The 57,671-nt window shown below is 35.1% G+C and carries 64 protein-coding genes and 1 tRNA gene (1 of these 65 running past the window's edge); 44 read left to right on the forward strand and 21 right to left on the reverse strand.

Going from position 1 to position 57,671, the window contains the following annotated elements; genetic code table 11:
* From PLI06_06660 to PLI06_06670, 3 genes are all read left to right on the forward strand, one after another.
* On the forward strand, positions 1-593 hold a 593-nt coding region (locus tag PLI06_06660; protein ID HOI77275.1), incomplete at its 5' end, for a bifunctional 5,10-methylenetetrahydrofolate dehydrogenase/5,10-methenyltetrahydrofolate cyclohydrolase.
* Positions 583-1,893 (forward strand): folylpolyglutamate synthase/dihydrofolate synthase family protein, encoded by a 1,311-nt coding sequence (locus PLI06_06665; protein HOI77276.1) that lies wholly within the window; start codon positions 583-585, stop codon positions 1,891-1,893. The genes PLI06_06660 and PLI06_06665, both read left to right, overlap by 11 nt.
* Positions 1,883-3,004, forward strand: coding sequence for an MFS transporter (locus PLI06_06670; GenBank protein ID HOI77277.1), 1,122 nt, complete (start codon positions 1,883-1,885; stop codon positions 3,002-3,004). The genes PLI06_06665 and PLI06_06670 overlap by 11 nt, the downstream gene beginning before the upstream one ends.
* Here PLI06_06670 and PLI06_06675 read toward each other — a convergent pair.
* Positions 2,991-3,554 carry a 5-formyltetrahydrofolate cyclo-ligase gene (locus tag PLI06_06675; protein HOI77278.1) on the reverse strand — a complete coding sequence of 188 codons (564 nt, stop codon included), beginning with the start codon at positions 3,552-3,554 and terminating at the stop codon, positions 2,991-2,993. The genes PLI06_06670 and PLI06_06675 overlap by 14 nt on opposite strands.
* A gap of 63 nt (positions 3,555-3,617) precedes the next feature.
* On the opposite strand from PLI06_06675, the gene PLI06_06680 reads away from it, so the two are divergent.
* The 9 genes from PLI06_06680 (at position 3,618) to PLI06_06720 (ending at position 12,955) form a co-directional block, all read left to right on the forward strand.
* Positions 3,618-5,282 (forward strand): formate--tetrahydrofolate ligase, encoded by a 1,665-nt coding sequence (locus PLI06_06680; GenBank protein ID HOI77279.1) that lies wholly within the window; start codon positions 3,618-3,620, stop codon positions 5,280-5,282.
* Between the two features lie 114 nt (positions 5,283-5,396).
* A complete protein-coding gene (locus PLI06_06685; protein HOI77280.1) occupies positions 5,397-6,479 on the forward strand; it encodes a glutamine amidotransferase family protein in 1,083 nt (360 codons plus the stop codon).
* Complete coding sequence (locus PLI06_06690) at positions 6,463-7,980, forward strand: glutamate synthase-related protein (protein ID HOI77281.1); 1,518 nt, start codon at positions 6,463-6,465, stop codon at positions 7,978-7,980. The genes PLI06_06685 and PLI06_06690 overlap by 17 nt, the downstream gene beginning before the upstream one ends.
* A 2-nt stretch (positions 7,981-7,982) precedes the next feature.
* A complete protein-coding gene (locus PLI06_06695) occupies positions 7,983-8,411 on the forward strand; it encodes a 4Fe-4S dicluster domain-containing protein (protein ID HOI77282.1) in 429 nt (142 codons plus the stop codon).
* Entirely contained in the window at positions 8,412-9,668 is a 1,257-nt protein-coding gene (locus PLI06_06700; protein HOI77283.1) for an FAD-dependent oxidoreductase, read from the forward strand. It abuts the gene before it with no gap.
* Positions 9,665-10,387 carry a hypothetical protein gene (locus PLI06_06705; GenBank protein HOI77284.1) on the forward strand — a complete coding sequence of 241 codons (723 nt, stop codon included), beginning with the start codon at positions 9,665-9,667 and terminating at the stop codon, positions 10,385-10,387. The genes PLI06_06700 and PLI06_06705 overlap by 4 nt, the downstream gene beginning before the upstream one ends.
* Positions 10,388-10,428: 41 nt before the next feature.
* Positions 10,429-11,283 carry a hypothetical protein gene (locus tag PLI06_06710; protein HOI77285.1) on the forward strand — a complete coding sequence of 285 codons (855 nt, stop codon included), beginning with the start codon at positions 10,429-10,431 and terminating at the stop codon, positions 11,281-11,283.
* A 122-nt stretch (positions 11,284-11,405) separates the two neighbouring features.
* Complete coding sequence (locus PLI06_06715; protein HOI77286.1) at positions 11,406-12,563, forward strand: DUF530 family protein; 1,158 nt, start codon at positions 11,406-11,408, stop codon at positions 12,561-12,563.
* Positions 12,560-12,955 carry a helix-turn-helix domain-containing protein gene (locus tag PLI06_06720; GenBank protein HOI77287.1) on the forward strand — a complete coding sequence of 132 codons (396 nt, stop codon included), beginning with the start codon at positions 12,560-12,562 and terminating at the stop codon, positions 12,953-12,955. Before PLI06_06715 ends, PLI06_06720 begins: the two co-directional genes overlap by 4 nt.
* A 1-nt stretch (position 12,956) precedes the next feature.
* On the opposite strand, the gene PLI06_06725 is transcribed toward PLI06_06720, so the two are convergent.
* The 5 genes from PLI06_06725 to PLI06_06745 all read right to left on the reverse strand — a co-directional run bounded on the left by PLI06_06725 (position 12,957) and on the right by PLI06_06745 (position 16,814).
* Positions 12,957-14,015, reverse strand: coding sequence for a hypothetical protein (locus PLI06_06725; GenBank protein HOI77288.1), 1,059 nt, complete (start codon positions 14,013-14,015; stop codon positions 12,957-12,959).
* A 37-nt stretch (positions 14,016-14,052) separates the two neighbouring features.
* Entirely contained in the window at positions 14,053-14,721 is a 669-nt protein-coding gene (locus PLI06_06730; GenBank protein ID HOI77289.1) for a methyltransferase domain-containing protein, read from the reverse strand.
* Between the two features lie 85 nt (positions 14,722-14,806).
* A complete protein-coding gene (locus PLI06_06735) occupies positions 14,807-15,127 on the reverse strand; it encodes a DsrE family protein (protein ID HOI77290.1) in 321 nt (106 codons plus the stop codon).
* Between the two features lie 582 nt (positions 15,128-15,709).
* The gene (locus PLI06_06740) at positions 15,710-16,471 is read right to left on the reverse strand and encodes an MBL fold metallo-hydrolase (GenBank protein ID HOI77291.1); all 762 of its coding nucleotides are present in this window, start codon (positions 16,469-16,471) and stop codon (positions 15,710-15,712) included.
* A gap of 10 nt (positions 16,472-16,481) precedes the next feature.
* Complete coding sequence (locus tag PLI06_06745; GenBank protein HOI77292.1) at positions 16,482-16,814, reverse strand: hypothetical protein; 333 nt, start codon at positions 16,812-16,814, stop codon at positions 16,482-16,484.
* 126 nt (positions 16,815-16,940) lie between these two features.
* Between PLI06_06745 and PLI06_06750 the strand changes: the two genes are divergently transcribed.
* Positions 16,941-17,108, forward strand: coding sequence for a hypothetical protein (locus PLI06_06750; GenBank protein ID HOI77293.1), 168 nt, complete (start codon positions 16,941-16,943; stop codon positions 17,106-17,108).
* Positions 17,029-18,285, forward strand: a complete 1,257-nt coding sequence (locus tag PLI06_06755; protein HOI77294.1) for a magnesium transporter — start codon at positions 17,029-17,031, stop codon at positions 18,283-18,285. Before PLI06_06750 ends, PLI06_06755 begins: the two co-directional genes overlap by 80 nt.
* Before the next feature lie 33 nt (positions 18,286-18,318).
* On the opposite strand, the gene PLI06_06760 is transcribed toward PLI06_06755, so the two are convergent.
* Both PLI06_06760 and leuS read right to left on the reverse strand, forming a co-directional pair.
* Positions 18,319-18,906 carry a MarC family protein gene (locus tag PLI06_06760; GenBank protein ID HOI77295.1) on the reverse strand — a complete coding sequence of 196 codons (588 nt, stop codon included), beginning with the start codon at positions 18,904-18,906 and terminating at the stop codon, positions 18,319-18,321.
* Positions 18,907-18,976: 70 nt separating this feature from the next.
* Positions 18,977-21,799: a leucine--tRNA ligase gene (gene leuS / locus PLI06_06765; protein HOI77296.1), complete on the reverse strand. Its 2,823-nt coding sequence runs from the start codon at positions 21,797-21,799 to the stop codon at positions 18,977-18,979.
* Positions 21,800-21,971: 172 nt separating this feature from the next.
* On the opposite strand from leuS, the gene PLI06_06770 reads away from it, so the two are divergent.
* The 16 genes from PLI06_06770 (at position 21,972) to ehbP (ending at position 31,248) form a co-directional block, all read left to right on the forward strand.
* Complete coding sequence (locus PLI06_06770; protein ID HOI77297.1) at positions 21,972-22,289, forward strand: Na+/H+ antiporter subunit E; 318 nt, start codon at positions 21,972-21,974, stop codon at positions 22,287-22,289.
* On the forward strand, positions 22,290-22,622 hold the full coding sequence (locus PLI06_06775; GenBank protein ID HOI77298.1) for a monovalent cation/H+ antiporter complex subunit F: 333 nt from the start codon (positions 22,290-22,292) through the stop codon (positions 22,620-22,622).
* Complete coding sequence (locus PLI06_06780; protein ID HOI77299.1) at positions 22,619-22,906, forward strand: cation:proton antiporter; 288 nt, start codon at positions 22,619-22,621, stop codon at positions 22,904-22,906. The genes PLI06_06775 and PLI06_06780 overlap by 4 nt, the downstream gene beginning before the upstream one ends.
* Entirely contained in the window at positions 22,896-23,135 is a 240-nt protein-coding gene (locus tag PLI06_06785) for a DUF4040 domain-containing protein (GenBank protein ID HOI77300.1), read from the forward strand. The genes PLI06_06780 and PLI06_06785 overlap by 11 nt, the downstream gene beginning before the upstream one ends.
* Positions 23,136-23,540, forward strand: coding sequence for a cation:proton antiporter subunit C (locus PLI06_06790; GenBank protein HOI77301.1), 405 nt, complete (start codon positions 23,136-23,138; stop codon positions 23,538-23,540).
* Positions 23,541-25,010 (forward strand): proton-conducting transporter membrane subunit, encoded by a 1,470-nt coding sequence (locus PLI06_06795; GenBank protein HOI77302.1) that lies wholly within the window; start codon positions 23,541-23,543, stop codon positions 25,008-25,010. It abuts the gene before it with no gap.
* A gap of 3 nt (positions 25,011-25,013) precedes the next feature.
* Positions 25,014-25,325: a hypothetical protein gene (locus PLI06_06800; protein ID HOI77303.1), complete on the forward strand. Its 312-nt coding sequence runs from the start codon at positions 25,014-25,016 to the stop codon at positions 25,323-25,325.
* A complete protein-coding gene (locus PLI06_06805) occupies positions 25,326-26,123 on the forward strand; it encodes an MnhB domain-containing protein (GenBank protein HOI77304.1) in 798 nt (265 codons plus the stop codon). It abuts the gene before it with no gap.
* Positions 26,116-26,394: a hypothetical protein gene (locus PLI06_06810; protein HOI77305.1), complete on the forward strand. Its 279-nt coding sequence runs from the start codon at positions 26,116-26,118 to the stop codon at positions 26,392-26,394. Before PLI06_06805 ends, PLI06_06810 begins: the two co-directional genes overlap by 8 nt.
* A 1-nt stretch (position 26,395) precedes the next feature.
* Positions 26,396-26,785: a 4Fe-4S binding protein gene (locus PLI06_06815; protein ID HOI77306.1), complete on the forward strand. Its 390-nt coding sequence runs from the start codon at positions 26,396-26,398 to the stop codon at positions 26,783-26,785.
* The gene (locus tag PLI06_06820) at positions 26,785-27,765 is read left to right on the forward strand and encodes a 4Fe-4S binding protein (GenBank protein HOI77307.1); all 981 of its coding nucleotides are present in this window, start codon (positions 26,785-26,787) and stop codon (positions 27,763-27,765) included. Before PLI06_06815 ends, PLI06_06820 begins: the two co-directional genes overlap by 1 nt.
* Positions 27,765-28,250 (forward strand): 4Fe-4S dicluster domain-containing protein, encoded by a 486-nt coding sequence (locus PLI06_06825; protein ID HOI77308.1) that lies wholly within the window; start codon positions 27,765-27,767, stop codon positions 28,248-28,250. Before PLI06_06820 ends, PLI06_06825 begins: the two co-directional genes overlap by 1 nt.
* A 2-nt stretch (positions 28,251-28,252) precedes the next feature.
* Positions 28,253-28,696, forward strand: a complete 444-nt coding sequence (locus tag PLI06_06830) for a hypothetical protein (GenBank protein HOI77309.1) — start codon at positions 28,253-28,255, stop codon at positions 28,694-28,696.
* Between the two features lie 71 nt (positions 28,697-28,767).
* Positions 28,768-29,883, forward strand: coding sequence for a nickel-dependent hydrogenase large subunit (locus PLI06_06835; GenBank protein HOI77310.1), 1,116 nt, complete (start codon positions 28,768-28,770; stop codon positions 29,881-29,883).
* Positions 29,883-30,935 carry an NADH-quinone oxidoreductase subunit H gene (locus tag PLI06_06840; protein ID HOI77311.1) on the forward strand — a complete coding sequence of 351 codons (1,053 nt, stop codon included), beginning with the start codon at positions 29,883-29,885 and terminating at the stop codon, positions 30,933-30,935. The genes PLI06_06835 and PLI06_06840 overlap by 1 nt, the downstream gene beginning before the upstream one ends.
* 1 nt (position 30,936) lies before the next feature.
* Positions 30,937-31,248, forward strand: coding sequence for an energy-converting hydrogenase B subunit EhbP (ehbP, locus tag PLI06_06845; GenBank protein ID HOI77312.1), 312 nt, complete (start codon positions 30,937-30,939; stop codon positions 31,246-31,248).
* A 15-nt stretch (positions 31,249-31,263) separates the two neighbouring features.
* Here ehbP and PLI06_06850 read toward each other — a convergent pair whose 3' ends face one another.
* Genes PLI06_06850 through PLI06_06895 form a run of 10 tightly spaced genes read right to left on the reverse strand, consistent with a single transcriptional unit; the run spans position 31,264 to position 39,734 of the window.
* The gene (locus tag PLI06_06850; GenBank protein HOI77313.1) at positions 31,264-31,830 is read right to left on the reverse strand and encodes a hypothetical protein; all 567 of its coding nucleotides are present in this window, start codon (positions 31,828-31,830) and stop codon (positions 31,264-31,266) included.
* Position 31,831: 1 nt separating this feature from the next.
* The gene (locus tag PLI06_06855; GenBank protein HOI77314.1) at positions 31,832-32,344 is read right to left on the reverse strand and encodes an ECF transporter S component; all 513 of its coding nucleotides are present in this window, start codon (positions 32,342-32,344) and stop codon (positions 31,832-31,834) included.
* A complete protein-coding gene (gene cobA / locus PLI06_06860; protein HOI77315.1) occupies positions 32,328-33,743 on the reverse strand; it encodes a uroporphyrinogen-III C-methyltransferase in 1,416 nt (471 codons plus the stop codon). The genes PLI06_06855 and cobA overlap by 17 nt, the downstream gene beginning before the upstream one ends.
* Positions 33,744-33,747: 4 nt before the next feature.
* Entirely contained in the window at positions 33,748-34,644 is an 897-nt protein-coding gene (gene hemC / locus PLI06_06865) for a hydroxymethylbilane synthase (protein HOI77316.1), read from the reverse strand.
* Positions 34,645-34,651: 7 nt separating this feature from the next.
* Entirely contained in the window at positions 34,652-35,914 is a 1,263-nt protein-coding gene (gene hemL / locus PLI06_06870; GenBank protein HOI77317.1) for a glutamate-1-semialdehyde 2,1-aminomutase, read from the reverse strand.
* A 28-nt stretch (positions 35,915-35,942) separates the two neighbouring features.
* Positions 35,943-36,602, reverse strand: a complete 660-nt coding sequence (locus tag PLI06_06875) for a TfuA-related McrA-glycine thioamidation protein (GenBank protein ID HOI77318.1) — start codon at positions 36,600-36,602, stop codon at positions 35,943-35,945.
* Positions 36,550-37,803: a YcaO-related McrA-glycine thioamidation protein gene (locus PLI06_06880; GenBank protein HOI77319.1), complete on the reverse strand. Its 1,254-nt coding sequence runs from the start codon at positions 37,801-37,803 to the stop codon at positions 36,550-36,552. The genes PLI06_06875 and PLI06_06880 overlap by 53 nt, the downstream gene beginning before the upstream one ends.
* Before the next feature lies 1 nt (position 37,804).
* Positions 37,805-38,293 (reverse strand): DUF2124 family protein, encoded by a 489-nt coding sequence (locus tag PLI06_06885; protein HOI77320.1) that lies wholly within the window; start codon positions 38,291-38,293, stop codon positions 37,805-37,807.
* Positions 38,280-39,281 carry a 50S ribosome-binding GTPase gene (locus tag PLI06_06890; GenBank protein ID HOI77321.1) on the reverse strand — a complete coding sequence of 334 codons (1,002 nt, stop codon included), beginning with the start codon at positions 39,279-39,281 and terminating at the stop codon, positions 38,280-38,282. Before PLI06_06890 ends, PLI06_06885 begins: the two co-directional genes overlap by 14 nt.
* A 33-nt stretch (positions 39,282-39,314) precedes the next feature.
* Positions 39,315-39,734 (reverse strand): adenylyltransferase/cytidyltransferase family protein, encoded by a 420-nt coding sequence (locus PLI06_06895; protein ID HOI77322.1) that lies wholly within the window; start codon positions 39,732-39,734, stop codon positions 39,315-39,317.
* 62 nt (positions 39,735-39,796) lie between these two features.
* Here PLI06_06895 and PLI06_06900 point away from each other — a divergent pair, with 62 nt between their 5' ends.
* Positions 39,797-42,247: a DUF5814 domain-containing protein gene (locus tag PLI06_06900; GenBank protein HOI77323.1), complete on the forward strand. Its 2,451-nt coding sequence runs from the start codon at positions 39,797-39,799 to the stop codon at positions 42,245-42,247.
* 144 nt (positions 42,248-42,391) lie between these two features.
* A complete protein-coding gene (locus PLI06_06905; protein ID HOI77324.1) occupies positions 42,392-42,790 on the forward strand; it encodes a protease inhibitor I42 family protein in 399 nt (132 codons plus the stop codon).
* 64 nt (positions 42,791-42,854) lie between these two features.
* On the opposite strand, the gene PLI06_06910 is transcribed toward PLI06_06905, so the two are convergent.
* Entirely contained in the window at positions 42,855-43,352 is a 498-nt protein-coding gene (locus PLI06_06910) for a hypothetical protein (protein ID HOI77325.1), read from the reverse strand.
* A 281-nt stretch (positions 43,353-43,633) separates the two neighbouring features.
* Between PLI06_06910 and PLI06_06915 the strand changes: the two genes are divergently transcribed.
* The 3 genes from PLI06_06915 (at position 43,634) to PLI06_06925 (ending at position 46,959) form a co-directional block, all read left to right on the forward strand.
* Positions 43,634-44,923, forward strand: a complete 1,290-nt coding sequence (locus PLI06_06915; protein HOI77326.1) for a phenylacetate--CoA ligase — start codon at positions 43,634-43,636, stop codon at positions 44,921-44,923.
* Between the two features lie 123 nt (positions 44,924-45,046).
* Complete coding sequence (locus PLI06_06920; protein ID HOI77327.1) at positions 45,047-46,561, forward strand: sodium:solute symporter family protein; 1,515 nt, start codon at positions 45,047-45,049, stop codon at positions 46,559-46,561.
* Positions 46,562-46,566: 5 nt separating this feature from the next.
* A complete protein-coding gene (locus PLI06_06925; protein HOI77328.1) occupies positions 46,567-46,959 on the forward strand; it encodes an acetolactate synthase in 393 nt (130 codons plus the stop codon).
* Position 46,960: 1 nt separating this feature from the next.
* Here PLI06_06925 and cyaB read toward each other — a convergent pair whose 3' ends face one another.
* The gene (gene cyaB / locus PLI06_06930) at positions 46,961-47,470 is read right to left on the reverse strand and encodes a class IV adenylate cyclase (protein ID HOI77329.1); all 510 of its coding nucleotides are present in this window, start codon (positions 47,468-47,470) and stop codon (positions 46,961-46,963) included.
* A gap of 43 nt (positions 47,471-47,513) precedes the next feature.
* Here cyaB and PLI06_06935 point away from each other — a divergent pair, with 43 nt between their 5' ends.
* On the forward strand, positions 47,514-48,461 hold the full coding sequence (locus tag PLI06_06935) for an RsmB/NOP family class I SAM-dependent RNA methyltransferase (protein ID HOI77330.1): 948 nt from the start codon (positions 47,514-47,516) through the stop codon (positions 48,459-48,461).
* On the opposite strand, the gene PLI06_06940 is transcribed toward PLI06_06935, so the two are convergent.
* The gene (locus PLI06_06940; GenBank protein HOI77331.1) at positions 48,458-49,192 is read right to left on the reverse strand and encodes a DUF92 domain-containing protein; all 735 of its coding nucleotides are present in this window, start codon (positions 49,190-49,192) and stop codon (positions 48,458-48,460) included. The genes PLI06_06935 and PLI06_06940 overlap by 4 nt on opposite strands.
* Before the next feature lie 101 nt (positions 49,193-49,293).
* Here PLI06_06940 and PLI06_06945 point away from each other — a divergent pair.
* From PLI06_06945 to PLI06_06980, 8 genes are all read left to right on the forward strand, one after another.
* Positions 49,294-49,368 (forward strand) — tRNA-Glu (locus PLI06_06945).
* Between the two features lie 282 nt (positions 49,369-49,650).
* Entirely contained in the window at positions 49,651-50,919 is a 1,269-nt protein-coding gene (locus PLI06_06950; GenBank protein ID HOI77332.1) for an amino acid permease, read from the forward strand.
* A gap of 116 nt (positions 50,920-51,035) precedes the next feature.
* On the forward strand, positions 51,036-52,718 hold the full coding sequence (locus tag PLI06_06955) for a histidine kinase N-terminal 7TM domain-containing protein (protein ID HOI77333.1): 1,683 nt from the start codon (positions 51,036-51,038) through the stop codon (positions 52,716-52,718).
* A 48-nt stretch (positions 52,719-52,766) separates the two neighbouring features.
* Positions 52,767-53,006 (forward strand): hypothetical protein, encoded by a 240-nt coding sequence (locus PLI06_06960; GenBank protein HOI77334.1) that lies wholly within the window; start codon positions 52,767-52,769, stop codon positions 53,004-53,006.
* A 37-nt stretch (positions 53,007-53,043) separates the two neighbouring features.
* On the forward strand, positions 53,044-53,850 hold the full coding sequence (locus PLI06_06965) for a universal stress protein (protein ID HOI77335.1): 807 nt from the start codon (positions 53,044-53,046) through the stop codon (positions 53,848-53,850).
* Positions 53,792-56,602, forward strand: a complete 2,811-nt coding sequence (locus PLI06_06970; protein HOI77336.1) for a cation-transporting P-type ATPase — start codon at positions 53,792-53,794, stop codon at positions 56,600-56,602. Before PLI06_06965 ends, PLI06_06970 begins: the two co-directional genes overlap by 59 nt.
* Before the next feature lie 76 nt (positions 56,603-56,678).
* Positions 56,679-57,575, forward strand: a complete 897-nt coding sequence (locus tag PLI06_06975; GenBank protein ID HOI77337.1) for a UbiA family prenyltransferase — start codon at positions 56,679-56,681, stop codon at positions 57,573-57,575.
* Between the two features lie 22 nt (positions 57,576-57,597).
* Positions 57,598-57,671: the 5' portion of a prenyltransferase gene (locus PLI06_06980; GenBank protein HOI77338.1), read on the forward strand. It continues 865 nt past the right edge of the window; 74 of the gene's 939 nt are visible here — the first part of the coding sequence; the start codon lies at positions 57,598-57,600; its stop codon lies beyond the right edge, outside the window.

Raw genomic sequence — 57,671 nt, forward strand, 5'->3', positions numbered from 1 at the left:
CAGATATTCATGGTATTCTAGTTCAGTTACCTTTACCAAAACATATAGACAGTAACAAGGTATTGGAAAGAATTGATCCAATAAAAGATGTCGATGGATTTACACCCATTAACGTTGGCAGGATACTTCTAAATATATCCGACATATTTCCATGCACTCCCAAAGGGGTGGTTAAAATTTTGGATGAATATAATATCCCCATAGAGGGTGCGGACATAACAATAATTAACCGAAGTAATATTATTGGAAAACCTTTGGCAGCCATGATGATAAATCGGGGCGGAACAGTTACCGTCGTTCATACTAAAACAAAGGACTTGAAAGAAAAGACAAAGCATGCCGACATAGTTATAGTTGGAGTGGGGAGAACTGATTTTTTAACTGCAGATATGGTAAAAGAAGGGGCCGTTGTAGTTGATGTGGGGATAACTCGTAACGTGGATGGCATTAAAGGTGATGTCAAGTATGACAAGGTCAGCAAGAAAACATCTTATATAACTCCAGTTCCAGGAGGAGTTGGCCCTATGACAAGAGCAATGCTTCTGGAAAACCTTATAATCTGCTTTATAAAACAGAACGATTGTGCAAGATGATTTTCTAGAGGCGTTAAAGCTTATTGGGTCTAAACCAGGACTTGAACGATTAAATTCAAAACTTGGGCTCGAAAGAATAAAGTTTCTTCTTGAAAAAAGCGGAATAAGCTGGGAAGATATACCTGTAGTCCACATAGCAGGAACAAACGGCAAAGGCTCAGTTGTTACTTTTATATCTGAAATTTTTTCTCAATCCAACTACAAAGTGGGGTCTTATATATCACCTCATCTGATTGATATATACGAACGGATAAAAATTGGCGATAATAATATTTCCTCAAAAGATTTTGATAGAATCCTTTCTGAATTAAAATCCTATTGTGAAGAAGCAGAAAAATTGATGGACATCGGAAGTCCAACTTTTTTTGAAGTTTTAACTGCCGTTTCTATTATTTATTTTGCCGAGAAAAAAGTTGATGTTATAGTTTCTGAAGTTGGCCTTGGAGGTAGACTCGATGCGACTAATATACTAAACGGTAAATCCGTCGCAATAACAAATATTTCCCTTGATCACCAGGAAATATTAGGCCATAGCAAAGAAGAGATATTAATTGAAAAAGCGGGAATAATAAAAAAAGGATCATTAGTTTCTTCTTGCATTGATTTAGAATTGGCACCGTTGCTAGAAAATATCTGCATAGAAAAAGGCGCTACATTAAAATTATTTAATAGGGATTTCAAAGCAATTGAGAAAAAAATTAGCTTCGAGGGCGCCGTTTTTGATTATCGTTCAAGTGATAATTTCTTCAAAGATGTTAAAATCAGGATGATAGGAAGGCATCAAATAGCAAATGCGGCATGTGCAATTAATTTGGCGGAATCCATGGCTTCACATGGATTTGAACTAAACGAAGATTCAATCAGGAAAGGCCTTGAAAAATCTATTTGGCCAGGGCGCTTCCAAATATTGAGAAGAAATCCAATGATTTTAGTTGACGTCGCACACAATACAGCTGGTGCAAAATCTCTTTCAGAAACTTATAACGGTTTATTTACAGATTCAAAAACACTTTTACTCGTTGGGATATCTGTAGATAAGGATATTGATGGTATTTTGAATGAATTTTCCAAAATTTCAAAAAGAATAGTCTTGACAACAATCCCTCCGAGATGTGCAAATATTAATATTCTTGAAGAAAAAGCAAGGAAGTATTTCAACGATATTAACTCTTTTGACGATCCACTCAAAGCTTTTGATTATTGTGTGTCAAACCTTAAAAAAGATGAAAAATTACTCATCACTGGGTCCATATATATCGCTGGATACATATTGAAAGGAAGGAAATTACTTGGCAGTTGAAAATAAGAGATTATTTTTTGGCTCAATGTTGGGATTCTATAAATCATTTTTTCATGGGTTCACAATGGTTCTTTTTAGTATATATTTTACCACGCTAGGGATATCTTTACTACCCTACGCATTATTATTTGTTATCGGCGATGGCGTTTCTTTTTTTCTTAAACCGCTAATTGGCGCTCTGTCGGACAGAATAGGGGAGAGGTACTTATTGCTAGTTGCTTTGACACTATCCTCAGTTTCCGCTTTTCTCATTTCCTTTACTAATAATCTTCTGTATCTGGCGCTACTTCAAGTATTAGTTGCAGTTTCTCTTGCCACATTCTTGACCGTTGTGATAGTTTTCTCGCTTAGACCTATAACACAAAAACCTGAGAGGAAAGTTAGTATTTTTGGAGGAATTACTGGATTGGGATGGGTATTTGGTCTTTTGCTTCCAGGATTATTTGTAGATATACTGGGATTAAAAGGAGCTTTCTATTCATTATTTTTAATCGGAGCATCTATAACAATAATTTATATATCCTTCATGAAGGAATTCAAATTTGAATTAAGGGAGAAGAGCTACCCTTCAATTCAAACACTGAAAAAAGTATTAGATCCTTTAGTATACAAGACATTTGACATAGCAGTGTTCACAGCATTTTTGATATTCTTTGTAAGATTTGCCATAGGAAAACTTGGAATGGCTGGGTCTATTGTTTCATTGATAGTTGCATTTGAATCACTTGTTTTTGGTCTTTCTGAAATTCTTATAGGACGTTATGCAAAGATTGAAAGTAAAAGGATGTGGATTAAATGGGGCGCATTAATCCATATAGCCGGGATTACGTTATTGTTTTTTTCCAACAACATTGTCTTATTCTTTTTATCTTCAGGCCTCATTGGATTGGCCGGGGCATTCATTGATGTTTGGTGCTATTCTTTCTTGTGTGAGGTAATAGAAGTTGCAAAAAGAGGGACAATTTTCTCTACATTTTCACTAAGTCAGGACCTTTCTACAATAACTGGTTCAAGTCTTCCAGCTCTTGCATCATTTTTTGCAATAAATCCGTTCGCATCAATGCTACTCTTTCCGGCAATAATTCTTGTTTATTCTATTAAACGCAGTTGATGATCCGTTTGTTAGTAATAATCCTATCCATTTTGATATCATGTTTTTGGATAGGCAATGAATCAAAAACCTGAAACTCATAAGCAAGACCGACTTTAAGTCCTCTAGTACTCATTAAGAATCTGTCAAAATAACCTCCGCCTCTCCCTAGCCTCTCGCACCTGCCCCCAAAGGCAAGGCCAGGAATAAATAATAATTCTATTTCTTCAGGATTGGTACTTTTAGTGTTCTCATTTGGTTCAAGGATATCGAAGTTTCCGATTTTTAGATCCCTCAAGTCTTCAATTTCTCGTATTTCAAGAGAATTATCCTCTTTTTTCGTCAAAGGAACACAGACCGCCTTTCCAAGAATCATTGAATGAGTAATCAGATCAATTGTATCTACTTCTTTATCCTTTGAAACATAAGTGAAAATAGTGTTTGCTGAACAATATTCCTCGAGACTATAGATAGTCTTTCTTATTTTTTCATCCATAATGCCCTTTTTAGCATAATCTAGGTTCGCCATTTCTTCTTTTATTCTGGCTCTTAGCTCAGACTTAGAAAGCATAAACTAAATAACGAAAACTTTTTAAAAAGATTTACAATTGAATTTGAAATCAAGATGGTTAAGATGGAAAGTGACATCGACATAGCAAATAAAGCACATATCTGGCCCATAGAAAAAATCGCCGAAAAAGCAGGGATTAGTGAGAAATATCTTGAACTGTATGGAAAGCATAAAGCAAAAATAGATTTGTTAATCCTAGAAACCAATGAAAAAAATACTAAAGGTAATCTAATTTTAGTAACTGCGATGAATCCAACACCGTATGGTGAAGGAAAGACCCTTACCACCATAGGATTGGGCCAAGCTCTATGCGCTCTTGGAAAGAAAACAATAATTACTTTAAGAGAGCCATCGATGGGCCCTGTGTTTGGTGTAAAAGGTGGGGCCACAGGCGGGGGGCGTTCACAAATCCTTCCAATGGAGGATATTAATCTACATTTCACAGGCGATATTCATGCAGTTCAAGCTGCACATAACCTTCTGGCAGCTATGCTCGATACCCATATTTTGATGGGAAATGAACTTGACATTGATATTAATAATATTGTGTGGCCCAGAGCGATTGATATGAATGACAGGGCCCTAAGAAATATCGTGATTGGACTTGGCGGTTCTGGGAATGGTATTCCCCGCGAATCAAAATTTATTATTACTGCAGCATCAGAAATAATGTCAATTGTGTGCCTTTCAAAAGATATAGTGGACCTTAAAGAGAGACTCTCCAACATTACCATTGCGTTTGATAGAAAAGGTAATCCCATAAATGCAGGAAAATTAAAAGTTGAAGGTGCACTGGCAGCGATATTAAAAGAAGCACTTAAACCAAACCTTGTTCAGACAATTGAGCACACACCTGCAATTATACACGGTGGGCCTTTTGCCAATATATCAATTGGTACAAATTCGATAATTGCGACCAATATAGCCCTTAAATTGGCCGATTTTGTCATAATTGAAGCTGGATTCGGTGCAGACTTAGGTGCAGAAAAATTCCTTAACATCGTTTCAAGAAAAGGTAATTTTTCCCCTTCTGCGGTAGTATTAGTCGTCACATGCAAGGCAATAAAGTACCATGGCGGATTAAAGGATATTATTACCTATCACGATGAAGAAGCGTTCTTAAAAGGCCTAAAAAATGTTGAAAAACATATTGACAATCTCAAATTATTTGGAATTCCAGTAGTTGTATCAATTAATAAGTTTAATTTTGACAGAGATCAGGAAATTGAAATGATAAAGTCACTTTGTGCAAAGAAGGAAGTGCCCGTGACTTTATCCAAAATGTTTTCAGAAGGAGGCAATGGTGGAATAGAACTTGCAAATATAGTATTGGAATTGTCAAAGCAAAAGAATAATTTCAAGCCACTTTACGAACTAACCGACGATATTGAAAAAAAGGTAGAGATAATTGCTAAAAAAATCTACGGTGCAAAACGTGTAATATTTGAAACAAAACCCAAGAAAAAGATTGAATTATATAAAAAACTTGGATATGGAAATCTGCCAGTATGCATTGCTAAAACTCAATTGTCTTTATCTGATGACAAGAATCTAATTGGAGTTCCACCTCCTTTTGATCTTGAAGTAACAGATGTTGAACTTGCAAGCGGGGCTGGCTATATTGTAATAATTTGCGGTAATATTACCCTAATGCCTGGTCTTTCAAGATCGCCGGCAGCTGTAAAAATGGATATCGATGACAAAGGAAACATAAAAGGGCTAATGTAGAATAAGCTTATCTTAATAATATGTCCTTAATAGGTATACTTTATTTATTTTTTGGCTCAAAATGGCCAGTTATTAATAGAAATTAATATATATATTTTCTTTTAAGCTTTTATTATGAACAAATTTCCGAGAGAAAAGGATATTTCAGGCTGTTCTATATTCGGATTAATCAATACTGACGGAGAAAAGGTCAGTGGCAGTGTTATCACTGAAGCAATTTCTGTTCTCCATGATAGGGCGAATGGCCTAGGTGGGGGTTTTTCTGGATATGGGATATACCCAGACTATCCAGATGATTATGCATTCCATTTATTTTTTGATTCTGTCAAGGCAAAAGAGGAAACTGAAGAATTAATTAATAAACACTTTCTAATTGAATACGACGAAAAGATTAGAACTGATAATTCTATTAATCTTCCTAATAAGCCATTATTGTGGCGATATTTTGTTAAAAATAGGAATATCTTGTCCAAAGATTCCGAAAGAGAAGAGACTTTCAAGGCTGTAATGGATATCAATAATAACATTGAAGGTGCATATGTAATCTCAAGCGGAAAAAACATGGGGGTATTCAAAGGCGTGGGGTACCCTGAAGACATCAGTAGATTCTATCGTCTTGAAGATTACAAGGGTTATATATGGACCGCGCACGGAAGATTCCCCACTAATACTCCTGGGTGGTGGGGCGGAGCGCACCCTTTTGGATTGCTTGACTGGACTATAGTCCATAACGGTGAAATATCTTCTTATGATACCAACAGAAGGTATCTTGAGATGTACGGTTACAGATGTAATCTTGTAACAGATACTGAAGTAATAACTTATCTTTTTGATTTTTTAGTTAGAAAGAATAATCTTACTCTGTCGCTAGCATCAAAGATTCTTGCAAGCCCAATGTGGGTAGATATAGACAGAATGGAAGAAAAAAAGAGAGAGTTGTTAAAAGCATTGAGAATGACCTATGCCGGGGCACTACTCACAGGACCATTTTCTGTTATTCTAGGATTTGAGAATGGGATAATGGGCCTCGGGGATAGATTAAAACTTAGGCCACTTCTTGTAGGAAAAAATGAGAATACAGTCTACATGTCAAGTGAAGAATGCGCAGTGAGGAAAATTTGTCCGGATCTTGATTCAGTTTACAGGCCAAAAGGTGGAGAGCCTGCAATAGCTTTGTTGGATGGTAAATATGTCTAGTGTTATTCCTGAATTTATTGTAGATAAAAATGAAGACAGATGCATCAAATGTAAGGTCTGTGTAAGGCAGTGTTCTGAAGAGGTCTTCAAGTACTTTGAAGATTTTGATTTAATCCGTATTTACAATGACAAGTGTGTTGGATGTCATCGGTGTGAAATGATGTGCCCAACAGATGCTTTGACTATAACTAAAAATAAAGCCCTTTACAAAGATAACTTTCATTGGAGCTCATACACTATTAATAGTATAAAAAAACAGGCTGAAACTGGGGGCATGACACTTACTGGCAGTGGTAACGATAAGGCTTACGTTTCTTATTGGGACAGAATGCTACTCGATGCTTCGCAAGTTACAAATCCTCCAATTGACCCTCTAAGGGAACCGATGGAACTAAGGACATATTTGGGTAAGAAACCTGACAGAGTTATACTTAAAGAGGAAAATGGGGAAATATCTCTTGATACTAAGTTGGCACCTCAGATAAAACTTGAAACTCCAATTATGTTTTCCGCGATGTCTTATGGTTCTATTAGTCTGAATGCGTGTGAATCTCTTGCATCTGCAGCCTCTAGACTCGGTACATTTTATAACACCGGGGAAGGGGGGCTCCATAAAAAACTGTACAAATATGGCAAAAACACTATTGGCCAGGTAGCTTCTGGAAGATTCGGAGTCGATACAGATTACTTAGATACCTGTGCAGCAATTGAAATTAAAATTGGCCAAGGGGCGAAACCTGGAATTGGTGGGCACCTCCCTGGGGAAAAAGTTACCGTAGAAATATCTGAGACAAGAATGATTCCTTCAGGCACAGATGCAATATCGCCTGCGCCTCACCACGACATATATTCTATTGAAGATCTAAAACAACTAATTTCTCTTATTAAGGAAGCAACTAATTATGAAAAACCTGTTTTTGTAAAAATAGCAGCTGTTCATAATTCTGCCGCTATTGCATCTGGAATTGTTAGGGCAGGCGCAGATGTCATTGTCATTGATGGATTTAGGGGCGGTACAGGTGCTGCACCTTCTGTAATTCGGGACAACACAGGCATTCCTATTGAGATTGCACTTGCTGTGGTAGATCAAAGATTAAGAGATGAAAGTATCCGAAATGAAGTTTCAATAGTAGCCGCAGGTGGGATAAGATCAAGTGCAGACGCTGTCAAAGCAATGGCTTTGGGAGCAGATGCAGTATACATTGCAACTGCAGCATTAATCGCGATGGGATGCACATTGTGCCAGAAATGCTACAAGGGAAAATGTAACTGGGGTCTTACAACTCAAGATCCAGTTTTAACAAGAAGATTAAATCCCGAAATAGGGTCTGAGAAATTGACAAATCTTGTCAACAGCTGGAACCTCGAAATAAAAGAAATTCTTGGAAGCATGGGGATAAATGCAATAGAGGCTCTTAGGGGAAACAGGCTTAGATTGAGGGGAGTTGGACTTACAGAATTGGAATCTAAGATACTAGGCATTGAGCATGCGGGGATGTGAGCATGAAAAGAAGAATAATATGTAATGAAGATTTCTGCATCGGGTGCAGATTATGTGAAGTACACTGTAATGTTAAGCACTCTAAGTCAGGGGATATAATTCTGGCATATAAGTATGAAAAGGAAAAAGAACCCTCGCGGATGGCATTTGAGCAAAAGGAACACGTATGTGGATCAATTGTGTGCATGAATTGCAAGGACCCTCTATGTATCAGAGCATGTTCAATGGGGGCAATAAAAGTCGAGGATGGAACAGTTATAATAGATGATGAAAGATGTGTTGGTTGCTGGATGTGCGTTATGGTCTGTCCTTTTGGCGCTATAAAGAGAGGGGACAAAAAGGCGTTCAAATGCGATCATTGTCATGGTGAGGAAGTACCCATATGCGTTCTTAACTGCCCTAACAAAGCACTGGTATACGAGGCTGATTAGATGAAATACGTTATTATTGGAAATGGTGCGGCCGCAGTTGGGGCTATTGAAGGCATAAGGAGTAACGATAAGAAAAGTGAAATAATATTAATTTCTAAAGAAAATTGCATATCTTACTCAAAACCTCAACTATACAAAATGCTAAACCAAGAAAACGTAAAGAGCATATATTATAGGAATGAAGAATTTTACATTAATAATAATGTATCAACTATTCTGGGGAAGACCCTAAAATCAGTTGACTTTAACAAAAAACTATTGATATTAGAAGATGACAACATAAAATATGATAGATTGCTTATTGCTACAGGCGCTAAAGCAAATGTGCCAAAACTTAAAGGATTTGATGGGGAAATCTATTCTTTCACAAATATTGATGAGGCTGTGAGACTCAAACAATCTCTTGCCAATAAAGAGAAGATAGCCGTTCTTGGAGGGGGGCTAATCGGGGTCAAGTTATCAGAGTATCTGCATAAGATGGGGAAAGAAGTGATCCTTATAGTAAGTTCCAAAGGGGTATTAAGTTCTCTTGGAGATGAAAAGATTTCTGAAATCCTTAATAACGAGATTTTAGAAAAAGGAGTCAATTTATTGCTTTCAAGAAAAATAATTGAGGCCAAGAAAATAGATTCAAAAATTGAACTTAAACTTGACAAGGGAACTATAACATGTGATGCAATAGTCTCCTGCAAAGGTGTAAAACCTGAAGTTTCCCCGTTTGAGAAATCAGAACTTTCAATCAATCAAGGCATAAAAGTTGATGATCATATGAGGACTAACATAGATGATGTCTTTGCTGCAGGGGATGTAACTGAAATGTATAATTCTATTGAAGATGCCTATTGTAATATACCTATTCTTCCGAATGCATACAGCGGAGGATATTGCGCAGGAACCAACATGTCTGGTGGTGATTCCAAGATTGAAACAGTTTATCCCATGAATTCTCTTAAAATATTTGATGTCCAGATGATAACAATGGGACTATTATCGCCTACTGAAAAAGATGAAGTAATGTCTTTATTTGATTCTGAAAAGAAAGTTTATAGAAAACTTGTGATTAGAGGGGAAAAACTAATCGGCGCAGCACTTCTTGGAGATATAGACCGCGCAGGTATCTTTAACAATATTATCCGAAGTAACTTAGATGTTTCTTCTATAAAAGAAGAATTATTAAACAACAAAATTAATTTTTATGTCCTCCCCCGCGATATGAGGGAAGTCATTGTAAAATCATACACAGAGGGGATTAAATGATTCTAAACTGCAAAGGGCTCAACTATACTGAGATAAACAAGTCCATACGTAAGGCAATAGAAGATGGTGAAAAAGAAGTAGTAATGAACAATATAAATGGTCAGGGATATCTATTTGCTGGAGTAAAGAATGGGATAAGGGCAATAATAAATGGAGTACCAGGAAATGATCTGGGGGGTATGATGGACGGTCCAAACATATTTGTCAATTCCAACATACAAGACTGTGTCGGAAATACAATGAATAACGGTAAGATAGTTGTCCATGGCGATGCTGGAGATATCTTAGGCTATGCTATGAGGGGCGGAAAGATATTTGTCAAGGGAAAAGTTGGGTACAGATGTGGAATCCACATGAAGGCATTTGGAGAAAAGATTCCCGTCATAGTAATAGGTGAAGATGCTGGTGATTTTCTTGGAGAGTATATGGCTTCAGGCATCATAGTCGTTTTGTGCAAAAACAAAACTAAGCTTGAAAGCAATTACATTGGAGTCGGAATGCATGGAGGGGCCATATACATTAGAGGAAATGTCGATGAATATAATCTTGGAAAGGGCGTTTCAGTATCCCCTCTCGATGAATGGGATATTAATTTCTTAACAAACGTTCTAAACGAATATTCAACAGATATGAACTCTAAAGAGAAATATGATCTAAATTCATTTGTAAAACTAAGCCCATTAAACTCAAGACCTTTCCAGAGACTGTATAGCTACTAAGAAACATTAATTATTTAAACTTTAAACAATCAGTAATGGCGATGAAAAAAACATTCATTATTTTTGGATTGATTGTATTAGTAGCAGTTGCAGCCATGTGTGCAACACCTGGCTCAAATCAACAACAAACAAATACCCAACAACAAACACAAACAACTTCAAACTCTCAATCTTCCGGCACAGGAGAAGTTCTTTTCAACGAAAAATACACTGTAAAGGCCAATAGTTACATGTGGAATAGAATTCCCGTTACTAAAGGAACTAAAGTAGATATCTCTTTTGAATCCACAGATAATAAAAATTTAGACTTGTATATAATGACTGATATACAGCATAATTGGGTTAACGTTTATGGTACTAAAGAATTACAAAAACCAAATAATTACTTGAAATTTTACTCAGGCACTAAATCAGAGTTTCAATACACTTTTCCAGAAGACGGAACTTACTATTTAGTATTCGTCAATACAACAGATCTCCCTAGAGAATTTTATTATAGTGGAACAATAGTTTCCGGGGACAAATTAGAAGATATCGATTATGTCATATGTAAAGGTACTGGGCTATCTTTTGGTAGAGAGAAATACGGTTCTTGCGTGACATACATGCAAAAAGGAGAAACAATCAATATTTACTATAGTGTTCAACAGAATGAATACAGAAATCGATTTATTAAAATGTACGTACTTGACGGTACTGGATTTACAAGTTGGACCAAATCTCCCTTTGACTACGTTGGCAAGATCTACGTTGATTCGACAAACGATAGAGAACGAAGCTATGAGCAATTAAAATGGACTGCACCAGAAAAAGGATACTATTATTTCGTGTTTTGGAATAGGGATTCGCCTGAAACTTTAAAGCTTGACTATAAAGTATACAAAGACCTTAATTAATTATATATTTTTTTAATTTTTATTATATATCTCGAATAGTTCTTTAGCTTTACTTTTTGCAATATTTTTTCAAGGATAGACTTATAAGATTATTGCAATTACATTAAATCCCGGCGAAACAAATGAGTCTGATATCAAGGATTTCTAGTTATCTTGATACGTTAAAGTATAGTGTAAACCCTGATAAATTGAAGGATAGTGACTACTTTCTTGATACGTATCTAAAACTAAAAAGAGATTATGAAGAATTAATCTCGATTAGGCGAAAAATAGAGTTCTTGGGGTATCAAAATCCTTATTTTGTTATTAAAGGTATCAAGGATGCACAGGATCCTTATTTCAGAAAAAGGGCAATGGAAAAAAAGATCTGTTTTGACAATATTCAGCACGCTATTGCCGCACACAGAGTTGCCATAGGTCAGTTAATAGACGCTATGGGATTTGAAAAAGAGGGCATAATATATGTCGGGCATGAAGCCCTGAAGTTTACCGAGGAAGGCGGGGAAGGAAAATTTATTTTTAGTCCAGATGGTGTCTATAGATTAGGCATAATGAAATACCTTTCTTTTTCTGGGGAGTATATGAAGACTCTTTTTTCCTTAAATAAGGAGGAGAGAGAGAATTATAGGAAGATAATGGACATGCTTGGGGATAAATCAAAGAGCAAGCCATCTTCTAAAAGGAGAATCCCCCAAGAATACGGGATGATGGGGGGTCCAAAAGAGTATTCCCCTTTCAAAAAAGAAAATCCTCAATATAAACGTGATTTTTATGATGAAACGATTGATCTGGGCAGGCCTCCAATATATGATAAACACATAAGAAAAGTCCTCTCGATAGCTTATGCACCTTTTGGAGTCGACGCAATATGCGAAGACATAGCGCTCTTTTATCTGAAAAAAACTTATATGGAGCGAAAGATATATGGAGGCCCATTTCCTACAATTGACCCAGAACCAAATGAGGCATTGTTAGGTAGGTTCTATAAGACTGTGCTATTGAAGGAAGGGATGATGAATACACTAAAAGATATGAATCTAAAAGAGAAGAACAGCCTAGTTGCTGCAATTTCATATTATTTAGTGTCAGAAGATTATGACAAGACCCTCCTATTTTTTTCTATAGATAACAATGAATTTGAATCTGCTTTGATAAGGGCTGGAAATTATGGGGTAATACCTAAAGAGAGCAAGCATCTTCTTGAAAGAGTAGTCAAGACTGGTGAAAAAAAAGATATAACAAAGAAATTTTTACAAGAACTTAAGGGGGCTCAAGATTGAAAAAGATAATCGCAAAAAATAAGAGAGACCTTATAAAAAAGTTAAGGATTGATCTTTCTAACAAAGACGAAAAAATTTATATCAACATGAGGCCATCAGTTGACATTATGGTTGAAGTATTAGAGCATGCGCCAAATATAAAATATATTCTTTGCCCAAAAAGTCTCTATTCCTTGACATCAATTAGGGTCAAAAAAGCATTGGAGCGCGTTGGGGTTCTTCTTGTTCCTTTTGGAGAGGGTGCTGGGAGACCAAACAAATACGATGACGAAACAGTCAGCAAATTAAAAAAAATGTATGAGCTAGGTGTTCCTGTAAAAGAGATATCAAAAAGTTTAAAGATCCCCCTTAGAACAGTTTACTACATTGCAAATGAAGAAGAACTTCAATAAGCTATCCTAAATCCCTTATATGGATTGCATTTTGTTTTGAAAATACAAAGTAAGTTTTATTATGTATATTAATTATTTTTAGCGGGATTTCTTCTTTAGCAATTTCATTTTTTGTCAATATGTCAAAGTAGTAGTCAAGCTTTAGGGTGAATTCTTTCCCGGTAAGTATATCCCATAAAATGACATAGTAATAATCACCGTTTCTTTTAAACTGCCTAATCCAGTCACTCCCTCCTGAAAGATTTTTTCTGGTAAATGTGCTCACATTACCGTCTTTGGAATATTCAAAAAAAACTGTGTCAAAAACATACCATCCTTCTTTTCCAGAATAGCCGGTTGCAACGACATCTTCACCAATTAATTCAAGAGAAAGACCGCCATCTTCCCAATTTCCATTGTCAAAATAGTCAACCCAAAGAGTTTCAAAGTCTTTGCTAAGCTTGCAGACGAACATATCATAGTTGTTATTTTTTGATTCACCAGTAAGATAAAAGTTACCTTGATCGTTCTCTAAGATTTGATAAGGCCTTTCAAATGGGCCAATATTCAATATTTTCTCTGCAATGATTTTTCCGTTTCGATCCACTTTTATAACAAAACTATCCGACTCTCTTTTGTATGTAGAATAGCCTAAAATAGTAACTTCCTGATTATCGTTTACTGTAAAAGAAGATAAAGCATCCATATCTGAGAATTTTATTTTCACTTCCCATCTTTTGCTGAGGCTTGATGTAAGTTTTACAAGAGTGTTATTTCCGTCTCCAGAAGCCCCCAATAAATAAGTGTTAGAGTACTTGTCATTTAGAATTCTATAAATTTTAAAATTTCCAATTGTCTGTTCTCTTAAAAACTGGCCATTTTTAGACTTAATAATAAATGAATCATCACTATCTTTTATTTCTCCTGCAATATAAAAACTATCCACACTTGAATCAAACGAGAGGTCTTTGACTATATATTCATCATCTAGAGTATATAAAACAGAATCTCCAGATGAAAGTGGAGAAAGACTTGAAAAGGCAAGTATAGCAAAAACAAAAAAAGACAAGATTAGCTTCATAGCCCTATTTTTTTCTTATCCTTTAAAAAACATACCTTTATTGGACCTCTGTAGGGCCATCTTTACAACTCTTTTTGCTTCGATGCTTTTTAATTGCCTTGACGATCGCAAAAACACCTTCACCGACATCAGGTTTTATCTCTTGAATTATATTTTCTAGATTAAAAACTGTTTGTCTTTTATCAATGATTTCAAAATTGGCCATTTTAAGGAGATTCTCTATCTCAGAATCAGAATGGAATCTTGCATTCTTGTAAAATATATTGGAAGCTTTTTTTTCTTCATATATCTGCCCAAGAGGGGTGTTCTTATCTATAAATGCAACGATTAAGAATCCTTCTTTTGTGAGTACCCTATATGCCTCTTTTAACGCTTGAAGAATATCGGTGAAAAAACAGTCGACAGTAACCATCAAAATAAAATCATACGTTTCATTGGGGATCGGTAGATTCTCTGCATATGCATTGATTGTATTTATACCTCTTTCACTTGCTTTCGTTCTCATTCTTTCAGAAGGTTCAACGCCTGTTTTAATGCCCAGTGCCGATGCAAAGATTCCTGTCCCAACACCGATTTCAATACCTTCACCAGATTTAGGCAATAATTGCTTTATCGCTTCAATTTCAGACTTGACTATGTTATTGTTTTTAGCAAACCATTCTTCATACAATTCAATATTAAGGCCAAAAACATCATCTAAATTCATTTGAACATCTCTTTTCTTGATATTGAAACACGATAAAAATCAACGTGGAAAAATTTTTTAATAAAAAATCAAACAATATATTTTATTAAAAGCATACTACTCTGTCACTTTGTATTACAATGTCATAAACGTCCTTCATTGTAGATAGTGGGCACATCTCTGAATCCTTCTGATTTCTCGACTTAATGCATGTTCCACAGGCAAGTATATTTCCCCCTTCTGAGAGAAACTTTTCCGCTTGCTCAAATGAGTTGAATTTATCATTTGAAGTTTTTTCATATTCAACTCCTTTTCCCATGAGAAAAATTTTTGTTTCATCTTTCTGTCCAAGACAGAAATTTCCAAAGCGAAATGCATTCCAACATTTCTCCGGGTCATTATCTGAAATTATTATTCCTATTTTCAATACACCACCTTATTAATAAATTAAAGCCTTTTTATTATTTAAGAATATCTTTTGAAATATAATGGTCTTAAAATTAAGCAGAATGTTAGGGAGAAGAATAAATTTATTTGCTCTTTTCTTAGATAACAACGTTGATTTCTTATCTTATAATGGCTTATAAGATTAGTAAATATCTGTATGAATAATACCAAAACTTTAATTCAAAAAGAAAAAAATGCACAGTTTGTCGCTTCGGAGGAGTAGGTCTTTCATAGCCGGATGCTTCGACTTCTCGAAGCGGCTATTGCCTTTCGGTGTCCGATAGAGACATTTTTTCAATGTCATGGACCGGGTAAGTTCGAGTGTGACTCAAACATTTTCCGATAAGACTTAGCCATCCCGGAAATACCCTTGTCCAAGAGCCTTGTATGCGGGTGGAGCGTGATACTCAAATCCGCCTAAGCGGCCCAGATGCAAGGAATGAAAGACTTTGTTACCAGCGAAGTTTCGACCTGTGCAACATTATCTATTCAATTAGCTTTATTTAAAATTTACTGTTATCAAATATCTAGAAAAACAAATATTCTTTATAGATTATGTTAATTATTTGAATCGTTCCCGGATGCGGTAACCGGCGTTGTTAAACGATATGTTCTTTGCTAGAATCAAGTCCTTTTCTTTTGTTAATTTGACAATATCATCTAGGTCACGGTATCTATGGGAGATATGGGTTAGGATAATCATTGTATTTTCTAATTCTTCCTTTAGGTCAAGAATATCCTCTACATGAACATGCATTCTTTCCTCTGCAATCTCTATTTCCTCTTCAAAAAAGTATCGGCACTCCGTGATTAATACTCTCGGCGCCAAAGAAATTATCTTTCGCCTGTTCTTGTAATTTGACCCTTCCCAGTCTCCTGTGATGAGGATACTTGTTTCCGAATTATTAATATAATACCCAAAGTTAGGCACTGTATGTTTTAAGGGAACAGGAACAACAGTAGTTCCATTGAAACGAAGATTCTCATTCTCCTGAATTGGGACAAGTTTTCGCCTTCCTTTAGAATGGAAGTTGATCATCTTAGAATGAATGTCAAAAACGTTTTCATTTTCACCATACTCTTTTCTGTCATCATAAGGTGCATAGATTTTTATTGGATTTTCAGAAAGGCTTAGAAAGTCTGCCCCACCGGCCATACACGACCTAACATGGTCAAAGTGAAAATGTGTTAAAAGATATACTTTGTTTTCATTTTTTGCCCCACAAGGGCTATCTACTCTGAACTCTATTTTGTCAAGTTTTATGACTATAGAAGGGTGGTAAGGCGCATGTAACCTTACAGATCCTAAAAACTTTGAATTCATCTTATATCATCTATGATAACTCTACAGGTATCTTGGAGAATCTAATCTTCTGATCTTCGTTTTTCATCCAGATAATTGGCTCGCCTTCTTTGCTATCTATGTAAAATGTATATTTGTTGTCCTTGATTTCATCTGTTGTTATTTCAAGGCCTTCGTATGCTTCCAAGGTTTTTTTGACCTCTTCGCTTATGCTTTTTTCAACATAGCAGTCAAGAAACGAAATCTCATAAAAAACAGGATTAACTCTCTCCATGTATTCCTTTACTTCCCTGTTGTTATTCAGATATCTTGTCAGAACTCTAACTTTAGTGCTGTTCTTGATAAAAGGCCTTATTCTCTTCATTAAATTACAATCACGGCCTAAATTTATAAACCTTATTCTTATACTCAAAAGGCATTCAAAAGAAATCTTTACAGAAATCTTTTTAAGTATTTTAAAAATATGTAGGCTATAATTAAGTGATGAAAAATGGAAGAAGACGATTTATTGGGTCATCGGTCGTGGCGAAGAGGATCTCTGATCCATAAATTGGCATTTAAAAGGGGAGTGCATGTAGTTGAAAAAGAAAAAGACCTTTCCAGTAAAGGTTTCTCCAAAGAGATTTGTAGCATGGCTCCCGAAACTGGATTTTTCTGATTTTTATACAATAATTAAACAGAGCATGTTTGCACTTATAATCTGTGCTTTTGCCGATATTCTTGCAGGAATTTATCTCACAAAGATGATTGGCTTCTTGATTTTATTGCCTGGAATATTGACAATGCTTCCCGCCACAATTGACATGAGAGGTAATATCTATGCTTCAATGGGATCAAGGATTTCAACAGGCCTGCATACTGGTGAAATAACTCCCAGTCTGAGAGGATCAAAATTAATAGCAGAAAATGTATATTCTTCCCTTATACAGACTGTAGTTATGGCCACAGTAATAGCTTTTTTTGCAATGATCGGGGGATTTCTCATTGGTAATCAAACGATAGGATTTGTCCATCTGTTTTTTATTTCATTATTTGCATCCCTTGTTGCTGCAATTGGTCTCATTTTAACTACACTATTAGTATCTATTCTCTCTTTTAAAAAAGGCCTTGATCCTGACAATGTATCCTCGCCGCTGATTGCGTCAATTGGAGATATTTTAAACGTAGCATCCCTTTTCGCAATTGGGGCGCTATCTTTCTCTTTAAGCAAAGGATTCATGTTATTCTCTAGCCTTATTATAAGTGGCATTATAATTATTTTTTCTTTATTTTCTGTTAGGAATAGTTATTATGCAAAAAAAATATTAAAAGAATCCATGGCATTTCTAGCAATATGCGCTTTTTTGAGTACCCTTGCAGGTTCACTTCTTGACAAAAACTTAGAGTTCATAGGTATTTTTCCTTTATTGCTTGTATTGTCTCCTCTTTTTAATGCAGAAAATGGAAATATAGGGAGCATTCTATCGGCTAGAATTTCTACAAGCTTTCACTTAGGTCAGGCAGAAATTACTTTTCTACCTAAGTTAAAGATATTGAAAGAATTTTTCAATACATTTGCAATTACAATAATTCTATTCCCCTTACTTGCCATAATTGCTTTTGTGATGTCAGCACTACTTGATATACCTCAGATGGCTTTCTTTGTAATTCTTAAATTATCCATATTTGTAGCCATTATATCTTCATTTGCTGCAATGCTTACTTCATACTATCTTACATATTTCTCAATAAGAACAAATATTGACCCTGATAATGTGGTAATACCTTTACTTACAAGCGTAATGGATATTGCAAGTGTAAGTATTTTGATTCTTGTTGCAACAATTATTCTTTAGTTTAAGCTGAGAATTTAGGCCAAATCTAATAGTTTAGAATATACTTTTTATACCGAGAATTATGAACTTCACACCCCAAGAAAGAGTAACAAGGCCAAGAATAGTTGTAGCAACTTGAGTTGCTGTATCGCCCAATATTTTTTTTACCTTATTTGACATAAGGAATAATAAAACTGTTATTAAAAGAACAATCCCCACGGCAAGACCTGTTAGAACTTTTCCATAGTCGCTGCTTGCTAGGATTATTGTAAATATTGTGGCAGGCCCTGTTATAAGGGGTGTTGCAATAATAGAAGCCAAAGCTCTAGCTGAGTTCTCTTTTTTCTCATGAGTATTTATCAGAGGTTCACCAAGGACCATCTTTATTCCTAGTATTGTTAGTACTATTCCCCCGGCTATTCTAAACTCGTCCAGAGTTGTGCTGAATAGTTCCAACAAACGCTGGCCCAAAATAAGTACCAAAAAACATAGTAAAACAGCAATTAGTATCGCAAGTATGCCCGTCTTTTGCCTTTCCTTTGGAACCATCGTCGAGGAAGTAGCATAAAAAACAAAGAAACTTGCAAGAGGGTCAATAACTACAAAAAACAAAATTATAAGCTGTATCAGTGTTCCTAGCATAGGCGTTCCCTCTTGGTATGTCAAACACTATACCAGTATAAATTGATTTCTGTTAGTTAAATTAAAAGAATTATTTAAAATAGATATGTATTCCTGGTTTTCTTGGGAGTGCTTTCTTCCTATCGTTTCCAAGATCTTCTAAGGGGTCTATGTTAATCTCTGTTTTGAATTCTTCCTTTAAAAATGCCTTTGCTTCGTTAAGTACCTCTTTTTCATCAAATCTTTCCGGGAAGTATCTGTTCTTAAAGCACCTTTGGATTATGAGATTTACGTCTTTTCCATTTTTTCTGAAATCCTCATTTGACATTGCTGTTTTAATAGCTTCACCCATATTGTCTTTTGTTTTTATAGCTTCAATAAGGTCCCACTTCCAGTTTTCTGCAGTGAATATGTCAATTCTTCCTAGAGTTTTTTGTTCTCCTCTTGATAGGACATTTGTTATCTCTCTTATGTCATTAACAACTTCTTCAATGTAGTATTCACTCTCTTCTGAAATTTTATCGATCATTTCTTCCTTGTATTCGGGCCAGGGGTAATTTGATATAAATGGCTCAAATCCTAGCTTTTCCCAAATCTCTTCACAGATATGGGGTGTAAAGGGTGTCAATATCAGTGTTTGAGTTTTTATAACTTCAGAAATGACCTCTTTGTTTGGAGAGTTAAGACATCTCTTTAAGTACCACTTAAGGTCTCTTTGAAGGTCAAAGAATCCTTTCGAAAGAGCTGTCCTAAAATTGGAATCATTCATAGCTTCAGTTGTTTCTTTTATCGCTTTATCTAAAACAGATAAGAACCACCTGTCTATGTACAACTTTTCAGTTCTACCTTTTCCATAATTTTCAACGCAGAAATCCTGCCAATTCTTCAATTTGTCAGTAATTGTTCTTGCAAATTCACTGTCCCAGTTGGGATCGTCAAGGCCTTCTCCACCATTCATTAGGGTAATCCTCGCCGCATCAGCACCATACATTTTCACAATCTGTTTTATTGTATAGAAGTTACCTTTGGATTTACTCATCTTTTCTCCGTCTACGAGCACCCAACCGTTTACTCCAAATCCCTTGGGCCACAGCTCTTCAGGAAATATGGCAGCGTGATTGAATATGCAAAAAGAAAGATGATTCTGGATTAAGTCCTTTCCACTGTTCCTAAATTCAAAAGGATACCAGTATTCAAACTCTTTCTTCATATCCGAAACTAATTCTTTTGACAGTCCGCTTTTAGCTGAAACTTCATCTAGATTGCCACGTTTCAAATAAATATAATCAAAGAAATAATCATCAAGTTTTTTTGGATCAATTTTATAGGATGGATCTTCAAAGTATTTTGCTAAAACATAGTAGGCCATGTAGATGGTAGAATCCGAAAGTGACTCAATTACCCATTTTTCATCCCATGGAAGTTTTGTTCCAAGTCCAAACTCCCTTGTGCATGCCCAATCCTTTAACCAGTCAAGAACATACTCAAACTGTTTTCTGGCCTTCTCGGGGTAAATATTCATTTGTGCAAGACATTTTTTTGCCAAATCTTTCCATTCTGGATTTCCATATGCTAAAAACCACTGGTCGGATACTATCTTTACAACACCTTGTGTAAGGCATCTGCATACTACCTTTCCAGGGAGCTCATAAAACAATGTTGCAACACCATCATTAATAAAATCATTGACAATAATTTTTTTGACATCAGAAACTTTAATTCCTTTATATTTGCCAGTTCTCTCGTTTAATATTCCCTGGTGGAACTCTTTCTTGTAAATAATATTAGTTGCTTCTTCAAGTTTGTCGACATCTTTTTGAGAAGCGATTCCCATATTTTCAGAAATCTCTATTGCAGGATTCTTGCCAAAATCCTCTACAGTAATCAGTGAAATTGGAGCTATATTCTTGACAAGAGTTTCTGAAACACCATATTTTGATGGATTTGATTGTATGTCTTTCAATGCCATATAATCGTATGGGGCGTGCGATGGAACAGACATGACAACTCCAGTACCTATCTCGGGCGATACAAAAGATGCAGGAAGAATTGGAATTTTGTCTCCTGTCAGGGGATTTTCACACGATTTTCCAATCAATTCTTTTGATTCTAATTCTCTAATGATCTTGACGTTGTGTTTTTGATTAATTAATTTCTCAGCTGCAACAGGAGATATTATCCAGATTTCATTGTCAACATCAACTTCTATATATTTGAAGTTTGGATTCATCCACATGTTTGTAACGCCAAAAACAGTTTCTACTCTATATGTGGCGGCAGGTAGTATCTTTCCATCAAATTTGAATTTAAGTAAGATTATTTCTTCAGGAGTGATGCCCTCACCTTCAAGCCTTGCATGATCCCCTATGGGATTGTTGCATTTTGGGCACCAAGTTACAGGGTGTTCACCTTTAACAACAAAGTTTTTTTCTTTTAATTTGTTGAACTGCCATCTGATGAATTTATCATAATAGGGATTTAGCGAAGTTGTTATGAAACTTCTTCTCCAATCAATACATAAACCTAGGAGTTTTAGATCTTTAATCGATTCCTCTGGAAAATACCTTACCCAAAATTCAGGTTCGGAAAATTTTGGAATTAACTCTTTTGGAACTTCCATCTTTTCTAATATCTCAATCTGTAATTTCTCACCGTCTCGAACTCTCTCGGCGGCAGCAACTATTGGTGTTCCAGTTGCATGAAATCCAAAAGGAAAGATTGTGTTGTATCCGCACATCCTCTTATATCGTGCAAAAACTTCTGCCCTCATCAGGGAAAACGAATGGCCCAAGTGCATGAATCCATTAACATACGGGTAAGGAAAGTTTACAAAAAATTTTTTCATGTTTTTGGGGTCAGAATAGAAAATTCTAGCTTCTTCCCATTTCTTCTGCCATTTTTCTTCGATTTCCAAGAGAACCATCTACCTTATTTAAAACACGTTTTTAGGCTATATTTAAAGGTTTTTATTAGTCATATATTTAATTATCAAGAAATTTTTTAGAATTAAAATCGCTGATTAACGATTGACGAAACATTTATAAACTATGAATAAACCTTTTACTCAAATTCCGAAGGTGTAAAAAATGAGTAAAGCTCTAAGACCATTTTGGGGTATTGTCTATTTTATAGGTTTAGTATATTACATCGTTGTTTCTGCAAGAGACGTTTTAATTCAATGTGTCAATGGGAAAATAGATCCTGTAGTAATGGAAATCGATACAGTTCTTAAGAGACCTGTTTCCATGGCAATTCTTGCCAACAGTATTACTTTGACGCCCGGAACATTGACTATTGATGTCTTTCCAGAAAAGCAGAAATTGTTAGTTGCTGTAATATCTCCTAGAAGTCAAAAAGATGTAATTCCTTTTGAAGGTTGGATAAAAAAGATGGTGGAGGATTAAATGAACAAGAATAATATTTTATTAGTGCTAATTTTAGCTGTAATCTTAGTAGTCGGTCATTATCTCCAACTTAAAGACTATTATGTTTACGTGATGCTGATAGGGCTTGGCGTTGCTATTATCTCTGGTCTTAGAGTAACTACTGTTAGAGGGGTATGTAATTCCCTAGCCGGTGCGAGTGCCGCTGAAATCGGTGTTGCCACGGGTTTCATGATTGTAGGAAAAATGTACGGGATTCCTTATTTTTCTGATATAGCAATTTATTTACTTCTACTTGGCCCAGTAGGAACATTGATAATTTCTAGATTCTTTAGAGGGGGGATAGCAGAATGAACGTGTATTCATATATGGAACTACTACTTCCTTATTTCTATTTAATATCTGGAATGGGACTCATCGGCGTTGCTTTAGGACTTTTCAGATTTGGGCAGAGGAAGAATATAGTATATGCAAGGCTTCATATCTTAGGTGTAATGGATGTCGTATGTATACTTGTTATTATTTTCCTTGGAAATCCAGTTGCAATTTTGGCAGCTTTAGCTCACTTTTTCCTAATGCCTTTTGCAGTTCATTCGATATCTTGGGCAGATTTAACGGAGGCTGATGATGATGTTTGATTATATATTGTTATTTGCAGTAGCTTTGTCCGCTTTAATGGCGATAATACAGGAAAATCTTTACAAGAGCATTATTATTTTGACTTTTGAAAGTTTTTCGTTGGCAGCAATATTCCATTTCTTACTTGCTACAGATGTTGCCGCAGTACAAGCAATTTTGGGTGCAGCACTGTTACCTGGTCTATTCATAGTGGCACTCTATAAAACAACAAAGGGGAGGGATGAGTAAATGGAACCCTTTCAAGTAGCTTCTTTCATGACTGCTGGAGTTTTGATTGTAACTGGTTTATGGGCACTATTAATGATGGACAACATTCTAAAAAAAATAATTGGTGCAAACTTGATTGGGGACGGGGCAAATCTTGTCTTGATCAGTATTGGATACAGGCCTGGAGGATTTATCCCTGAGGTAATGCATCACTTCCATGCAACAGCAACACCCTCAAATTATTCCCATTTGTTACAATTTGAGGAATTTGCAAGTAACGCTTCATACTCGTTGCCATTTGCATTAGTTCTTACAAACATTGTCATTGGCGCTTCTACACTTTCAGTCATGTTGGCGCTAGCAGTTGTTTTGTATAAGAAATACCATACTTTAAGTGTTCAAAAGATGTTCGAGGGGGATGAATAAATGTTAAACAACAGTACTTTAATTCCACTGATGGTTGTACTTCCATTGATAATGGCGATTTTGGTAAACTTTCTTCATCAAAAAGATAAGTCTGTAAAGTTTATCTCTATTGTATCTTTGATTGTCTTTGTCTTCATACCAGTTGTAACTCTGTATGGGGTACATTTGTTCAGCGGTCATCTTCGAACAGGCAGTTTTCCTGAAATATCAAAATTGTTGATACCTGATGTATACATGGGAATAGTATACTCTTATGGGTCAGTTCAGAAAATACTAATGGTAGTCCTTACCATAATTACAGGTTTTACTGTTCTGACAGTACTAAATAAAAAGATGATTTCAGGGGTATATATAGCCATGATTTTCATTAGTCTGGCTTCAACTAGTGCAATAATGTTAGCTGACGATATATTCAACTTCTTTGTTTTCACTGAAATCTTAGTAGTTGCGCAAGTAGCACTTGTAATAGCAGTTCAAGATACTAAATCCTTCAAAGCAGGATTTAAATATATGATTTTTGGAACAATTTCAGGGGCTTCAATTCTATTAGGAATTGCTCTCCTCTTAGGAGTATACGGACTTTTGAATATAACAGATCTATCAAATGCTATTAAAGCCGGTGGACAGTTAAATCCAATTGCATTATCTGCTGTGTCGTTGTTAACACTGGGATGGCTTTATGAATCGGGTCTTTTCCCATTTCATATAATTAAGTGCAATATGTATGAAAATGCAAAACCAGAAATATCTGCATTATTGCAAGTTCAGTCTAAGTTTGTTCTTGTTGCAATGGCTATAATTTTATTCAGAGTGTTCTCTGGCTTTGCTCTTCTAAAATCTGTAATGCTGGGATTTGCAATATTCACCGTTGTCTTAGGTTCAGTAATGGCTTTACAACAGGTAGAACTTAGAAAGCTTCTATCATTTGTAGCAGTATCCCAAGCGGGGCTTGTAGCAGTAGGATTTGGGATAGGTACTTCCTTTGCTATTGCAGCAGGTATTTTCCATGCAATTAATGATGTATTAAGCATGGCAATACTATTCTTCATTGCAAGCTTTGTTTACGATAAATTCAAAACAACAAAACTGGAAGAACTTGGAGATGGATTACAGGTTGTTCCTTTAGTAGGATTTGTAATGTTATTAGCAACTCTGGCTATATCTGGAGTTCCACCATTTAACTCTTATCAAAGTGAATGGAGATTAATTCAGGCCGCAGCTCAAGCGGGAGTACCTGAACTCGGAGTGCTAGTAATATTATTGAGCGTAGCAACATTTGTTGCGATTATAAAAGCATTCTTCATGATATTCATGAAACCAGGGCCAAAAGTAGAAGTCAATACAGAAGTTCGTGGAACGATGTTCAAGGCAATTATTGTGATATTGATACTAACATGTCTTGCAATAGGATTGTTCCCAAATATAATCTACGATCCAATATATAATTTTGTTGTTTCCTTGGGGGTGTGATAATTGTTAGAGAAAGTATACGAAATATTCCATGAAAAGATGAAAGATAAAGGACAAGGAATGGGTATAGGAAGTGCCCTTACATCAGAATTTCTAATGCTATCATTCCTTCTAATAGGAGCAATATTAGTATTAAGAACTGCCAATTCGACAATATTGGGATTTGGCGCACTTATTATACTTGGGGGAATTCTATTTACAGTTCCCACTGTGTTCAAAGTAGAGAAAGAAAATACCGATTCCATAAATCTATCTTCGTTCTATGTGGCTCTAACACTTGCACTTCTATTTGTCATATTCTTAGGAGGGATTTAAGTGAAAACAAGTAACTATCAGCAGGGTAGAAATATAATCGCAGGAGTATCTTTAGTGATAGCTTCATTTGTTATCCTAAGAACACTTTACCAGTTTAGCGATTATTTGGTGCCTGGAATGAGTTACCTATACAATTTGTACAGCGGTAACATTGCACCTAACGTTATTACAGTTATACTGTTTGACTTTAGAGGTTACGATACATTAGGAGAAACTTTCATTCTGATTACTGCCGTAATAACAACAACAGTTGTATTTGGGTGGGGGTCATTAAAAGGATACAAGAAAAAAGAAACTCCAGAAATGACAGATCAATCTACAGTTATTCAAAGATTGATGGCATTTCCGTTAGCAATATTCCTTGTAGCTTTTGGTGTTACAATTGTCTTAGGTGGACATATTTCACCCGGTGGAGGTTTCCCAGGTGGGGCAGTAATAGCTACGGGATACTTTCTAACTGTTGTTATTTATGGCCTTAAGAAAACACCTCTAAGATTCACTCATAGATATCTTGTTAATCTATCAACTATCGGGGCATTAATATTCTTACTAACAGGAGTTGTTGGGCTTGTCTTTACTACATATTATTACGGGACAGGTTACTACCTATACAATACTGGTGTTGATCCATACGATATAATACATGTTGGGGCATTCGGATGGGATAATTTCCTTGATTATCCAGACCCAACACACCCAGGTGTACTTCCGTACTTGAACATAGGTGTAGGATTAAACGTGTTGGCAGGTCTTTCGTTAATAGCTATGTTCTTAATGGAGGCGAAAAGAGATGAGTAGCGAAGTTGCAGCTCTTGGACTGGCAAATCAGTGGGGGCCAATATTATTTGGTCTTATTTATGGAATTATCATTGGATACAAAGTTAAATCTGAAGAAATAAACAAGGCGATGTATCCTGTAATCTTGATAGTTTCGATACTTATTGCAGCAGCATTGGGCACGTATCCAGATTACCAATGGACCTTATTTGGGCACATAATAAGATTCTCGGAAGCATTCTTTTCAACTGTGCTCGGAATCTTTATTTCAATGATTATAAGGAGGCAGTAAGATGTACATTACCAATGATAAATGTAATCTAAGCAAGGTATGCGTAGGATCATGTCCTACAAAGAGCATCAGAATAATTAATGACAAGGCTTTCAGCTGTGTCACATGTGGCAAATGTATGGAAGTATGTCCCGTTGATGCCATATTCAAGAACAGATATGGCGGATATATAGTAGATAAGGAAAAATGTATTGGTTGTTCAATCTGTGAAAAGAACTGCCCTGTAAGTGTCATAAAGATGGTGAAATACAAGGACAAGAGAGTTCCAGAAGGAATATGTGCAATGTGCAACGTATGTAGAGACGTTTGCCCTACCGGCGCCAGAGTAAATGCCGAAGGGAAGCTTAGATTTAATCTTGAGTCAATGACTATTGAAGAGGTGAAGAAATAATGCCAAAGCAGAAAGATAGAGACGGAGGCCCAATACAGACAAAGGGAAAAGCTAAGCTCTTAAGTATAGCCATAGACGAAAAGAGATGCGACAAAGGAGGCAGATGTACCTACTACTGCCCTGCAAACGCAATAAAATATGAAGCAACACCCGGAGTTTGCACTCATTGTGATGTATGTATGGATGTATGTCCAGTAGGCGCAATAAAAAATTCCTTCATCGATTATGGCAAATGTGTTTCATGTTATACCTGTGTTAGAAAATGTATTAATAATGCAATTACTATTGAAAATCACAGGCCGAAAATAATTAAAGGTGAATCAAAAAGAAAACTATATTATTGTAATCAATGCGGGCTATGTGTTGAAGCTTGCCCAACAGACGCTTTAAAATGGGAAGGTGGAAGAATCCGATTTGATTCTGTAAAATGTATTAATTGTAATCTTTGTGTCAAAGCTTGCCCAACAAAAATTAAAATAAGTGAAAGAGAAAAGATGTTCACTGGCCATTGTATTTTGTGCGGTATATGTACAACAGTTTGTAAAAAAGATGCAATTAAGCTAAATTATAGGGAATGGCAGGGTGAGCACGAAGGATGTATTCAGTGTGGTATATGTAAAGAAGTCTGCCCAACAAAATGCATTGAAGTTGATTTGAACGGGTTTAGAGTAAACCTTGAAAAGTGTGTCATGTGTGAAACATGTGGCGCATATTGTCCCGTGCAGTGTCTTCCACGAAAGACAAGAGATCACAAAGAAATCAAGAGTGGAACTCTTACCTACAATGATGATTTATGTATAATGTGCGAGCAGTGTGTTAAAATCTGTCCAGCCGACGCAATATCTGTCAAGTCCAAAAAACTTGTCTTTGACATGAAAAAATGCATTAGATGTGGCGCATGCGATAATATTTGTCCAGCTTATGCAATAAATGTACAGACAGATTTTGAAGACAGAACTATTAACGGGAGGTCAAAATAATGAAAAGTATTTTTTTAATATTTCTTAAGGGTATTTATGTAAATATCCTTAGAATACTTTTTGCTTCTGATAGGGTAACAAGTAAAGACATCAGAAATTCAATACTTCAAGGTAAGGTGAAATACCCGCAAGTCGTAAACGATGAATCTTGTATAGGGTGTGGGGGATGTGCTAACATCTGTCCAGTAGAAGCAATAGAAATGGTACCTCTAGAGAAACCAGTTGAAATAGTAAAAGGGTACACAAAGACACAAACTCCAAAATACGACCCTTTAAAATGCCTTTACTGTTTTTGGTGCCACGATAACTGTCCAATTTATGCATTCTACGGAAAGCCCGGGGCAATCCATCCAAGAGAAGTTGGTGAATTCAAGGCCGATCCATCAAAACTCCTAAAAGAGCCAATTAAACTCAATGCAAATAAGATAAAGGAGATCGTTGATATAATGGCTAAGGACTCCTCAAAGTATTTTGAAGAGGTGTAAAAATGTTAAAAAAACTTTCTAGAAAAAATGCAATTCATGTCATGTTGTTCTACACAGGTGGATGCAATGGCTGCGATATTGAAGTTGCAAATGTTGCATGGTCACCGAGATATGATCTTGAGCAGTACAAAGTTATTCTAACTTGGAATCCAAGGGAAGCAGATGTACTAGCTGTGACCGGGCCTGTTTTAAGAAGAACTATAGAACCTTTAAAGAAAATTTATGAGGCTATTCCTGAACCAAAAATAGTTGCTGCAGTTGGCTCATGTGGAGTTAGATGCGGCATATTCAAAGATTTTGGCGGAGAACTTGGAGATAGTGATGAAGTAGTTTGCAGAGTAGATGAGGTAATACCCGTTGATGCTTATATTCCGGGATGCCCTGCAAGGCCTGAAGATATCATCGCAGGCATTGCAGCAGGCATACCTTTGTTGTTGGAGAGGTGATAAGAGTGGGGGAAAAAGCTAGAAAAGAAAATGCAGAAGTTGAAATTCCAATAGGTCTTGTACACCCTGGGATGCTTGAACCTTATAGGGCAAGATTCTTTGTAGAGGACGAAGTAATTGTTGATTGTGAACTTACTCTTGATCCTTATCATAAAGGTATTGAAAGAATTATGGAGGGGATGCCCGTTCATAAAGGCCTTATTATTACTGAAAGAATTTGTGGCATATGTTCACACATACATCTTTGGAACGGTACAAGGGCCGTTGAAAGAGGACTTAAAATTAATGTTCCAGAAAGAGCAGATTACATTAGAGTCATAATGGCTGAACTTGAAAGGCTTCATAGCCACTTGATTTATTTGGCACATGCAACTGAAGTATTGGGGCATGAGACAATGTGCATGAGGGCATTTACCTTGAGGGAAGATGTAATGGACCTTCTCTATATAATCTCTGGTAACAGGGTTCACTATGCAGTTCCTATAATTGGAGGGGTAAGGCCAAGATGTGACATTGATGATTACAGAATGTCTGAATTAAAAACTAGATTGTCTAAATTAGATGTAAAAATAGGCGATTATGCAAACAGGATCATTAACGATTCAATGATAATGTCAAGGGTAAAAGGAAGCGGAGTATTGACTAAAGAAGAAGCTGAGAAATATGCGACTCCGGGGCCCACTGGCAGGGCAAGTGGTTGGGGCGTAGATCTTAGAAAGAAAATGAAGGAATATAAGAAGTTTGATTTCAATGTTATTATCTTAGATGATGGGGATAACAAAGATAGAGTTGTTGCTAGAGCTCTTGAATCAATCGAATCTGTTAAAATTATTAAACAGGCGCTTGAATCTTTACCTTCAGGTCCAGTATCAAACAGAAGTTTCGAATTGAAGGAAATGAAATTTTCAACTTCATATATCGAAGCTCCAAGAGGAGAAATTTATGATTCTCTTTCTCTTGATGAAACTGGGAGGATAAGAAGTTACCAAAACAGAACTCCAACTCTAACAGCTTTGGCATCAATGGAAGTTGCATGCATTGGGGACCAATTGACAGATGGTATGCTCACAATGGCAAGCTGTGACCCATGTTTGGCCTGTACTAATAGGGCCATAGTAGTTGAAAATGGGAAGGAGAAGATTATCACAGAAGAAGAGGTAAAGAGCCTAATTAGGGGGGGTCTATGATGATTGAACTTATACTTGCAACGATACTTATTCCATTAGCAGCATTAATTACTGGATTTTTTATACCTGGACTTGAAAGAAAGGTACAGGCTAGGATACAGCAGAGGATAGGACCTCCTATACTCACACCTGGTTTCTGGGCAATTCTTAAGTTCTTTTATAAAGAAAAGATTAAACCAAATTCACCAATGCCAAGATTATTCCATAGTTTGCCTATAATTGGAATATTTGTTATGTTCTTTGCGGTCCTCTTTACAACACCTGACTGGTGGGGCGTAAATGCGCTAGGAACAGTTGTAGCTGTAGTTGGTTTACTAAAAGTAATAGAATTCTTGTTCATGGCAATCGGTAGCTTTTCAAGATCTATTCTATCTGTTTCAATGCCCTATGCAGATCAGATCAAGGGGGCAGTCATGAAAGGTGAATATAGAAGATTCTTTGAACAGCAGAGCGTAATTAGGGCATTTAAGATGATAACTGTGGGATCATTTCCCCTATATCTTGCAATGTTCGTGCCCGTAGTTCTAGTAAAATCAATTAATTTCTCTGACATAGTTCAATTCCAAGGATTCGATGCTTCACTCATCTACCCAGGCGGAATGATTGATCTAATGTACCTAAATAAAATATTGAGTCTAAAACCAATCTTATTTACATTCCCTGGGATGTTAGCTGGATTTGTCTACTTCATTGGGTACATTATGTTACTAAACGAATATCCATTCAGCATTGAAAAAGCTAAATCAGATGTAATCGAGGGACCATCATTAGAGTATGCAGCTTGGGCAAGAGGGGGGTACTATTTAATGAGAGAATCAATTCTGTTTGTACTCTCAAGCGTTTTCATAACTTTGTTCATAGGACTTCCACCAACACTTAACTTGCCATTGCTGTTAGTACACTGCCTATTGTGCTTGATAATGCCAATACTATTCTCGATAGTATCTGCATTCTCACCTATATTTACGTTCAAGCAAATATACCCAGTTTCAATGGGATTCACAGCACTTGGATTCCTTACAATCGTATTATCTCTATTGGCGGTGATGTAAAATGGCTAAATTTATTCTTTTTCCAAAAGATGTTCAGAATATGGGCGGCTATATTGTAGAAAATGTCGCGAAACTAGGCTATAGGGACATAATTGTTGGTAATCCAACAGATGAACCCATTAAAATTGATATTCCCGTATACAATGAAGACATTGTTAAAAGTTATGAACAGCTTGGGATTATTGTCTACAGACTGAAGATTGATGAATCACTAACCTCTGGGCTTGAAAAAGTAAAAGCCATTGTAAAAACAGACACACTAAAAGACATGAACTTTGATATACCTCTAAAGAAAAAGACAAATAAAAAATAAATATTTTAATATTTTCTATTCTATATTTCTTAAATTTTCATTAAGCTTTTCTATCTTCTTCCTGATCCTATCGATTAATTGATTTCCTATTTCAACTAAAACCATTACGTATTCTTCACTGGGATAGATCTTGCCGTTTTTAACAACTGGAACATCCATTTTTTCTGTTGATCTTATCTCAACGATTATCTTTTCTCCCAAAGAAAAAATTGATGAATATTTGAATCCAGACTCCTTTGAAATATAGATTAATTTCTTGGCAGATTCTAGATCTCTGCAAACAACATGAATTATGGGTGAGTTGACTATCAAAAAAAGCATTTTACTTCCCATATATTGATTTATAGTCGTCCATATATCTTTATAGTCCACCTTTTCATGACTCTTAAAGATAAAGTTAGATTCTTTCTTACCGCCTATCTCTTCAATTTCAATAAGGATTATCCTGCCAGCACAACTTGAAGTGGTGTAGTAATCTTCTTTAGAGTTTAGAATGTTTAGTGTATCTATTATCCTAAAGTCTACTTCACCTTCTTCAATTACTTTCTTTAAATCTTTAAGATACTTAGATTTTTCTTTCATGCTATCTGTACATTATCCCATCTACACTTTTTTTGAGTTTCTCAGTTATAATTATGGCTATTGTTCCACCGACTATGAACTGGAGTACATTAAATGGCACCTCTATAAGTGCAACTGGAGGTGGTATCAAAAATATCAATATCTCAATGATAAAATAGCCAATAACCATTACACTCCCACCAGCCACTACTCCTAAGGCTTTAGTAACTTTATTCTTATCGCTAGATACTATTTTTCCAACTATGAATCCTTCTAGTCCTTTTATTACAAACGTAAAAGGGGCAAAGGCAGCATATGGGGATGTAATATCTGCAAGAGCTGGTCCGATAGCACCGACGAGTCCTCCGACAGTAGGCCCAAAAAAGATAGCAGCAATATAGATTATGGCCTCGCCAAAGTTAAGGTATCCTCCTGTTTGGAGTATCGGGATCTGGAGAAATCTAGTAGCAACAAATGCAAGTGCAGAAAATACTGCAACCGTTCCTATATTTTTAGGGTCATTTATTTTTGTCAAAATAATCACATCCAATTAGATAGTCCAATAAGGCCTCAAGCATGCCTGAGAGAGTATGATTGTCCGCTTCAATTGTGGGATTAATCCCATTTTTGATGAGGGCGTTACTAGTTTCTGGTCCGATTGAGACAATAATTTCTGCTTTTAATCCTTTCTTCTTAAAGGCTGTAGCATTTGAAGAGCTTGAAACGAATGCTATATCAAAATTCTTTTTTTCTGGTATACCATCCCTCATTTTAACTTTATAGACATCAACCCTTGTAACGTCGTGAAATTCCTTTAATCGTTCTTCTAAATAATCAGGAGCTTCTTGCGATCTCAAAGTCAAAATCTTTTTTCTTTCCTTAAATTCTGATATCATAAATTTTGCTAGTTCTTTTGAATTGTATCTCTCAGGTATTCTTGGGTATATGCCCCTTTGAATTAACTTTTCTTCAGTTTTTGGCCCTATTGTGTAGTACTCTTTATTCTTTGGTAGTTCAATATCTTTGAGCATATCAACACCTGTTGCGCTTGTAAGGACAATGACATCATAATCCGATAACTTGGGAACCTTAAAGTCAATATTAATTATGTCGATAAGGGAGTATGCAAAGACAAGTGCGCCCATTCTTTTCATAATTTCTAATTCTTCACCATTTTCTCTGGAAATGAATATTTCTTTTCCTTTTATGAGGGATAATTTCTTTTCAAAGAAGTCAAGTTTATCTCTAAACAACACATTTTTGCCCACAAATATCACAGAAGGTGCCTCGGCAGGAATTTCTCCCAAGGTACTTAGGTCACACACTGTTGTCTCTTGGAGTAAGGTAGTTCCATTTTTAATTATCGCAACTGGAGTTTTTGGATCGAATCCTGCTTTAATTAGATTTTGAGCTATCGCAGCTCTGTTTTTTATGCCCATTACAATTACTAGTGTGTCTGGAAGTTTGTCCCAATTTATGCTAAATGATTTATCTTCAGCCTCGTGGCCAGTTAAAAAAGCAAACGCTGAATTTGATTCTCTATACGAAAGTGGGATGCCCGAATACATGGGGCATGATATAGTTGATGAAATACCTGGGATTACTTCAAAAGGTATACCTCGCTCGTAGAGGTACATCGCTTCCTCAGCACCTCTACCAAATATATAGGGGTCTCCACCTTTTAGTCTAACAACAATATTGTATTTTTCTCCATAGTTGCCTAGTTCTTTATTAATATCTTCTTGAAATTGGCTCGACCCTTCTGATTTTTTTCCAACATATATTTTTATACATCCCTTCTTGGAGTATGAAAGTAAATCCTTGCTTACAAGTTTATCATATAGGATAACATCAGCTTTTTTTATCATTTCTAGGGCTTTTACCGTGATTAACTTCGGATCGCCCGGCCCAGCACCTACTATATATACAACCAAAAGATCACTCTCTAATATTCACTCTCTTAGCAAGCTCTTTAGCTATCCTTATATAATCTTTCTTGTTCCCTTTTATTTCACCCCTGATCGATTTAGTACCTTCCAAATCTCCCACGAATGCTTTGAGTTCTATTTCATTCTCATTTATGAAAGAAAGGGCACCCACAGGAAGGTTACACCCTCCTCCAACATCAATCATAAACTGCCTTTCACAAATCGTTTCTATTCTTGTCCTCTCGTCATCAATAGTTTTTAATACTTCTTTTATTTTTGAGTCATCTTTTCTGCATACAATAGCCAATGCACCTTGCCCCGGAGCCGGAATAATAATTTCTGGACTTATTCGAGAAAATTTGTAACCTTCAATCTCTTTTATATCTCCATACAATCTTGAAAATCCGGCTTCTGCAACGATAATTGCATCATAGAGGCCTTCATTTAGTTTTCTTATTCTTGTGTCTAAATTTCCCCTTATATCTTTAAGGTCTAGATCTGGGCGGATTCTTGATATTTCAGACTTTCTCCTTAAAGAGGATGTACCCACCGATGCTTCTTCTGGTAGATCTTCTATCGATTCTTCAAGACTTATTATGGCATCATAAGGAGGTCTTCTCCTCGTGATGGTACAAATTTCAAGTTCAGGCAGGATATCAGTTGGGTAATCCTTTAGAGAATGAATGGCAAAATCAATTTGATTGTTAATAAGGGCATCATCGATTTCTTTGATGAATAGACCTTTACTCCCAATCTTGTGCAATGGAAGGTCAAGAACCTGGTCCCCTTTAGTTTTTATTATTTTTTTTTCAACTTCAATTCCAGTATTTTTACATAAATCACTAATTGCTTCATCAGTTTGAGTCAAAGCTAGCTTTGAGCCTCTAGTACCGCAAATAAGTTTCATTTTATCCTCATCTTTTAATTGTCTTTAGTGCAGAACTCATGCTTTCTAAAGTTTTATCTATTACTTCCTCATCGTGGTCTATTGATAAGAAGTTACATTCAAATTGTGAAGGTGGTAAGAATACACCTTTTTTTAATAGTTCTTTGTGGAATTTCTTAAACATTTCTGTATCAGATTTTTTTGCATCTTGATAATTCTTAACTTTTTCAACACCGAAGTATAAACAGAACATTCCGGGGGCACTGTACAGAGCAGTTTTCATTTTTGAAGTCATGTCATAAATACCGTCTGTGATTTTATCTGTCATATTCTTTATTTTTGGGTATGTTTCTTTCCTTTCTAAGATGTCTAGAGTCTTTAATCCTGCAGCTATAGAAACGGGATTTCCATTGAATGTACCTGCATTATATACGTGACCTTCTGGTGATACTTCATTCATTATCTTCTTCTTTCCACCAAACGCTGCAAGTGGAAAGCCTCCGCCAATAATTTTCCCCATAGTTATAATGTCACCATTGACCTTGAAGCATTCTTGAGCTCCACCTAGGCCAACTCTAAATCCTGTGATAACTTCGTCCATAATTAATAAAGTTCCGTTCTGCTTTGCAGTCCTTTTTACTTCCTTTAGGTATCCTTTTTCAGGTAGGATACAGCCTGCGTTTGCAATTATCGGCTCTATTATGATTGCTGCAACATTGCCTTTCTCAACTATGGATGATAATGCCTCGATGTTGTTAAATTGTACAGAAATAGTATTTTTTATAGAATCTTTAGGTATTCCCATTGAACCGGGGCTAGCTGTAGTCATTACTCCAGATCCTGCCTTTACCAAAACTACATCATGGGCGCCGTGGAATCCCCCATCAAATTTTACTATCTTATCTCGTTGGGTTATACCTCTAGCAAGTCGAATAGCACTCATTGTCGCTTCAGTGCCAGTATTAACGCACCTAATCTTTTCTACATTGGGCACAATTTGGGATAATCTCTTTGCAAAAGTAATCTCTTCTTCAGTTGGCGTTCCATAATCTGTACCTTTTTCAAGTTGGTGTTTTACAGCATCAATGATTTCAGGATTTTTATGTCCCAGCATCATCGGGCCGTAACCTAAGCAATAATCTATGTAACTGTTGCCTTCAACATCCAATAACATTGGACCTTTGGCTCTTTCGGTAAAAAAAGGGTAAGGTTTCATGGCCCGAACAGGACTATTTACTCCTCCACAAAGATATTTTTTAGATTCATCAAAGAGATCTTTATTGCTTCTCATGACAAATCTTTAAGATAGAAACTTATAACTATTTCGAATCTTCGTCTATCTTTTTAAGAAGAAGAACAGCATCTTCTCTCTTTATATCAACTCTGTTATACTTAACAAATACGGAAAAATTGGATAGTATACTACCTAGTGTTTTTTCTGAGTTTTTAATTATCTTGTCCCATTGTCTTTCTGGAAAATACAAACTTTTTGCTGATTTGAATAGTATTTCTGATTCTTCAAGACTTATTATGTTTTCATCTGCGGCTTTTTTTATTGTTTCTCTAATATTTACAAGAGGTTCCGATATTGGGATAAATTCTTCACTATCAAAGGATAATGCGACTTCATCATCAGAATTAAAAGTACCATTTCGGTACCACTGATAAATTTTTCCAACTCCTATCATTCCATACCTATCAAGTTCTGAAGCTCGTAAAGCGCCCATACTCGAAGCGCCATATATTTTTATGCCACTCTTTAGAACTTCCATTAACTCCCTAGGCGATACCGCACTTTCCCTAAAAAAAACTCCATCAATAATCCCAATTATATCAAAATCTTCTGAAACAGCCTTTGGAATATCTCCTCTTCTAATGGGAGGGGCGTAGATAACTTCTCTATTTTTATCTGAAGACAAAATATTTTTAGCCTCTTCTAGAGGAAGGCTTGGGCCCAAATAGATAATAATTCTTATCAACTTCTCTCATCCGCCCTCTTGATCCGATTCTTGAGTTATCAATACCATACTGTTCAAGTTGAGGAACTAGGACTCTTACTACAGGTATTCCAAGTTCACTTCTTGTGATATCAACAACGATTGCTCTGTTAATTCCATTCTTAGTTAAAATATTTAATAATGTGTTAATGTCTTCTAGGATATCGTCTGAAGCTTTAGCTGTGAAATCCGAAGTCTTTGTTTCAACTCCAAATTTATTTAAGTAATACCAGTTTAGTTTTCTGATACGATCGTAGCCTATCCTTCTCTTCATTTCTGCTTTCTGAGTGTCTTCTCTGGCACCGTGGATTTGGGTTAACCTTGATTGTGCAGCTTCAGTTATCGCACGATACAATGCTACTTTTGGATCGATATGAGTCCCCATGCCCATTACCATAAGAGTTGGATCCTTTAATTTTAAATCATCAATTGCAGCAAGAATTGTTGGAACTTTTATGTCATCAGAAGTAATATCTTTAAAAACAATTTCTATTTCATTTTCCTTAAATCTATTGAGAAAATCTTCAAGTAAAGGATCATTTATCTCAATTACAAGGTCCTTGGGGAAAGTTCTTTTCATCTCAACAAGAGACCATGCATCTCTTTCAATAACTTCGCATAAGCCATGAAAAATTGCTTCTTCTAAAGTATTCCCCGAAGCCAATCCATTTGTGTTTGTTCTGAAAAGGGGGTAATCTCTTTTTAGAGGATAGGGATGAAATACAGAATTTGCAGGTACATAGATTTCTTCTTTTCTAATAAGGTCGTAACCTTTAACCCACCCTATTTTTATATATTCATTATACATTTCTTGGGCTGGCAATGCTAATTCATAAGGTGATAAATAATTAACTTTTCCGTTCAATTCAGATTCTGAAGAATCTAAAATCATCTCTTCATTAACTTCAGAAGAATATCTTTCGATACCTTCCATTATCGCAGATACTTCTGCCTCAGTTTTAGATACTCCTTTCCCATTATAGACTGACACTGAGCCCTGCGACGCATCAGGTCTTACAGCAGAGAAAACTGGAATTCCAAGTCTATCTAGATCAGTTATATCTGCAACTCTTGTTATTCCACATATCTCAAGCTTATTTTTGACAATTTCAAGCGTTTCTTCTGGAGGGATAGCTCTGTGAGTATCCTTCATGTATAGTTTTTTACAGCTTTTGAGTTCCATTTTATCTCCTGAATATTGAACTGTCCATAAATATATCAATCATATGGTCAAATGGTATTACATTGCACCATCCTGATTTTTCAAAAATGCTCATGAAGCAAACACCAATTATTTTTTTATCTTTGTTTCCAATTTTTTCTAAAAACTTTTCTACAGAAGGAATTTCAGGGCCACCTGGCATAGCAAGTCCCCCCATCACTACCACTAATTCGGGATTGTATGGGTCCCCTCCTTTAACAAAATCACAGTCAACACTTGACAAAATTACCTTATAGGGCTCATCTAAGTTAATTGCAGGAACATAAATAATCTCTTTGTTCATTGATCTAATCACATATGTTAAAAGTTCAACAAAAGGAGTGCAAGTAAACTTATTTCCAGTAAACACTATTTTTTTAATTTCTTTTTCTTTATTAATGTCTTCAACAATTTGCTTAAAAGTTCTTAAAAAACCTGTTATCCCTTTAGATTCAGAATCAATCTTTTTCAAAGTAATCCACCTCTTCTTCAAAATACTTGAAAAGTATATCTTCAATATTTTTTTTCAAGGCATCTATATTTGACCCTTCTTGAGCTGATATTTTTATGCCTCCCATGTCGTCTTTAAAACCCCAATCTTTTAAATCTATTTTATTTAAAACTTTTATAAATGGAACGCCTACAAAACTCTCAGATATTTCATTATACAGATTCATCTGGTCTGCCATAGTGTATCCACATGATTCAGTTGGATCAAAGACAAATAAAATTAATTTTGCAAGATACTTCAATGCAGATATAGCCTGCAATTCAATTGGATTTCTATAACTAAGCTCTCTATCTAATAGCCCGGGCGTATCTACAACTTGGATCATTCTTTTATTATAAGAAAATGATGAAACATTAATACCTTTTGTTGTAAATGGATAAGAATTAATTTCAGGTTCAGAGTTAGTTAAAGCTTTTAGTAGCGAAGATTTACCTACATTTGGAAATCCTGCTATGACTACTGTGTATAAATCAGGATTTATTGAAGGAAGATTTTTTAGTTTCTCTCTCGCATTATTCAAAAATTTTAGATTTTTTTCTACCTGTTTTAATATTGAGATATATCTGCCATAGCACTGTTTTCTTAGAAATGATGCGTCCTGAGAGGACTTTGCCCTTCTAATATTCTTTATATACTCTATCTTAACTGCGTTAATTGTATTCACTGCAAAAGAAAGAGCACCTAGGTTGTGTCTTAATTTATCTATTCCAACAATTACGTCTATTAACTCTCTTGTGAAAGGAGGCAATCTATCAAAAGAAGGATATCTCTCTACAACTTTGAAAAGTGACTCTGCTAGATTTTCTCCAGCAACAGTAACTCTAATCGATTCTTTCTCTTTAACAATCTCATTGATATTTTTTTTACTAGAGAGTGCTTTTTTCTTAGCATTTCTAAATGCCTTATCTACTATCTCGTCTATATCTATACGAGGTATTTCTTTGAACATATGAAAATCCTGTGATAATTATATCTTTGGGTCTCACTTAATAGAATCTAATGTGTATACCTTTAAAAACCTCTTCTTAAGTTCACTTGAACTGTAAGGCAATCTCTTGTCAAGCCTCATTATTTTTGTATTAAGTCCACTCTTACTGATACGTTCTTCGATCCACGAGGAATACTGGTCAGGACCCAGAAAAATAATATCCGGATTCTCCGCCAGGACTGGCGTAAAAAAATCTTTTTGATCTCCAAGTATGACATTTTCAACCATCTTAAGATTTTCAAGAATTAATTTGCGTTCATTTTCATTAAAAATCGGGGCGCGTCCCTTGAACTTCTTTATAGTGTCGTCTCTTGCTACAACAACGGTGACATCCCCTAATTTTGATGCTTCTGTTAAAAAATAGATGTGACCGGGATGAATAACATCGAAATTACCAGCAATAAGAACCTTCAAAGGAGCACCTTTACTATCTTAAAAAGGTTATTTTATAAATATTGTGGAAAAGGCTTCATATAATGCTCATAGCTGTAAGGAACAAGAAGAAAAAAGATGAAGTTGAAATCCTAGAAGTTCTTAGTGGGAAGATTACTACAAAATATCTTCTTGTTCTTGCCCAAGACGGAGAGCGATTTGTTCCTAAAAAATTTAGAAAGATTGAAGACGATAAAGAAACAATCTTGATGCCAAAAGAATCACTTAAACTTCTAAGAAGCGATACAATTTATGTATCAAAAGACCACTTCACAGAGGAGATATTGAATTTATTTGTTAACATGCTAAAATCTTATGGTGCTAAATTTGACTATATTTCTTTATGCAAGTTCTGCTTGATTGAAAATAGAATCAATACTAAAGGAACTCCCTACACCTATCACTCCGAGCCAATATGTGAAATATGTGCAAAATCTGAAATTGCAAAAGATTTGAACTATAAGGGGATCAAGGACACAAAACTTGCCGAGAAATTGTTGAAAAGATATTCTGACGTTGACAGGGTGCTTATGGTTTTTGATCCAAAGTTTGATCCTACAAGAGATTCTTCTATTACAATGTACGATAGAATTGACTCTTCTCCCCTTGACATTAAAATTCATAAAATATCCGACCTTGATATATCTAGCGAATTCAAAGACAGATTTTCTTCAAGAGGTATCAATGAACTTACACCGGTACAGTCCATCGCAATAGACAAGGGATTATTCAAAGGCAATAATTTTCTTGTTATGAGCGAAACTGCTTCAGGAAAAACATTGATAGGAGAATTATCATTTTTTTCAAGATATAAAAAAGGAGATAAATTACTTTACTTATCTCCTTTAGTTTCACTTTCTTTGCAGAAGTATGAGGACTTTAGAGAGAATTATCCAAATAACAGTGTTTCTTTAAGAGTCGGGTTATCTAGAATTGCCGAAAATCCAAAAGATATAAACAGGTCTTTAGATGCTGACATAATAATTGGAACATATGAAGGCATAGACCAGATTTTTAGGTCTGGAATTACTATTAATGGCATTTCTACTGTTGTAATAGATGAAATTCACATGCTTCAAGACAAAGAAAGAGGCCCTCTATTAGACAGCTTAATATCAAGACTATATATTTTGTGCCCAAAGGCTCAGTTTATTGGATTATCTGCAACTGTTGGGAATCCAAAGGAACTCTCAGATATACTCAAAATGGAACTTGTCAGTTATGACAAGAGGCCTGTTCCACTTGAAAGGCATGTTATTTTTTGCACTGGTCACGGTGGGAAACTTCATACTATCTCTAGATTAATAAGAAAGGAAAATTCAGAAATCTCTTCAAAAGGCCACAGAGGGCAAGTAATTGTTTTTTCTAATTCAAGAAAGAATTGTCACTCTCTTGCTGAACATTTTAAGACAAGGGGGATAAACGCAGCAGCTTACCATTCTGGCCTTCCTTTTAAGGAGAGAAGAGAAATAGAAAATAAATTTTGGAAAGGAAAGCTTGACACAGTCGTCACTACGGCAGCACTTGCTGCAGGTGTTGACTTCCCAGCATCAGCAGTAACTTTCGAAACGCTTTCCATGGGGATAGAACCACTCAAGATATTCGAATTCCAACAGATGATAGGTAGGGCAGGCAGACCTTCTTTTCACGACAAAGGAAAGGCCTACCTTTTGATAGATCCACAAGAAAAGTACGGTGATGTTTCTGAAGAGGAACATTGTTTCTATCTTTTAGATAACAAATCTGAGAAGGTAGATATACAATATGACACCGATACATCACTAGAAAGAACATTATCTATTATTTCCACATTTTCCAATTTATCTATTGGTGAAATAAAAAGAAATTTTGAAATGGGATTTGCACCCTCTTTTGACAATGCATTTATTGATACTTTACGAAAAGAAGGATTGATCGATATCAAGGCAGATAAAACAAATATTACTAAATTTGGTAGAATAGTCTCCTCAAATTTTCTTAAAATACCCCATGCACTTTTCATGAAGAAATTTAATAGAGAGGACGTTAGGGAAATTATTTTTCAAACTTTACCATTTCCCAATACTTACCTCACGAGTAAACTGCAAGCTATTCTAAAAATTGATTCGTCTTCTCTTTTCTCTGGAACAACTCTAGAAAAAATTTACTTCCAAAATAGAAAAGAAGCCCTATCTAGGCACGGTGAAGAAGTCTTGATTAACCTTCTAACTGAGTTTTTTGCCTGTGGTTGTAAAGATGCCCCATATTGTAATTGCCCAAAGATTGAGATTGGAAAAAGATTATTAGATTTAAGAAAAGCAAAATTATCTCCCCATAGGATTAGTGAAGAATTTAGAAAAGAATATGGATTGAAGATTTTTTCGGCAGATTTGATCAATTGGTTAGACTCTGCGATAAGAGCTCTTGAAACTGCAGAAAAAATATTTGCCCTTTATGGAAAGGAGAAACAGAGAAAAGCTACAATAAAAGAGATTGAGAATATAGTTGGGAGGTAATAAATCTAGTATTAGTTATTTTATTTATTTTAATACACTTCTTAGAACTATAATTTGACTTATTTAGCTTCAGAATATATTGAACCATATCACTATATTTAAAAATATAAAAGATACATGTAATATGCCGAACAGGTGGTATAAATGGAAAAAAATAAAAAAATAATAATCGGAGGGATCATCATTATTCTACTTGCCATAGCTGCATATTTCACCTTCTTTGGAGCACAAGAGAAAACTTACACCGAAGATACGCAAGGAGCTATTAATGTAAAAAAAGGAGATACATTCAAAATTACCCTCAAATCTAATCCAACTACGGGATATCAATGGAATGCAGATTTTGATGAAACTCTAATTCAATTAGTCGATACATCCTACAAAGCCGATGAACCGCAGCTTATGGGAAGTGGCGGAACAGAAATATTTGAATTCAAGGTAATTGGATCCAACACAAACACTAACATTAAGTTTTCTTATGCTAGGCCATGGGAAAGTGTTCCTCCAATAGATGAGAAGTCTTTTGAAATTAAAATAAAATAATATTTTAATATTTATTTTTAAAGTCTCAATAACTTATTATTTTATTTTTTTAAGAACTTGTTTCTCAAGGCACGTCAGACAAATAATTAGTTATTTTACCCCCAAATACTTTTAAAATTATTATTGCAGCAACTATATTTACAATTATCGATATAGTAATGGCTGGAAACATATCGATCCAGATTATTGGAATTTCACTAATATTATTATCTCTAAAAATTGAAACAGAAATAGCTACAAGAGTTGATGTAAATATATATCTTGAGAATTGTCCAACTATTATCGCCCTCTCTTTTCCAATTTTTTTTAGAAGATAATAAGTGACTAATGCCATCAAGACATCTCCCACTCCGGCCGCCATCTCAACATAAATCCTGCCTGTGTAAATTGATGAACTAATACCTTTAACAAGGGCCGTAATCGCACCACCCATGGGGGAGAATAGTGAAATGATAGATACGGGCGTAGTTCCAAGATTTGGATTTCCCCATTGCAAGGGAATATTAAAATAAGTCAAAATTCCGGCACTAATACAACTAATAATTATAATTCTTTTATTCATAAGTTTGATTTTAAACAAATGTTTAAATGGATTTCTTATCCTTTTCATTATATTCTTGAACTATAGAACACTATTCAAAAAATTCTCAAAAAATTAGAAAACCTTATAAATATCCTGTCTGTTTTTACTATGAGGGATTCAATGAGGGAGAATTTATTCAAACCTACTTATGTTCTTTTTGAGAATGCTCTCTCTTCCGTTTATTGCTATTATTATTATGGCTATTGAATTCCCTCGTGAAATTTTATCCCCAACTTGGGGAAATTTAACGGGGTGTTTTTTTGGAGTTCAAATCCAGAGAGGAGATAATAGAATATCAGAATAAAAAACTAAGATGTTGCGTAGATTACGCCTCTAAAAACTCTCGATTTTTTAAGGATACATTGAAAAAATGCAACTTGAAAGCAGATGATATAAAAAATATCGATGATCTTCAGAAACTTCCATTTACAACAAAAAACGATCTTAGGGACAATTACCCGTTTGGTCTCATGGCAGTTCCAATGGAAGATATAGTAAGATTTCATGCATCTTCTGGAACTACCGGGAAATCTACAGTTGTTTACTACACAAAAAACGATCTTGATACGTGGTCTAATCTAATGGCGAGAGTTTTGGCAACGACTGGTCTAACAAAAAAAGATTCAATGCAGATTATCTACAACTATGGCTTCTTTACAGGAGGATTTGGTTTTCACTATGGTGCTGAAAGGCTTGGCATTTCTGTAATCCCAACAGGGTCCGGCAATACCAAGAAACAGATAGAAATAATGCGTGATTTTGGTACAACATCCTTTACAAGCACACCTTCATATGCAATATATCTTGGGGAATCAGTTGAAGAAATGGGAATTGATCCTAAAAAGGACCTTAAATTAAAGATTGGAGTCTTTGGAGCAGAACCTTGGGGCGAGGGCATGAGACAGAGAATTGAAGAACTGTTTAATATCAATGCTTACGACAACTATGGAATTTCTGAGCTCTGCGGGCCTGGCGTAGCTGTTGAATGTAAAGAAAAAGATGGACTTCATGTATGGGAAGATCATTTCATAATGGAAGTAATCGACCCAAAAACTGGAGAAGTTCTAGGAGAAGGTGAAAAGGGAGAACTAGTATTCACCCCCTTATGGAAGGAAGCAATGCCACTCTTTAGATACCGTACTAAGGATATTTCTGTAATATACGAAGACAAGTGTAATTGTGGACTTCCTTTTAGAAAAATTGAAAGGCTTCACGGAAGAAGTGATGACATGCTCATCATAAGAGGCGTCAATGTTTTCCCAAGTCAAATTGAGGAGGTTATTTTGAAAAATTCGGTCTTTAAAGGCCATTACGCCATAATTGTTGAAAGAAAGGGGCCTCTTGATTATTTGACAATTGAGATAGAGGTAACAAAGGATCTTTTCACAGGAAATTTGAAAGATCTGATTCAACTTAAAGACAAAGTCGAAGAGGATCTAAAGAGCGTTCTTTTAGTAAAAGCAAACGTTAAGCTTGTTGAAGAAGGGACTATACCAAGGTCCCAAGGTAAAGCTCAACGAGTCATCGATAAAAGAAATTTAGAAGGATAGGAGGAATTAAATGATATTTGGTCTACCAGAAACAACATTTTATGTTGTTCTAATAGTTCCAGTAGTAATAGCCCTTTTACTTTTGTTTTGGGGATTTAAATACAAACCAGAGGAGGGAAAATAATGGCATCAATATTGACGACATCTCTAGTTGTACTCTACTTTTTGGTAATACTCGCCATAGGTGCATGGGCATCTAAAAAAGTTAAGAATAGTGAAGATTACATAGTTGCAGGAAGAAGTCTTGGATTTTGGTTCTTTGTTATACTTATAATCTCCTCTGCAACAAGTGGTATGAGTATATTGGGTGTAGCAGGACTCGGATATACTGCAGGCTGGCCCAGTATTTGGGAGCAGATATTTGTTCCCTTGACAACAGCAATATGCATACTGTTCTACGGTACAAAACTGCACAAAATTTCAGAAAAAATGGGATATATGACAGTTCAAGACTACTTTGCCAACAGATTTTACAGCCCAAGGCTTATGAGGGCACTTTCAGGACTTGCCGTAGTTGTTACAAGCGGCATTTATCTTGTTGGTCAATACACAGCGATAAGTATAGTGCTTGTATGGCTGTTTGGTATAACTCATACTGAAGCCCTTCTAATAGCAGGTATAATAGTTCTATTGTACGTGGTATTAGGTGGATTATATGCAGTTGCATGGGTAAATCTAATACAGGGGGTATTCATCATAGCAGGAGTATTAATAGTATCTCCATTTGTGATAAATGCAGCTGGCGGATTTACACATATTAACACAGTATTAGCTTCAATAGATCCAAACATGGTAAATCTTGCTTACCCACAAGCACATCCACCATATGCAGGATACGCATTCATGACTCCATTATATTTGGTGTCTTTCTTCTTCCTGCTTGCGATAGGTCTTGGATCAGCGCCACATATTATTAACAACGTTCTTGCAGTTAAAAAGGACAAATACTTTAAATTTGCACCATTTGCAGCATTTGGAATATACGTCGTAATTATGTACTTAATAAAGATTGTTGGATTTGGTGCTAGGGTAATGGTGGTTGACGGAGTAATGACGGTTCCGTATGCTGACTACTCGTTTGTTGCTGCAGTTAATCATTCTTTGCCGACATTTATATGGCCACTATTTGCAGTAATAGTTCTATCGGCGGTAATGTCCACCACAGACAGACTAATGCTTACAATAGGAAGTTCAGTAAGCTGGGATATCTACAAGAACTTGATAAATCCAAAGGCAAAGGATAAAACGATTATGAATCTGAGCAGGGCAGTGGTAGTAATTGCAGCCGTCTTTACACTTTACATGGCCATAACACCACCTCAACTTCTAGCGCTATTAATCTGGATGGGAATAGGTATAATGCTTTCCACATTTGTAATGCCTTTACTTGCAGGACTATACTGGAAGAGAGCCACAAGAGAGGGTGCAATTGCTTCAATGGCAGTTGGATTTTCAACATCTATAGCCTTTGGATTTGTCCACCAGTTTATAATGAAGTTACCAATGCACTTTAGTATGTACAGCTTCGTTTTAGCTGTAATAACAATGGTCGTTGTAAGCCTTGTTACTAAGAACCCACCCGAAAAAGTTTTGAAAGAAACTTTAACTGGACCATTCATCCAGACAAAGAAAAGGTGAAACGCTTGGAGATACTATCAGTATTCATTGAAAACAAACCAAAAAGACTTTCGAAGATAATCGATGAACTATCTAAAGAAGGGCTCCCCATATCAGGGCTTGCAATTGCGGACGCAGGTGACTTTGGCATAGTAAGACTCATAATAGACGATGTAAAGAAAGGTGCTTCAATACTATCAAAGCATGAAATGATTGCAAATATACAAGAAGTAGTCGGTGTTAACGTAAATAATACAACAATCTCTGAAATTGCAAAAATTCTTGGAGTAAATAATGTCAACATTGAAGACGCACTCGGCTTTGGATTTATTAACAATGAAAAGATACTGGTACTAAAAGTGGACAACATTGAACTTGCAAATAAGGTTCTTTCTAAAGAAGGATTTAAAATATATTAATTTATTTTTTTTCCAAAAGCAATAGTTCAAGATAGGACCTTCTTTCACTTTCTAGAAAAAGGACCTCAAACAGATTTTCTATTCTTTTAATGTCTTGAAGATTCTCTGATTTTAGTTCTATTTCAATATACTCGCCAAGATCTTCAACATCGTCTATTGACACAGTATAATCTTTATACAGATACACTTTTCTTTTTTTTCTTAAATTTAATATCTTTTTATATCCTAGTTTTTGAAGGATTTCCTCTATTTCTCCAGAAACAAATGCCTCAAATTCTTCCCTTGATTTGGATATCTTATCTAGTTTTGGCCCTTTATATGTTAAAATAGCATTTTCGCCTGAATACCTTATTCGTAACGCCTCATCTGTTTCTTTGAAATCTCTTATGGGCGAAGAAAAATATATATCTTCTTCGACTTTTTCTTCAATAAACTCTGCTTTTCTTAATATTTGATCAATTCTTCCTCTTGTATACTTGTCTATCTTTGCTTTCATCTCGAGTTCAAGCATAAGTTATTTTAATGTGATTGTATTTTATATGTTTGTTGATTTGATGAAATTAAGCGACATAGCGAGGGAGTACGGTTATAGCTTTGACAATCTCAAGCGATATAATGAAATGTTTGGTGAGAAACTGCGCGAATTCATAGCAGCCAATGAAACAGAGAACAAAGATTCAATTAGAGTAAATACTCTAAAAATATCAAGAGATGACCTGTACCAAAGACTAACAGAAAATGGATTTGTATTAAAAAATATTAATGATTTTGGTTTTATTATAGAAGAATCAAAGTTCTCAATTTCTTCTACACAAGAAAATCTCCTAGGATATTTTTACATTCAAGGTGTTGCAGAAATGATTGTTTCTCCTATCCTTTCACCAGATAAAAATGATTTTGTAATAGATATGTGCGCCGCCCCCGGAGGGAAGACAACACATTTTTCTGCAATGATGCAGAATCAAGGTTTGATTTATGCTTTTGATATAAACAAGAGAAGACTTTCTGCTCTCAAGAACAATATTTCTAGATTAGGGTGCTTGAATATTGCCGTCTTTAATTTGAACGGAGAAGAGATAACAAAAATAAAGAATAGTCCAGATAAAATTCTCCTAGACGCACCCTGCACGGGCAGTGGTATAATGAGGAAGGATAGTTTGAGAAAATCTTTGAAGAGTACTCATGATATAATTTTCTTAAGTGAAATTCAGAAAAAACTTCTAAAAGCAGCTATCCAATGTTTAAAAAGTGGTGGAACTCTTCTTTATACAACATGCAGCCTAGAGCCAGAAGAAAACGAATTTGTTGTGCAATGGGCTTTAGATAATTTTGACATAAAACTATTGGAGATTGATGCTGATATTAATGGTATTCCACTTGAAAAAGGATTTAGCGAGGTATTCGGAAGAAAACTATCTGATGAAATTCTATTATGCAGAAGATCACTCCCTCATGTCCATAATACCAATGGATTGTTCATGGCAAAAATATCTAAACCTTAAAAAAAGTGTAGAACAGAACCTAAAATTCCCCCAGCAATGGTGGCCGTAATATTGGTATGATTGTTTCCAAAAAAGCCATACCATGTCTCAAGTGTTGCACCTACTATACTATCAATGTTTGCCCCTATGAATCCTGCGACACCTGTGATTAATATAATGCGTGCATCCCCAAGCCCTGCAAAATATGCCATCACGCCTATTAGAAAAGCAACAATAAGTTCGGCTATTTCTCCTAAAAGAGTTACCCCTCCATCAGAACCAGTTTCTACAACTTTTAGATTAGTTATCAATCGTGGTTTGTAATTAGATAATCTTCCTATTTCCCCCCCAGCAGTATCTGCCGCTGCAGTTGCCAGGGCTCCAAGAAAACCAAGTAAGAATATATTACTTTCTAAATTAAAATAGACGGGACCAACATAGTACAAAACTGCAAAAAAAGAGGCCACAATACCATTTCCTAATACATTAATGTAGCTTCTTGCACCTTTGTTTTTCTCGGCAACACCCTTCCTACTTTTTTCTTCATATTTGAATTTTGTAGCCATGGACGCAGTTATAAAAAAGAATGCTAAAATGAAAAAAAATCTAAATCCGCCAAAAATAATAATTGGAATTCCAACAAAAACACCGGCAATAAAACCAGAAAGATCAACCGCCCTAAATTTAAAAGAAAGACCCCCAAAAATAAGGCAAAAACACGTTGCATAAATCATATATTCCAATGTAATCATCTAGCCACCGGTGAAATTGTTTACTTTTAAGAAACTTATAAAACTATCTTTGAGCAATAAACCGTAAATTTTTTAAGTATAAGGCTAATGGATTGATAAAAGCTCCGGTGGTGTAGACCGGCCAATCATTCGAGCTTCTCGAGCTTGAGACCTGGGTTCAAATCCCAGCCGGAGCACTGTTTTTACAAAATAATGTCCTAATCGACTTTTTATGGAATTGTTAACATTTGATAAAATTAACAATAAAATAAAAATATAATTAAAGTTTTATTTAATGGGATTATAGTATTACATAATTATGCAAAATTTTAAATATATTCAAAATCATAAAATAAAATCAGAGAAGTGATTGATGGATTTTAATCCTTTTTCTCTCAATTTAGGGTTAAAATCCTATCTAGATTATAACTCATTATCGTCGTATCAAAATAACTGGAGAAAGAATAAGAGGCAATAGTATGGCAGAATTAGAACGTTCTTTATCTCTTTGGCAACTGACACTTATGAGCGTTGGAATAATATTGGGCGCAGGCATCTATGTTATAATTGGTGAAGCAGTTGGATTAAGTGGAAATTTTATATGGCTTTCTTTTATTATTTCCGCTTCTGTTGCAATGCTAACTGCTTTTAGCTATGCAGAACTTTCCTCTAGATTTCCTAAAGCAGGTGCTGAATATGTTTATGTTGAAAACTCTTTTGGAGATATAATGGCATGGATTGTCGCATGGCTTCTTCTTGCCGGGAGCATTGTTGGAGGTGCGACAGTAGCAATGGGATTCGCACAGTATTTTTCTGCGCTATTTAATACTCCCGTATTTCATGTAGCACTTGTTTTACTATTTATAATAGGATTAATCCTTGTTATTGGAGTACGACAAACATCAAAAATCACTATTTTGTTTACTGCAATTGAAATAATTGGGTTATTAATAGTTATACTGATTGGAATACCTTATATTGGATCTATTAACTATTTTGAGGCCGCACACGGTTTTAAGGGAATTATTGAGGCTGGGGCTTTAATTTTCTTCGGATATATTGGTTTTGAAGGAATAACTCGTTTAGCAGAGGAAACAAAAAATCCGGAGAAAAATATCCCAAAAGCGATTATGTATTCCATGATTATTACTACAATTATCTACATACTTGTTGGCATATCTGCTGTTAGCGTTGTTTCATGGGATGAACTATCAATGGCTCAAGCACCTTTAGCATTGGTTGCCGAAAAAGTTTTTGGAGAACAAAGCTTTATTATACTTTCATTCATAGCATTATTTTCCACGTTCAATACAGCCCTCATGATGCTACTAACTGGTTCAAGACTGGTATATGGAGTTGCGCAACAACAAGCTATCCCAAAAGTATTTGCCTTAGTGGGAAATAGATTTCGCACCCCTTGGATTGCTATTACTTTCATTGTTTTTGTAGCAATGCTTTTTCTGTTTGTTGGAGACCTAAAAACAATTGCTAATTTAACAAATTTCACAATTTTTGCTGTTTTCATTGTAATAAATGCTTCTGTGATTTATTTTAGGTATAAAAAACCAACAAATTCAGGATTCAAAGCCCCATTTAGCGTTGGAAAATTCCCAGTTATTCCGTTTCTTGGGATAATTACCTCATTATTTATGATTGCAAATCTTACCTATGGGGTAATAATTCTTGGATTATTTCTTATTATAATCGGGTTTCTAGTTGATTTGATTTTAAACTTGAAATATAAATAAAATACTGTATTTTTCTTAATTATTTTTGCGAAAACCTCATTATAATACTAAAGCTTTAAAAAATATTTTAGTATTCAACAACTTATACCACATTATTTTGCTAGTCTTGAGGTTAAATGATGCAATATACAATGTATCAGATACCGTTATTGTTAAGTTCAATAATATCAGCATTATTAATTGTCTTAATCTTGAAAAGAGAAAGAACCATTGGGAGTAAATATTTAGTTTTATTTCTTAGTTCAGTTTTCATTTGGTCATTTGCAGATTTTTTTAATCTATTGAGCACTAATTTAGCTGATAAACTTTTTTGGGGGAACATATCCTATTTTGGAGTTGTAACTTCTGGTGTTTTCATACTACTATTTGTATTAGAATATATTGGTAGAGGAGAATACATTAATCGCTTTACTTATTTATTATTTCTTATTCCTATTATTACAATAGCATTAATCTGGACTAATGATTATCATCACCTCATAAGACAATCAATTTATCTTGAAACTATCTCTGGAGTATTGGCATTTGGAAAAAAATATGGGATATGGTTTTGGGTACAATTTCTTTATAATCATTGTTTGGTATTAGTGAGCACTATACTAATTTTTTATGCTCTTGACATCACCCATAATATTTACAGAAAACAGGGATTAATATTTTTTATGGGCATTTTCTTACCATGGGTTTCTAACTTTGTGTATGTTTTTCGAATAATAACATTTCCTATTGATATGACTTCTGTTTCATTCCTCTTTACCGGATTAGTCTTATTCTGGGGGATTATAAGAGAACAACTCTTAGACATAGTTCCTACCGCATATATGGCAGTTTTTAATGAAATTCCTGATAGTGTTATAGTTCTTGGAGGGATTAATCAAATTGTCGATCTTAATACTTCTGCTGAATCTATTTTCAATGTAAAAATATCAAATGTCAGAGGTAAGAACTTTTCAGAACTAGTTATTAAATGGAAAGAAATGAATGATGTTTTCAAAAATCATATTTCTGATGATTACTACCATGCCATCATACCCTATAACGATAAGTATTATGGCGTTGTCTTTAAGAAAATATATGACAAAAAAGGGCTTTTTGTGGGCCAGCTAGTAGTTCTCCATGACATAACAAAACGTAAAAAAATGGAAATAAAACTTAAGGAGTCAAATAAGCAAATTGAAGATCTAAACGAAACTTTACAAGTAATAAACAAAATCCTCAGACACGATCTTCTAAATAAATTGGCTGTGATGAAAACTTCTCTTTGGCTTTATGAAGAAAAAAAAGATAAATCGTTACTTGATAAATTAAGCCGTTCAGTTGATAGTGGTATAGATTTAATAAATAGGATAAGAGAACTCGAGTCTTTTGTAATAGATCAAGGAGAATTATCTCCAGTAAATATTAGAAAAATAGTTAATGAAGTGTCAAAGAATATTCAAGTTCCAATAAAAATTAATGGGAATGGAAATGCATTAGCAGACCAAGCACTATTTTCTGTGTTTGAAAATATTATGAGAAATGCTGTAATTCACGGGAGAACAGATAGAATAGATATAGATATTTCTTCGAATAATAATGAATGTGAAATAAGAATCGCTGATTATGGAAAAGGGGTACCTGATGACATAAAAGGTAATATTTTTGAAGAAGGTTTAAGTTTTGGGGATAGCAGAGGCACTGGACTTGGGCTCTATATAGTGAAAAAAACAGTTGAACGTTATGGCGGTTCAATTACAGTTGAAGATAATAAACCAAAAGGAACTATTTTCATCATAAAATTAAATTGTGTAGAAAATTAATTTTTCAAAACCTATAACATTTATAAAGTTGTAGACAGAGTATATATTATGGATAATTTCGATCAGATTCCTAAAAGGCGTCCAAAAAGTACTGGATTGGGCAGATTTCTCCCGTTTCTAGTAATTGGATACATTCTTTTTACTTCATTTGTTGGTTCAATCAGGTTGCCTTCAACAACTTCTTCAGATCCTATCTACTCACTTTTTTTAAATTCAAGTATTTTTATCGGCGGAATTATAGTTGCTATTATTTTAGTATTTTCATACATGATGTATTCTAAAAACTAAGAAATATATTTAAAGTTACTTTTCCTAATAAGTATTAATGTTTAAACGCATCTTTTTAATTGTCGATGCGGGCCTAGAAGTAAGAATAGTTTCAATGTATGCAGCTTTAATTTCTAAATCTTCCAAAGCATCTTTCTTCTTAGTTCCTTATACAAATAATAAAGAAGTTTTAGAAAATATCGACTTTATTAAAAAAATAGTAAAGGAAGAAGGGATAGAAACGGAAATATTAGAGATTAAGGACGACATACTATACGGTTTAAACAAAATTATTAGAGACAAAGATCTCGATTTAATCATTATTCCATTAAAAAGGCAGGAAAACGGTTTATTCTTTATCGGTAGCTTCGCCCAGAGATTAATGAAATATGCTTTATCTTCAGTCATGGGAATTAAGATAGTAAAGGTCAGGCCCTTAAAACAACATAAAAAATTATTAGTTCCGCTTTCTGATAAAGATTATAATGTCAAAGAAAGATTATTTTTAATTGAAACATTTTCAAAATCGTTAAATCTAAGTGTATCCGTATTACGTTGTATTAAAAACCCTAAAGGAAGATTTGGAAAAGAAGAAATGCAAAAAGCTTTCGTAGAAACAAGAAATTATTATTCCTCATTTATTACTCAACTTAAAGAAAAGGGGATTGATACAGATCTTAGGATTAGAGAATGTGAGCATGCGACAGATGGCATTCTGGAAGAAATAATGGCTTCAAACTACGATCTCCTTTTTGTAAAAGCAAAAACTCAGAATACTCTCAAAGAGTTTCTTATGGGAAATGAAGTTGAAGATATACTCAGAAGGACTCCATCTAACTTATTATTTTGGAGGTCAAGGGAGTAGAGCATTGATGAACTCAATTAAAGATATACATGAGCTTTCAGTAGAAGAAGCAATCCATAATCTCCAATCCTCTAAAGAAGGTCTTTCAAAGGAAGAAATTGAAAGAAGATTTTCATCATTTGGCCCAAATGAAATTCAGGAAAAAAGAATCACCCCTCTGTACGTTAAACTTCTAAAACAATTTTTTAATTTCTTTGCTATTTTGCTATGGATTGCAAGTGGCCTTTCGTTTTTAGGAGAGTATTTGGCCCCTGGAGAAGGCAATATTAATCTTGGAATTGCATTAGTTGCCGTAATTTTTATCAACGCCTTTTTTACTTTTTACCAGGAGTACAAGGCAGAAAGAGCTGCCGAAGCACTAAAAATGCTATTGGCACCTTTAGCAGTGGTATTAAGGGAAGATAAAGAACAGGAAATCCCTTCAAATCAAGTTGTAGTTGGAGACATAATTATCTTGTCGGAGGGGGATAAAGTACCGGCAGATGCAAGATTAATTGAGCAGTATGAATTGAAGGTCAATAATTCACCTTTAACTGGCGAATCTATACCTCTAAAAAGGGATACTGATCCATTTAAAGGGAATATTCTTGAATCACACAATATTGTTTTTTCTGGAACTGCTATTGTTTCTGGATCTGGAAAAGCCATAGTTTTTGCTGTAGGAATGGGAACAGAATTTGGAAAGATAGCTGGGCTTACCCAGGAAATAAAAGAGGATCCAACTCCTCTACAAAAAGAAATATCCTATTTTATAAAGTATATATCAATTATTGCAATTTTCCTTGGAATAACATTCTTTTTAATAGGGTGGTCTTTAGGGAATACATTCACTGCAAATTTTATTTTTGGGATAGGAATCATTGTTGCTAACGTTCCAGAAGGTCTACTCCCTGCAGTTACCTTGACTCTATCGATAGCCGCTCAGAAAATGGCAAAGAAAAATGCTTTGATAAAGAATCTAAATTCTGTTGAAACTCTGGGGTCTACTACGGTGATTTGTACTGATAAAACTGGAACCCTTACACAAAATGAAATGACTGTTAAAAAAATATTTGTTAACGATAAAGAGCTTGAGGTTTCTGGCGTTGGATACGCACCTGAAGGAAAATTTCAGATCGATGGGAATGATATAGGAGAAAAAGATATTGAGCCAATAATTCCATTTCTAAGAACTTCATTCTTCTGCAATGATTCAAAATTAACTTTGGAAGATGGCAAGTACTCAATAATTGGGGATCCGACAGAAGGAGCACTTTTAGTTTTAGCTAAAAAAATCATAGATACTGATAAAACATGTAACTTAGAAGAAAGAATTTTTGAGATTCCATTTTCGTCAGACAGAAAAATGATGAGTACGATATACAAAGGAGATGTAGTTACTGCTTATGTTAAAGGTTCTCCCGAGTCTATCATTCCATTATCTAATAAGATATTATTAAATGGGAAAGAAATCGAATTATCTTCTAAAGATAAAGAGATCCTTCATGAAAAAGCTGAAAGTTTTGAGAAGAGAGCTTTGAGAACTTTAGCCCTTGCATATAGACCTATAACTAAAAAAGAAAAATATGTGGCCGAAGAAGTAGAGAAAGATTTAGTATTTTTAGGATTGGTTGGGATGATAGATCCTCCAAGGCTTGGTGTTAAGGACGCAGTTAAAAAATGTAAGGATGCAGGAATTAAAATAATAATGATTACAGGGGACAACAAACTTACAGCTGAAGCTATCGGGCGAGAGGTAGGTATAATTGAAAGTGACACCCCTTCTGTAATAGAAGGGAGTGATGTCACAAAAATGAAAATAGAAGAATTGAAAAATTTATTGAGTAATCCAGAAATTATTTTTGCAAGAGCTTCCCCAAAGAATAAACTTGAGATAGTCATGGCGCTAAAACAGATGGGGGAAGTTGTGGCAGTCACAGGCGATGGAGTAAACGACGCACCTGCCTTAAAAGAGGCAGATATAGGTATATCAATGGGGAGTGGCACTGATGTGGCAAAAGAAGCTGCAGACGTAATACTAATAGATGATAATTTTAAGAGCATAGTGGAAGCAGTTCTTGAAGGAAGGGCCGTCTATGATAACATCCGAAAGTTTATTTCTTACATCTTAGTTAGTAATGTGCCTGAGATAGTCCCATTCATAGTATATGTACTGTTTAGAGTGCCCCTTCCATTGACTGTTGTTCAAATATTGGCTATAGATTTAGGCACTGATATGCTTCCAGCAATTGCTCTTGGAACAGAGCCTGCTGAAATAGATGTAATGGAAAGGCCGCCACGTTCTAGAAAAGACCGACTTCTAACTGTGCCCCTAATACTAAAATCATATGGGCTTATAGGGCCAATCGAAGCTGCTGCAGGATTGTATGGATTTTGGTGGGTGTTAAAACAAGGGGGTTGGATATGGGGAACACAGTTAGCATTCACAGACCCACTTTATCTTAAAGCCACAACAATGTGCCTCATTGCCATAATCGTCTGTCAAATAGTAAATGTTATGGGTTGCAGAAGCCTAAGAAATTCTGTATTTAAGATAGGCTTATTCAAAAACAAATACGTATTTTTGGGCATAATGAGTGAGATAATTTTAATTCTTGCTTTTACAAATCTCCCTATCTTAAAGACTTTTCTTGGAACTGCATCGATAGAACCAGAATTAATTCTCTTGATTATACCGTTTGCATTATTGATATTCGTCGTAGACGAATTAAGAAAATACTTGATGCCGAAATTAAATATTAATGATCTATAGGTATTTTGTAAAACTTGCCAATATTTTTCAATTAATAATTTAAACTGTTTCAGCCTAGACTTTCAAAAGGGACTATATGAATCAAACTTTGAAATCATACATTGATCTTACAAGGGCCCATTTCATGTTTGCTTGGCCTTTGATATTCTGCTCTGGCTTATTTTTGGGATTCCAAAACTACGGCGGATTTTCTTGGATGCTAGTCATTAAAGCTATTTTGATAGGGCTTTTTGGATTTGAAGGTGGAATGATATTAAATGATTATGTTGATAGAGATATTGACAAAAACGATGTGGAATATGACAAGTTAACTTACTATTGGCGACCCTATAAATCTCGGCCTCTCCCTTTTGGAGATATAACATCAAAGAACGCATTTAGATTGTTTCTCTTATTTTTCATTATAACTGTCTCTTTGATTCTGACACTTCCTTATCCAAATTCCCTTTATGTCTTGTTAATTTACCTCTACTGTTACTTTATGGAGTATTTTTATCAGGTAAAAAAAAGAAATCAAAAATTCCCTTTTGCGCAAGTTCTAGGAAGAACTGACTTCGCAATATTTCCTATTGCCGGTTATCTTTGTGTCGGCACTCCTGACAAAACTGCATTATTGTTTTTCCTTTTCTTTTACCCACTTGCCCTATCTCATCTTGGATTAAATGATTTGATTGATGTAAAAAACGACATAGTCAGAAAAATGAATACCATAACAGTTCTTTATGGCATTAAAGGAACTGTGAAGTGGATCATAGCATTTAACTTGATTCATTTTATTACGGCTGTTTTGTTTCTTTCAACTCTTTCTAAGGCCACTTTTTATGGATTCTTAATTCCTTTTATTTTGTTGTTCATTGCAACTTATCTTTTAATAAAAGATCAGAGCCAAAAGACTGGACTTAAAGTACTTCCATTCTATCACCTTTCTATGGCTTTATATTCAATCTCTATGATAATTGGAAGTATACTATAATAAATGATAAAGATGAATTAACTTGGTCTTAACAGATTGGATGATAAATAAGGACAAAATAACTTCTTGGATTAAAGTAATGAGATTAGAATTCTA

The organism is Methanofastidiosum sp., from assembly GCA_035362715.1.
Classification (GTDB): domain Archaea; phylum Methanobacteriota_B; class Thermococci; order Methanofastidiosales; family Methanofastidiosaceae; genus Methanofastidiosum.

Excerpts from the sequence above, each read along its gene's own strand:
- PLI06_06685 (HOI77280.1), top strand. The coding sequence starts at position 5,397 with ATGAACAAATTTCCGAGAGAAAAGGATATTTCAGGCTGTTCTATATTC.
- PLI06_06815 (HOI77306.1), top strand. The coding sequence starts at position 26,396 with ATGTACATTACCAATGATAAATGTAATCTAAGCAAGGTATGCGTAGGA.
- PLI06_06705 (HOI77284.1), top strand. The coding sequence starts at position 9,665 with ATGATTCTAAACTGCAAAGGGCTCAACTATACTGAGATAAACAAGTCC.
- PLI06_06785 (HOI77300.1), top strand. The coding sequence starts at position 22,896 with ATGATGTTTGATTATATATTGTTATTTGCAGTAGCTTTGTCCGCTTTA.
- PLI06_06905 (HOI77324.1), top strand. The coding sequence starts at position 42,392 with ATGGAAAAAAATAAAAAAATAATAATCGGAGGGATCATCATTATTCTA.
- ehbP (HOI77312.1), top strand. The coding sequence starts at position 30,937 with ATGGCTAAATTTATTCTTTTTCCAAAAGATGTTCAGAATATGGGCGGC.
- PLI06_06920 (HOI77327.1), top strand. The coding sequence starts at position 45,047 with ATGGCATCAATATTGACGACATCTCTAGTTGTACTCTACTTTTTGGTA.
- PLI06_06745 (HOI77292.1), bottom strand. The coding sequence starts at position 16,814 with ATGAAGAGAATAAGGCCTTTTATCAAGAACAGCACTAAAGTTAGAGTT.
- PLI06_06740 (HOI77291.1), bottom strand. The coding sequence starts at position 16,471 with ATGAATTCAAAGTTTTTAGGATCTGTAAGGTTACATGCGCCTTACCAC.
- PLI06_06750 (HOI77293.1), top strand. The coding sequence starts at position 16,941 with ATGGAAGAAGACGATTTATTGGGTCATCGGTCGTGGCGAAGAGGATCT.
- PLI06_06830 (HOI77309.1), top strand. The coding sequence starts at position 28,253 with ATGTTAAAAAAACTTTCTAGAAAAAATGCAATTCATGTCATGTTGTTC.
- PLI06_06910 (HOI77325.1), bottom strand. The coding sequence starts at position 43,352 with ATGAATAAAAGAATTATAATTATTAGTTGTATTAGTGCCGGAATTTTG.
- PLI06_06940 (HOI77331.1), bottom strand. The coding sequence starts at position 49,192 with ATGATTACATTGGAATATATGATTTATGCAACGTGTTTTTGCCTTATT.
- PLI06_06820 (HOI77307.1), top strand. The coding sequence starts at position 26,785 with ATGCCAAAGCAGAAAGATAGAGACGGAGGCCCAATACAGACAAAGGGA.
- PLI06_06725 (HOI77288.1), bottom strand. The coding sequence starts at position 14,015 with ATGAAGCTAATCTTGTCTTTTTTTGTTTTTGCTATACTTGCCTTTTCA.
- PLI06_06890 (HOI77321.1), bottom strand. The coding sequence starts at position 39,281 with ATGTTCAAAGAAATACCTCGTATAGATATAGACGAGATAGTAGATAAG.
- PLI06_06795 (HOI77302.1), top strand. The coding sequence starts at position 23,541 with ATGTTAAACAACAGTACTTTAATTCCACTGATGGTTGTACTTCCATTG.
- PLI06_06955 (HOI77333.1), top strand. The coding sequence starts at position 51,036 with ATGATGCAATATACAATGTATCAGATACCGTTATTGTTAAGTTCAATA.
- PLI06_06935 (HOI77330.1), top strand. The coding sequence starts at position 47,514 with ATGAAATTAAGCGACATAGCGAGGGAGTACGGTTATAGCTTTGACAAT.
- PLI06_06690 (HOI77281.1), top strand. The coding sequence starts at position 6,463 with ATGGTAAATATGTCTAGTGTTATTCCTGAATTTATTGTAGATAAAAAT.
- PLI06_06840 (HOI77311.1), top strand. The coding sequence starts at position 29,883 with ATGATTGAACTTATACTTGCAACGATACTTATTCCATTAGCAGCATTA.
- PLI06_06695 (HOI77282.1), top strand. The coding sequence starts at position 7,983 with ATGAAAAGAAGAATAATATGTAATGAAGATTTCTGCATCGGGTGCAGA.
- PLI06_06850 (HOI77313.1), bottom strand. The coding sequence starts at position 31,830 with ATGAAAGAAAAATCTAAGTATCTTAAAGATTTAAAGAAAGTAATTGAA.
- PLI06_06975 (HOI77337.1), top strand. The coding sequence starts at position 56,679 with ATGAATCAAACTTTGAAATCATACATTGATCTTACAAGGGCCCATTTC.
- PLI06_06790 (HOI77301.1), top strand. The coding sequence starts at position 23,136 with ATGGAACCCTTTCAAGTAGCTTCTTTCATGACTGCTGGAGTTTTGATT.
- PLI06_06775 (HOI77298.1), top strand. The coding sequence starts at position 22,290 with ATGAACAAGAATAATATTTTATTAGTGCTAATTTTAGCTGTAATCTTA.
- PLI06_06900 (HOI77323.1), top strand. The coding sequence starts at position 39,797 with ATGCTCATAGCTGTAAGGAACAAGAAGAAAAAAGATGAAGTTGAAATC.
- hemL (HOI77317.1), bottom strand. The coding sequence starts at position 35,914 with ATGAGAAGCAATAAAGATCTCTTTGATGAATCTAAAAAATATCTTTGT.
- cyaB (HOI77329.1), bottom strand. The coding sequence starts at position 47,470 with ATGCTTGAACTCGAGATGAAAGCAAAGATAGACAAGTATACAAGAGGA.
- PLI06_06770 (HOI77297.1), top strand. The coding sequence starts at position 21,972 with ATGAGTAAAGCTCTAAGACCATTTTGGGGTATTGTCTATTTTATAGGT.
- PLI06_06880 (HOI77319.1), bottom strand. The coding sequence starts at position 37,803 with ATGGAACTCAAAAGCTGTAAAAAACTATACATGAAGGATACTCACAGA.
- PLI06_06960 (HOI77334.1), top strand. The coding sequence starts at position 52,767 with ATGGATAATTTCGATCAGATTCCTAAAAGGCGTCCAAAAAGTACTGGA.
- PLI06_06700 (HOI77283.1), top strand. The coding sequence starts at position 8,412 with ATGAAATACGTTATTATTGGAAATGGTGCGGCCGCAGTTGGGGCTATT.
- PLI06_06810 (HOI77305.1), top strand. The coding sequence starts at position 26,116 with ATGAGTAGCGAAGTTGCAGCTCTTGGACTGGCAAATCAGTGGGGGCCA.
- PLI06_06780 (HOI77299.1), top strand. The coding sequence starts at position 22,619 with ATGAACGTGTATTCATATATGGAACTACTACTTCCTTATTTCTATTTA.
- PLI06_06675 (HOI77278.1), bottom strand. The coding sequence starts at position 3,554 with ATGCTTTCTAAGTCTGAGCTAAGAGCCAGAATAAAAGAAGAAATGGCG.
- PLI06_06710 (HOI77285.1), top strand. The coding sequence starts at position 10,429 with ATGAAAAAAACATTCATTATTTTTGGATTGATTGTATTAGTAGCAGTT.
- PLI06_06835 (HOI77310.1), top strand. The coding sequence starts at position 28,768 with ATGCTTGAACCTTATAGGGCAAGATTCTTTGTAGAGGACGAAGTAATT.
- PLI06_06825 (HOI77308.1), top strand. The coding sequence starts at position 27,765 with ATGAAAAGTATTTTTTTAATATTTCTTAAGGGTATTTATGTAAATATC.
- hemC (HOI77316.1), bottom strand. The coding sequence starts at position 34,644 with ATGAAACTTATTTGCGGTACTAGAGGCTCAAAGCTAGCTTTGACTCAA.
- PLI06_06760 (HOI77295.1), bottom strand. The coding sequence starts at position 18,906 with ATGCTAGGAACACTGATACAGCTTATAATTTTGTTTTTTGTAGTTATT.
- PLI06_06965 (HOI77335.1), top strand. The coding sequence starts at position 53,044 with ATGTTTAAACGCATCTTTTTAATTGTCGATGCGGGCCTAGAAGTAAGA.
- PLI06_06680 (HOI77279.1), top strand. The coding sequence starts at position 3,618 with ATGGAAAGTGACATCGACATAGCAAATAAAGCACATATCTGGCCCATA.
- PLI06_06950 (HOI77332.1), top strand. The coding sequence starts at position 49,651 with ATGGCAGAATTAGAACGTTCTTTATCTCTTTGGCAACTGACACTTATG.
- PLI06_06715 (HOI77286.1), top strand. The coding sequence starts at position 11,406 with ATGAGTCTGATATCAAGGATTTCTAGTTATCTTGATACGTTAAAGTAT.
- PLI06_06730 (HOI77289.1), bottom strand. The coding sequence starts at position 14,721 with ATGAATTTAGATGATGTTTTTGGCCTTAATATTGAATTGTATGAAGAA.